49 protein-coding genes and 8 tRNA genes are annotated in these 56,577 nt (G+C 59.9%); 39 read left to right on the plus strand and 18 right to left on the minus strand.

What is annotated here, in order from left to right; all coding sequences use genetic code 11:
* Nucleotides 1-94: 94 nt before the first annotated feature.
* The 9 genes from KW837_RS26755 to KW837_RS26790 all read right to left on the minus strand — a co-directional run bounded on the left by KW837_RS26755 (nucleotide 95) and on the right by KW837_RS26790 (nucleotide 8,349).
* On the minus strand, nucleotides 95-364 hold the full coding sequence (locus KW837_RS26755; RefSeq protein ID WP_218399137.1) for a heavy-metal-associated domain-containing protein: 270 nt from the start codon (nucleotides 362-364) through the stop codon (nucleotides 95-97).
* A gap of 89 nt (nucleotides 365-453) precedes the next feature.
* The gene (locus KW837_RS26760) at nucleotides 454-2,535 is read right to left on the minus strand and encodes a copper-translocating P-type ATPase (protein ID WP_256349022.1); all 2,082 of its coding nucleotides are present in this window, start codon (nucleotides 2,533-2,535) and stop codon (nucleotides 454-456) included.
* Nucleotides 2,536-2,637: 102 nt separating this feature from the next.
* A complete protein-coding gene (locus KW837_RS28865; RefSeq protein ID WP_223569339.1) occupies nucleotides 2,638-2,844 on the minus strand; it encodes a DUF2933 domain-containing protein in 207 nt (68 codons plus the stop codon).
* A gap of 30 nt (nucleotides 2,845-2,874) precedes the next feature.
* On the minus strand, nucleotides 2,875-3,285 hold the full coding sequence (locus tag KW837_RS26765) for a hypothetical protein (protein WP_218399138.1): 411 nt from the start codon (nucleotides 3,283-3,285) through the stop codon (nucleotides 2,875-2,877).
* Between the two features lie 147 nt (nucleotides 3,286-3,432).
* Nucleotides 3,433-4,362: a copper homeostasis membrane protein CopD gene (gene copD / locus KW837_RS26770; RefSeq protein ID WP_218399139.1), complete on the minus strand. Its 930-nt coding sequence runs from the start codon at nucleotides 4,360-4,362 to the stop codon at nucleotides 3,433-3,435.
* A gap of 3 nt (nucleotides 4,363-4,365) precedes the next feature.
* Nucleotides 4,366-4,749: a copper homeostasis periplasmic binding protein CopC gene (copC, locus tag KW837_RS26775; RefSeq protein ID WP_218399140.1), complete on the minus strand. Its 384-nt coding sequence runs from the start codon at nucleotides 4,747-4,749 to the stop codon at nucleotides 4,366-4,368.
* Between the two features lie 55 nt (nucleotides 4,750-4,804).
* Complete coding sequence (locus KW837_RS26780) at nucleotides 4,805-5,695, minus strand: copper resistance protein B (protein ID WP_218399141.1); 891 nt, start codon at nucleotides 5,693-5,695, stop codon at nucleotides 4,805-4,807.
* 10 nt (nucleotides 5,696-5,705) lie between these two features.
* Nucleotides 5,706-7,499 (minus strand): copper resistance system multicopper oxidase, encoded by a 1,794-nt coding sequence (locus KW837_RS26785; protein WP_218399142.1) that lies wholly within the window; start codon nucleotides 7,497-7,499, stop codon nucleotides 5,706-5,708.
* 145 nt (nucleotides 7,500-7,644) lie between these two features.
* Nucleotides 7,645-8,349, minus strand: coding sequence for a murein L,D-transpeptidase catalytic domain family protein (locus KW837_RS26790; protein ID WP_218399143.1), 705 nt, complete (start codon nucleotides 8,347-8,349; stop codon nucleotides 7,645-7,647).
* 81 nt (nucleotides 8,350-8,430) lie between these two features.
* Here KW837_RS26790 and KW837_RS26795 point away from each other — a divergent pair, with 81 nt between their 5' ends.
* Nucleotides 8,431-10,182, plus strand: coding sequence for a murein L,D-transpeptidase (locus KW837_RS26795; protein WP_218399144.1), 1,752 nt, complete (start codon nucleotides 8,431-8,433; stop codon nucleotides 10,180-10,182).
* Here KW837_RS26795 and KW837_RS26800 read toward each other — a convergent pair.
* A complete protein-coding gene (locus KW837_RS26800) occupies nucleotides 10,179-10,661 on the minus strand; it encodes a hypothetical protein (RefSeq protein ID WP_218399145.1) in 483 nt (160 codons plus the stop codon). The genes KW837_RS26795 and KW837_RS26800 overlap by 4 nt on opposite strands.
* Before the next feature lie 144 nt (nucleotides 10,662-10,805).
* On the opposite strand from KW837_RS26800, the gene KW837_RS26805 reads away from it, so the two are divergent.
* Nucleotides 10,806-11,471, plus strand: a complete 666-nt coding sequence (locus KW837_RS26805) for a ribonuclease T2 (protein ID WP_218399146.1) — start codon at nucleotides 10,806-10,808, stop codon at nucleotides 11,469-11,471.
* Between the two features lie 125 nt (nucleotides 11,472-11,596).
* Here the strand turns inward: KW837_RS26805 and KW837_RS26810 are convergent, their stop codons facing one another.
* Nucleotides 11,597-12,241 (minus strand): HAD family phosphatase, encoded by a 645-nt coding sequence (locus KW837_RS26810; protein ID WP_218399147.1) that lies wholly within the window; start codon nucleotides 12,239-12,241, stop codon nucleotides 11,597-11,599.
* 232 nt (nucleotides 12,242-12,473) lie between these two features.
* Between KW837_RS26810 and KW837_RS26815 the strand changes: the two genes are divergently transcribed.
* The 5 genes from KW837_RS26815 to KW837_RS26835 all read left to right on the plus strand — a co-directional run bounded on the left by KW837_RS26815 (nucleotide 12,474) and on the right by KW837_RS26835 (nucleotide 18,874).
* Nucleotides 12,474-14,045: a sensor domain-containing diguanylate cyclase gene (locus tag KW837_RS26815; protein ID WP_218399148.1), complete on the plus strand. Its 1,572-nt coding sequence runs from the start codon at nucleotides 12,474-12,476 to the stop codon at nucleotides 14,043-14,045.
* Between the two features lie 160 nt (nucleotides 14,046-14,205).
* The gene (locus KW837_RS26820) at nucleotides 14,206-14,373 is read left to right on the plus strand and encodes a hypothetical protein (RefSeq protein ID WP_218399149.1); all 168 of its coding nucleotides are present in this window, start codon (nucleotides 14,206-14,208) and stop codon (nucleotides 14,371-14,373) included.
* Nucleotides 14,374-14,451: 78 nt separating this feature from the next.
* The gene (locus tag KW837_RS26825) at nucleotides 14,452-17,022 is read left to right on the plus strand and encodes an EAL domain-containing protein (RefSeq protein ID WP_218399150.1); all 2,571 of its coding nucleotides are present in this window, start codon (nucleotides 14,452-14,454) and stop codon (nucleotides 17,020-17,022) included.
* 100 nt (nucleotides 17,023-17,122) lie between these two features.
* On the plus strand, nucleotides 17,123-17,917 hold the full coding sequence (gene xth / locus KW837_RS26830) for an exodeoxyribonuclease III (RefSeq protein WP_123501398.1): 795 nt from the start codon (nucleotides 17,123-17,125) through the stop codon (nucleotides 17,915-17,917).
* Nucleotides 17,918-18,034: 117 nt separating this feature from the next.
* Entirely contained in the window at nucleotides 18,035-18,874 is an 840-nt protein-coding gene (locus KW837_RS26835) for an arylamine N-acetyltransferase (RefSeq protein ID WP_218399151.1), read from the plus strand.
* 81 nt (nucleotides 18,875-18,955) lie between these two features.
* Here KW837_RS26835 and KW837_RS26840 read toward each other — a convergent pair whose 3' ends face one another.
* Both KW837_RS26840 and KW837_RS26845 read right to left on the minus strand, forming a co-directional pair.
* Entirely contained in the window at nucleotides 18,956-19,300 is a 345-nt protein-coding gene (locus tag KW837_RS26840; RefSeq protein ID WP_192343310.1) for a BrnA antitoxin family protein, read from the minus strand.
* A gap of 3 nt (nucleotides 19,301-19,303) precedes the next feature.
* Nucleotides 19,304-19,585, minus strand: coding sequence for a BrnT family toxin (locus KW837_RS26845; protein WP_123501395.1), 282 nt, complete (start codon nucleotides 19,583-19,585; stop codon nucleotides 19,304-19,306).
* Nucleotides 19,586-19,839: 254 nt separating this feature from the next.
* Here KW837_RS26845 and KW837_RS26850 point away from each other — a divergent pair, with 254 nt between their 5' ends.
* A complete protein-coding gene (locus KW837_RS26850) occupies nucleotides 19,840-21,357 on the plus strand; it encodes a nucleobase:cation symporter-2 family protein (RefSeq protein WP_192343312.1) in 1,518 nt (505 codons plus the stop codon).
* A gap of 174 nt (nucleotides 21,358-21,531) precedes the next feature.
* On the opposite strand, the gene KW837_RS26855 is transcribed toward KW837_RS26850, so the two are convergent.
* Nucleotides 21,532-21,607, minus strand: a tRNA-Asn gene (locus KW837_RS26855).
* 226 nt (nucleotides 21,608-21,833) lie between these two features.
* Here KW837_RS26855 and KW837_RS26860 point away from each other — a divergent pair.
* On the plus strand, nucleotides 21,834-22,064 hold the full coding sequence (locus KW837_RS26860; RefSeq protein WP_218399152.1) for a hypothetical protein: 231 nt from the start codon (nucleotides 21,834-21,836) through the stop codon (nucleotides 22,062-22,064).
* Here KW837_RS26860 and KW837_RS26865 read toward each other — a convergent pair.
* Complete coding sequence (locus KW837_RS26865) at nucleotides 22,061-22,261, minus strand: hypothetical protein (RefSeq protein ID WP_007905992.1); 201 nt, start codon at nucleotides 22,259-22,261, stop codon at nucleotides 22,061-22,063. The genes KW837_RS26860 and KW837_RS26865 overlap by 4 nt on opposite strands.
* 235 nt (nucleotides 22,262-22,496) lie before the next feature.
* Complete coding sequence (locus KW837_RS26870) at nucleotides 22,497-23,693, minus strand: amino acid aminotransferase (RefSeq protein ID WP_123501393.1); 1,197 nt, start codon at nucleotides 23,691-23,693, stop codon at nucleotides 22,497-22,499.
* 337 nt (nucleotides 23,694-24,030) lie between these two features.
* Here KW837_RS26870 and uvrB point away from each other — a divergent pair, with 337 nt between their 5' ends.
* The 11 genes from uvrB (at nucleotide 24,031) to KW837_RS26925 (ending at nucleotide 32,300) form a co-directional block, all read left to right on the plus strand.
* Complete coding sequence (gene uvrB, locus KW837_RS26875; RefSeq protein WP_008007189.1) at nucleotides 24,031-26,046, plus strand: excinuclease ABC subunit UvrB; 2,016 nt, start codon at nucleotides 24,031-24,033, stop codon at nucleotides 26,044-26,046.
* A gap of 279 nt (nucleotides 26,047-26,325) precedes the next feature.
* Complete coding sequence (gene gltX, locus KW837_RS26880; RefSeq protein ID WP_218399153.1) at nucleotides 26,326-27,807, plus strand: glutamate--tRNA ligase; 1,482 nt, start codon at nucleotides 26,326-26,328, stop codon at nucleotides 27,805-27,807.
* Nucleotides 27,808-27,997: 190 nt separating this feature from the next.
* Nucleotides 27,998-28,073, plus strand: a tRNA-Ala gene (locus KW837_RS26885).
* 79 nt (nucleotides 28,074-28,152) lie between these two features.
* Nucleotides 28,153-28,228: transfer RNA gene (locus KW837_RS26890), tRNA-Glu, on the plus strand.
* Between the two features lie 53 nt (nucleotides 28,229-28,281).
* Nucleotides 28,282-28,357 (plus strand) — tRNA-Ala (locus KW837_RS26895).
* Between the two features lie 80 nt (nucleotides 28,358-28,437).
* Nucleotides 28,438-28,513, plus strand: a tRNA-Glu gene (locus tag KW837_RS26900).
* A 182-nt stretch (nucleotides 28,514-28,695) separates the two neighbouring features.
* A complete protein-coding gene (locus KW837_RS26905; protein WP_218399154.1) occupies nucleotides 28,696-29,235 on the plus strand; it encodes a TetR/AcrR family transcriptional regulator in 540 nt (179 codons plus the stop codon).
* 30 nt (nucleotides 29,236-29,265) lie between these two features.
* Entirely contained in the window at nucleotides 29,266-30,099 is an 834-nt protein-coding gene (locus tag KW837_RS26910) for an alpha/beta fold hydrolase (protein ID WP_123498688.1), read from the plus strand.
* A 48-nt stretch (nucleotides 30,100-30,147) separates the two neighbouring features.
* Entirely contained in the window at nucleotides 30,148-30,597 is a 450-nt protein-coding gene (locus tag KW837_RS26915; RefSeq protein WP_218399155.1) for a thioesterase family protein, read from the plus strand.
* Between the two features lie 166 nt (nucleotides 30,598-30,763).
* Complete coding sequence (locus tag KW837_RS26920) at nucleotides 30,764-31,723, plus strand: tRNA-dihydrouridine synthase (RefSeq protein ID WP_123498692.1); 960 nt, start codon at nucleotides 30,764-30,766, stop codon at nucleotides 31,721-31,723.
* Between the two features lie 130 nt (nucleotides 31,724-31,853).
* On the plus strand, nucleotides 31,854-32,300 hold the full coding sequence (locus KW837_RS26925) for an Hsp20 family protein (RefSeq protein ID WP_008075938.1): 447 nt from the start codon (nucleotides 31,854-31,856) through the stop codon (nucleotides 32,298-32,300).
* A 125-nt stretch (nucleotides 32,301-32,425) separates the two neighbouring features.
* Here KW837_RS26925 and KW837_RS26930 read toward each other — a convergent pair whose 3' ends face one another.
* On the minus strand, nucleotides 32,426-35,704 hold the full coding sequence (locus KW837_RS26930) for a PAS domain S-box protein (protein ID WP_218399156.1): 3,279 nt from the start codon (nucleotides 35,702-35,704) through the stop codon (nucleotides 32,426-32,428).
* An 84-nt stretch (nucleotides 35,705-35,788) separates the two neighbouring features.
* On the minus strand, nucleotides 35,789-36,679 hold the full coding sequence (locus KW837_RS26935) for a LysR family transcriptional regulator (protein WP_007905966.1): 891 nt from the start codon (nucleotides 36,677-36,679) through the stop codon (nucleotides 35,789-35,791).
* A 321-nt stretch (nucleotides 36,680-37,000) separates the two neighbouring features.
* On the opposite strand from KW837_RS26935, the gene leuC reads away from it, so the two are divergent.
* The 19 genes from leuC (at nucleotide 37,001) to KW837_RS27030 (ending at nucleotide 56,403) form a co-directional block, all read left to right on the plus strand.
* Nucleotides 37,001-38,419: a 3-isopropylmalate dehydratase large subunit gene (gene leuC / locus KW837_RS26940; protein WP_218399157.1), complete on the plus strand. Its 1,419-nt coding sequence runs from the start codon at nucleotides 37,001-37,003 to the stop codon at nucleotides 38,417-38,419.
* A gap of 11 nt (nucleotides 38,420-38,430) precedes the next feature.
* Nucleotides 38,431-39,075 (plus strand): 3-isopropylmalate dehydratase small subunit, encoded by a 645-nt coding sequence (gene leuD, locus KW837_RS26945; protein ID WP_007905962.1) that lies wholly within the window; start codon nucleotides 38,431-38,433, stop codon nucleotides 39,073-39,075.
* A 138-nt stretch (nucleotides 39,076-39,213) separates the two neighbouring features.
* Nucleotides 39,214-39,981, plus strand: a complete 768-nt coding sequence (locus KW837_RS26950; RefSeq protein WP_218399158.1) for a class I SAM-dependent methyltransferase — start codon at nucleotides 39,214-39,216, stop codon at nucleotides 39,979-39,981.
* Between the two features lie 59 nt (nucleotides 39,982-40,040).
* The gene (leuB, locus tag KW837_RS26955; RefSeq protein ID WP_218399159.1) at nucleotides 40,041-41,123 is read left to right on the plus strand and encodes a 3-isopropylmalate dehydrogenase; all 1,083 of its coding nucleotides are present in this window, start codon (nucleotides 40,041-40,043) and stop codon (nucleotides 41,121-41,123) included.
* A gap of 67 nt (nucleotides 41,124-41,190) precedes the next feature.
* Nucleotides 41,191-42,303: an aspartate-semialdehyde dehydrogenase gene (gene asd / locus KW837_RS26960; protein ID WP_008075929.1), complete on the plus strand. Its 1,113-nt coding sequence runs from the start codon at nucleotides 41,191-41,193 to the stop codon at nucleotides 42,301-42,303.
* A gap of 257 nt (nucleotides 42,304-42,560) precedes the next feature.
* Nucleotides 42,561-43,571 carry an aspartate-semialdehyde dehydrogenase gene (locus KW837_RS26965; RefSeq protein WP_218399160.1) on the plus strand — a complete coding sequence of 337 codons (1,011 nt, stop codon included), beginning with the start codon at nucleotides 42,561-42,563 and terminating at the stop codon, nucleotides 43,569-43,571.
* Nucleotides 43,572-43,779: 208 nt separating this feature from the next.
* Nucleotides 43,780-46,440, plus strand: a complete 2,661-nt coding sequence (locus tag KW837_RS26970) for a FimV/HubP family polar landmark protein (protein WP_218399161.1) — start codon at nucleotides 43,780-43,782, stop codon at nucleotides 46,438-46,440.
* A gap of 435 nt (nucleotides 46,441-46,875) precedes the next feature.
* Nucleotides 46,876-47,700: a tRNA pseudouridine(38-40) synthase TruA gene (gene truA, locus KW837_RS26975; RefSeq protein ID WP_218399175.1), complete on the plus strand. Its 825-nt coding sequence runs from the start codon at nucleotides 46,876-46,878 to the stop codon at nucleotides 47,698-47,700.
* A gap of 63 nt (nucleotides 47,701-47,763) precedes the next feature.
* Complete coding sequence (locus KW837_RS26980) at nucleotides 47,764-48,384, plus strand: phosphoribosylanthranilate isomerase (protein WP_218399162.1); 621 nt, start codon at nucleotides 47,764-47,766, stop codon at nucleotides 48,382-48,384.
* 183 nt (nucleotides 48,385-48,567) lie between these two features.
* Entirely contained in the window at nucleotides 48,568-49,488 is a 921-nt protein-coding gene (accD, locus tag KW837_RS26985) for an acetyl-CoA carboxylase, carboxyltransferase subunit beta (RefSeq protein WP_007905946.1), read from the plus strand.
* Nucleotides 49,485-50,792 carry a bifunctional tetrahydrofolate synthase/dihydrofolate synthase gene (folC, locus tag KW837_RS26990; protein WP_218399163.1) on the plus strand — a complete coding sequence of 436 codons (1,308 nt, stop codon included), beginning with the start codon at nucleotides 49,485-49,487 and terminating at the stop codon, nucleotides 50,790-50,792. The genes accD and folC overlap by 4 nt, the downstream gene beginning before the upstream one ends.
* Nucleotides 50,776-51,438, plus strand: coding sequence for an SPOR domain-containing protein (locus KW837_RS26995; RefSeq protein ID WP_218399164.1), 663 nt, complete (start codon nucleotides 50,776-50,778; stop codon nucleotides 51,436-51,438). The genes folC and KW837_RS26995 overlap by 17 nt, the downstream gene beginning before the upstream one ends.
* Before the next feature lie 98 nt (nucleotides 51,439-51,536).
* Complete coding sequence (locus KW837_RS27000) at nucleotides 51,537-52,097, plus strand: CvpA family protein (RefSeq protein ID WP_008075903.1); 561 nt, start codon at nucleotides 51,537-51,539, stop codon at nucleotides 52,095-52,097.
* 41 nt (nucleotides 52,098-52,138) lie between these two features.
* Nucleotides 52,139-53,644, plus strand: a complete 1,506-nt coding sequence (gene purF / locus KW837_RS27005; RefSeq protein WP_007905939.1) for an amidophosphoribosyltransferase — start codon at nucleotides 52,139-52,141, stop codon at nucleotides 53,642-53,644.
* A 148-nt stretch (nucleotides 53,645-53,792) separates the two neighbouring features.
* Nucleotides 53,793-55,004, plus strand: a complete 1,212-nt coding sequence (locus tag KW837_RS27010) for an O-succinylhomoserine sulfhydrylase (protein WP_218399165.1) — start codon at nucleotides 53,793-53,795, stop codon at nucleotides 55,002-55,004.
* Nucleotides 55,001-55,777, plus strand: coding sequence for an SDR family oxidoreductase (locus tag KW837_RS27015; protein WP_218399166.1), 777 nt, complete (start codon nucleotides 55,001-55,003; stop codon nucleotides 55,775-55,777). Before KW837_RS27010 ends, KW837_RS27015 begins: the two co-directional genes overlap by 4 nt.
* A gap of 249 nt (nucleotides 55,778-56,026) precedes the next feature.
* Nucleotides 56,027-56,102, plus strand: a tRNA-Val gene (locus KW837_RS27020).
* Nucleotides 56,103-56,156: 54 nt separating this feature from the next.
* Nucleotides 56,157-56,233, plus strand: a tRNA-Asp gene (locus KW837_RS27025).
* A gap of 93 nt (nucleotides 56,234-56,326) precedes the next feature.
* Nucleotides 56,327-56,403: transfer RNA gene (locus tag KW837_RS27030), tRNA-Asp, on the plus strand.
* The last annotated feature ends 174 nt before the right edge of the window (nucleotides 56,404-56,577 follow it).

The raw sequence follows: 56,577 nt of genomic DNA on the forward strand, positions 1-56,577 counted from the left end.
CGATCCACTTCTTGACTGTCATCCATCACAATAAAGAGGTCGCAGCGGCCGCACACTGGATGACGATGCCACGACTTCCACCGATGGCCCGGGCTCAACGACAGCAGCAACCGGCCCCACCGCACCCGGACGTTTTCCTGACCTGCTCGTGACTGTCTGCGGCCAACAGGCTTGCCGGATAACCAGCCTCCGTCAGCGCAGAAATCAGGGTGTTGCTTTGTATATCGCCCGTCACCTTGACCCGGCCATGGGCCAGATCGACCGTCACCTCGCCAACTCCCTCCAGCGGTTGCAGCGCCGCGTTGACGTGTTTGACGCAGCTGCTGCAACTCATGCCTTCGACGTGCAACTCAATACTGTTCATGGATAAACCTCTTTGGTGGCGGCGCCCATCAGCGCTTGAAGTCATCGTTGACCTTGTCACGATGGCAAGGTCAAGCGCTTGTTTCGTGCTCAGTCAATCGAGGCCTGGCGCAGGCGCAAGGCGTTAAACACCACTGAGGCAGAGCTCACGCTCATGGCCAGTGCAGCCACCAACGGGGACAACAGATGCCCGGTCAACGGGTAGAACAACCCGGCGGCGAGGGGGATGCCCATGGCGTTATAGGCCAGGGCAAAGGCCAGGTTCTGGTGCATGTTGCGTACGGTTGCCACCGATAGGCTGCGGGCATGCAGAATGCCGAGCAGGTCGCCCTTGACCAAGGTCACCTGAGCGCTGTTCATGGCAACATCGGTGCCGGTGCCCATGGCGATACCGACGTCGGCACGGGCCAGGGCCGGGGCGTCGTTGATGCCGTCGCCGGCCATTGCCACACGGTGCCCGCGTTCCTGCAATCCGGCGACCAAGCGTTCCTTGTCCTGTGGTTTGACCTCGCCGTGGACTTCTTCGATGCCCAGTTGGCGGGCGACGGCGCGGGCGGTGGTGAGGCCGTCCCCGGTCGCCATAATCACCCGCACGCCATCGGCCTGCAGGCGTTCGACGGCGAGCCGGGTGGTGGGTTTGATCGGGTCGGCGACGGCGAGTAGCCCCGCGAGCACGTCATCCACGGCCAGGTACATGATGCTGGTTCCGTCGCTGCGCAGCTGCTCGGCGTGGGGCTGCAGGGCTTCGATGGCGACGCCGGCTTCAGCCATCAGGGCGGTGTTGCCCAGTTGAACACGGTGCCCGTCGACTTGTCCGCGCACGCCGATCCCTGACGCCGATTCGAACGTCTGCGCTGTGCTCAATACCAGTCCGTTGGCGCGAGCGCGCTCGACGATGGCGTGGGCCAACGGGTGCTCACTGCCCTGGTCGAGACTGGCGGCCAGGCGCAGCACTTCGTCAGCACTGTAGCCAGGCGCAGGTTCGACGCTGTGGAACGCCGGGCGACCTTCGGTAAGAGTGCCGGTTTTGTCCACGATCAGGATGTCGACCTTGCGCAGGTTCTCGATCGCCGCCGCATCCCGGAAGAGCACGCCGCTGCCGGCAGCCTTGCCGGTGGCGACCATCACCGACATGGGTGTGGCCAGGCCCAGAGCGCACGGGCAGGCGATGATCAGCACGGCCACCGCATTGATGAGGCCGAACACCCAGCTCGGTTGCGGCCCCCACAGCCCCCAGCCGACAAAGGTCAGAACGGCGATGGCGATCACGACCATGACGAAGTAGCCGGCAATCACGTCTGCCAGGCGTTGCATCGGTGCCTTGGAGCGTTGTGCCTGAACCACCATCTGCACAATTTGCGCGAGCACGGTCGCTGAACCTACTTTTTGCGCCTGCATCACCAGGCTGCCGTGGGTATTGAGGGTGGCGCCGATCAGTCCGTCACCAGGGCGTTTCATCACGGGGAGCGGCTCGCCTGTGAGCATGGACTCGTCCACCGCGCTTTCACCCTGCAGCACCACACCGTCGACCGGGACTTTCTCGCCGGGGCGCACACGCAAGGTGTCGCCGCTGTGCACATGGCTCAGGGCAATGTCCGCTTCGCTGCCATCGGCGTTGATCCGGAGCGCGGTCTTGGGCGCCAGGCCAAGCAGCGATTTGATCGCGGCAGAGGTTTGTGAGCGCGCCTTGAGTTCGAGCATTTGTCCGAGCAGTGTCAAGGAGATGATCACCGCCGCCGCTTCGTAGTACACGCCAACCCGGCCATCCATCATGAAGGTGGCTGGAAACAGGCCGGGTGCCAGCGTGGCGGCAAGGCTGTAGAGGAAGGCTGCGGCGGTGCCGAGGCCGATCAGCGTCCACATGTTGGGGCTGAGCTGGATGATCGAGCGCACGCCGCGCACATAGAACGGCCAGCCGGCCCACAGCACGACAGGCGCGGCGAGCACCAATTCGACCCCGTTCTGTGTGGCACCGTGAAACAGATTCAAGCCATGACCACCCATGGCCAGTGCAGTCACTGCCAGAGTCAGCGGCAGGGTCCACCAGAAGCGCCGGGAAAAGTCCTCGAACTCAGGATTGCTTGCTTCCTCCAGTTCGGGCAATACCGGTTCCAGGGTCATGCCGCACTTGGGGCATGTACCCGGGCCGCGCTGGCGGATTTGCGGGTGCATGGGGCAGGTGTACTCTTTTTCGGTCGCCGCCGACTCCGGTGCCTGCTTCGTCTGAGCAGGTGACTTGAGGTCATCCAGATGTCCGTTATGGCCATGCATGGGTCAGCGCCTGCCGCCGTGGTGATGGCCAAACAGGTGCATCAGCGGGCACAGCAATAGAATCAGGTAAGGCAGAATCGGTGAGATATGGCCGTAATGTTCGCGAGCCAGGTAAAACAGACCGATTACTAGCAGCATCCCCAGCGCGATGCCGGGTTTACTGCGCCAGAAGGAGGGGGCTGGAGGCGTCGAGGGTGGTGAATGGTTCATGTGGCGAGCTCCATTCCGACGAAGTGAGATTTATTGGCCCATCGGCATCTTCATCATGCTGGATTGCTGATCCATCATTTTCATCATCATGTCCATCATCGCTGTGCCCGAGCCGTCCTTGCTGCCGGACATGCCCTTGCCCATCCCCATGCCTGTGCAATGGTCGTGCATCATGCCCATGCTGTTTTTCATCGTGGTCATGGCTTCCTGCATCGCAGCCTGGCGTTCGGCCGGGGTTTTGGCGGCGAGCATTTTGTCGTGGGCCGCCTGCATTCTCTGCATCTGTTCGCTCATGGTCTTGTCTTGCATGGGCATGGCTGGGGTGGTGGTAGTTGCCGTCGGTGCTGCTGGCGGCTGGTCGGGGTGATGTTCGTCGACTGCCAGGGCCATCAACGGGCTGCAGACGATCAGAGCGGCGAGCGATTTAATGTAGGCGTGCATGGCAATCTCCAGAGAGTAAGGGCTGATCAGCCGCCGCCAGATGGCCGCTGATCAGAACATGTCGTATTTCCCCATCAAGGGCATGAGCCTGAAATTACGCCATGGCCGCAGCGTGTTATTGATCCATATCAAACGATCCCTTCAGGCTTATTGCGCTGCCATTTCCATCTCCGGGCTCAACGTTCCGAGCCAGGCCACCAACCCCACGATCACCACCGCAGCCACCCATTCCACCAGCACGCTGCGCCGCAACGCATTAGCGGCGACGGCGTATTGCCCGTCCAGCAACGATCGCTCCAATAACGGCCCAAGGTGAAACCGGTTCAACGCGGCGAGCACGAGCATTCCTGCAAACAGCACCACTTTGATGAATAGCAAAACCCCGTAAGTACTGAGAAATACCTCATCCAGTTTCGGCCCGACAATGAACAGATAATTCACAACCCCCGTCACCGTAATGACCACCACGATGACCGCGCCAATCACCTCAAATCGATTAACGGCGCGGGCCAACAACTTGATGCGCGCTTCAGTGTGCAGGGCGTTGATTCTTGCCATCAGCGCAAACGCCATCAATGCGCCAAGCCAGGCCCCTGCCGTCAGCAGGTGCAGAATGTCCACCGTGAAATGCCCGACACGACGACTGCCTTCATCCATAGCGCCATGCCCGTTCCAGGCCAGGCTGGAAAGGGCAACACCGCCGGCAAAAGCTGCAACCCATAAACTGAAACCAGGTGCACGGAGCATCACCACTAAACCTGCGACGACCAGCGCAACAATGCGAACCCCCCAAGCCAACCCGACGTTCGTCTCGAACAGCATCATTTCGATGTGCGGACGCAGTTCGGCGAAGTCCGATTCCCCGCTCATGGCACTCGCCATCATCACCATGCTCGCGACGGACAACACCACTCCCAGCACCGCCGTTCCCGCTAACATCGGCCGAAACGGCAACACCGTTCCCGACAGCCGTTCCAGTCCTTTAAGGCTGTACAGCCCAAAGAGCGCCACCCCAAACAACAGCATCAAATCCACATACAACACAAAGCGAAGGGCAATGCTGATTGAGTCGCTCATCCATCACTTCACTTTGAACGTAACGTTGCCGGTGATCGGGTGAGTGTCCGAAGACACGGCGCGCCATTCGACTTTGTAGCTGCCGGTGGGCAGTGGCGAGAGCGGGGTGATGACCATGGTTTTCGGGTCGCTGCCGCCGGAAACTTTGGCCTTCATGGGCATGGGCGAGTGGGCCATGCCGGGCATTTCGGTCATGACCAGTTTGGCGCCGGAGAACTGGGTCACGAGGTTTTCGGAGAAGTGCAGTTCGATGTTGCTCGGTGCTGTGCCGTCCGCGCCTTCGGCCGGGGTAGAGGAGAGCAGTTTCGGGTGGGCTTGAGCGAGTGCGCTCATGAGCAGCCCGGTTGAAAGTGCGATGGCAACAGCGGTGGTTTTGATTGTGCGCATGCAAGGCCTCTTACCGCTTTAAGCGGTTGGTTTTTAGGTTTTCGAGTTAATACATTTAGAACCACAGCCGAACGCCGACGACAAGGCGGGCTTCGCTGCGGTCCTCGCCTTCGTCCTTGGCGTAATCGGCGGTTTTGCCATAGGTGCGGTTCCAGGTCACGCCAATGTAGGGCGCGAATTCCCGGCGAATTTCATAGCGCAATCGCAGGCCGGCTTCGGTGTTGGACAGCCCGGAACCGATGCCCCGTTGCGGGTCGTTTTTGCCGTAGACATTGAGCTCGGCGGTCGGCTGCAAAATCAGCCGGTTGGTGAGCAGGATGTCGTAGTCGCCCTCCAGCCGTGCGGCGGTCTGGCCACCTTCGCCGATGAAGGCCGTGGCCTCGGCTTCGAAGTTGTACAGCGCCATGCCTTGCACACCTAGTGCGGCCCAGGTTTGTGGGGCGCCGGGTTTGAAATCCTGGCGCACGCCGGTCACCACGTCCCACCATGGGCTGATCGCGTGGCCCCAGAGGGCCTGGACTTCGGCGTCTTCGGTCTTGCCATTGACGCGTTCGCCTTCGGAGCGCAGCCACAGGCGATCGATGTCGCCGCCGACCCAGCCGGACAGATCCCACGCCAATGCGCTGCCGTCGTCGGCGTCCTGCCATTCGAGTTTGTCGGCGAGCAAGTAATAGTTGAGCGCGGAGTCATGCACGGCATGGCCGGCGGGGCTGACGTAGACGGCAGCGCGGTCGGCGTCAGTCAATGCCGGGATCGGCGTGCGACTTTGGGTCGGCGCGGCGGGCTGCATCTGGCCGTTGTCCATGCTCTGCATTTGGCTGTGATCCATGCCCGGCATCTGGCTATGGTCCATGCCCTGCATATCGTCGGTAGCAGCCATGGCCGAAGAAACCGTGAAGCCAGCGAGTGCCAAAGCGAGGCGGGTAGAGCGATTCAGTCTGGTCATGGGTAGCGCCTCATTCTTCCACGCGAACTTCACGGAACATCCCCATTTCCATGTGGTACAGGAGATGGCAGTGATAGGCCCAACGGCCGAGCGCGTCGGCGGTGACCCGGTAGCTGCGCTTTGATCCCGGTGGCATGTCGATGGTGTGTTTACGCACCATGAACTGGCCGTTCTCGTCTTCGAGGTCGCTCCACATGCCGTGCAGGTGAATGGGGTGAGTCATCATCGTGTCGTTGACCAGCACCACACGAATTCGCTCGCCGTACTTGAGTCGCAGCGGTTCGGCGTCGGAAAATTTCACGCCGTTGAACGACCAGGCGAACTTCTCCATATGGCCGGTGAGGTGCAGCTCGATAGTGCGACCGGGCTCGCGGCCATCCGGGTCTTCGAAGGTGCTGCGCAGGTCGGAGTAGGTCAGCACGCGGCGACCGTTGTCGCGTAGGCCCAGGCCCGGGTCGTCAAGTTTCGGCGAGGTGCTCATGGCTTGCATGTCCACCAGCGGGTTGTCCTTTTCCGTGTCTGGATGGGATTGCATACCGGCCATGCCGCCCATGGCCATGCTGCTGTGATCCATGCCGGCCATGTTGTCCATGCCCTGCATATCACCGCCGTCCATGCCCGTCATGCCTTGCGGTGCACTGTGATCCATCCCCGCCATGTCGCCGCCCATGCTGCCGTGATCCATCCCGCCCATGCCCATGTCATCCATGGTCACCAGCGGTCGCGGATCCAGCGGAGGCACTGGCGCCGACAAGCCGGCCTTCACCGCAAGGGTGCCTCGTGCAAAACCCGTTCGGTCCATCGACTGGGCGAACAGGGTATAGGCGTCCTGGGTCGGCTCGACAATGACATCGAACGTCTCCGCCACCGCGATGCGGAATTCGTCGACGCTCACCGGTTTGACGTGTTGGCCATCCGCGGCGACCACGGTCATTTTCAGGCCGGGGATGCGCACGTCGAAGTAGGTCATCGACGAGCCGTTGATGAAACGCAGACGCAGCTTTTCGCCGGGGCGGAACACGCCCGTCCAGTTCATGTTCGGCGCCTGGCCGTTCATCAAGTAGGTGTACGTGGCGCCGCTGACGTCGGCCAGATCGGTGGGGTTCATCTTCATCTCGGCCCACATCTTGCGATCGGCAACTGTCGAGCCCCAGCCTTTCTCGCTGACGTCGTGGATGAAATCGCCCACGGTGCGCTTGTGGTAGTTGTAATAATCGGATTGTTTCTTGAGTTTGCTCATCAGGCCGACCGCGTCTTCATCGGTCCAGTCGGTCAGCATCACCACGTAATCGCGGTCGTACTGGAAAGGCTCCGGTTCCCTGGCGTCGATCACCAATGGCCCGTAAACCCCGGACTGTTCTTGAAAGCCCGAATGGCTGTGATACCAGTAAGTGCCGTTCTGACGGACCTTGAACTGGTAGACGTACATCCCGTCCGGCTCTATACCGTGAAAGCTCAGGCCCGGCACGCCGTCCATGTTGGCGGGCAGCAAGATGCCGTGCCAGTGAATGGAAGTGGTGTCCTTGAGTTTGTTCTTCACCCGCAGCGTGACGGTGTCGCCTTCCCGCCAGCGCAGCAGGGGGCCGGGAATTCCGCCGTTGATGGTCATCGCGGTTCGAGGGTTGCCGGTGATGTTGACCGGGGTTTCGCCGATGTACAGGTCGAACTCGGTACCGGCCAGCACGTTCGGTTCGCCGGGGCTGGTGACCGCCCAGACCGGCGTGCGCCACAGCCCGAGGCCCGCGAGGGCTCCACCCGCGGCCAGGCCCTTCACGAAAGTGCGTCTTGAGGTGTTGGAATGCATGCCGTTTTTCCCATCCGTCAGCCTGATGAAGCCCTCAAGTCCATCCTGAGCGGAGGGAGGAGAACTCAATGAGGTGAAGGCTAACAGGCGGCGCCTTTCAGCAGACTGAGGCCAAGATTACATTTCTGACAGTTTCACTCGGTGTTTAGTGACTTCTGTTCGGCTTGGACGAGTCTGCCACGGTCGCGTTACCGCAATTGATATACGAAGAAGACTTCAACCAGCGCTGATCCGGATAGTAAGAAAACAGCAACTGCCCGTCCTTCATCGAATCGATCAGCTGATGCGCAATCGCAGGTCTCACCGCCGGGCAACCCAGGCTTCTGCCGATCCGGCCATTCGCCCGCGCGAGGTCAGGACTGACATACGGCGCGCCATGAATAACGATCGCCCGCTCGAAAGCGTTGTCGTTGAAACCCGGCTCCAGACCTTCCATGCGCAACGAATAACCGTTCTGCCCGACATAGCTGGACTGGGTTCGGTACAAACCAAGGCTGGTGGCGAAGCTGGCATTGCGGTTGGAGAACTGACGGGCCATGTTTTCGCCGCTGTTGCGACCGTGGGCGACCAGTTCGTGGAACAACAATTTGCGTTGTTTAAGGTCGAACACCCAAAGACGCTGCGCGGTCGAGGGCAGGGAATAATCGATGACTGCTAGTCTTTGCACCGGGGCCGCGCTTTGGGCCCGGCTGCATTGGGAAGCGCGTACGGCCAAGGCAATCACCTTGGCGTTGGCATTGGGGGCCGCTTTGATCAGCGCGGCTTCAAGCGAATCGGCGTAGGCTGCCGGTAAGGTAAACGCGGTCAGCAACAGGGCCGTCATTAAAAAGCCGAAGCGGTCTAGGGCCATATGCAAGTCTCATCTGATTGTTTCGAGTCTAGCAGCGCGCACGACGCTAGCCGGTTGAAAACGGGAGATTAAGGATTATCCATGGGGCAGTTAACAAGGTTATTCGTCATAAGCCGCATATTTTTTATGGGCTTTCTGATAAGCGGCATGGCAATTGCGGAAACTTCGCCGATTGAGCCGCCATCTCCCGTTAGCGTCGTCGCGGATGCCGCGCCTGGTGATTATGTCGGTCAGGCGATTCAGGCGGCGCTGGCGCCATTGAGGTCGGCGTTTCCCCCGTTACTCACGTCACCGGGCCATCAACGGGTCGACGTCAATCGAGCGGTGCTGGATTTTTATAGCCATCGTGGCTATCGCGCCGCCTGGACGGACGATGACGATGTCGTCCAGTTATTGAAAAGCCTGAGCGACACCGGGGTCGATGGCCTGGACCCCGAGGATTTTCGAATTGCCGAACTGGTCACGGCCAGAAACTCGATGCAGGCAACTGAACCAACCCCCGGACAACGGGCGGCTTTTGATATCTCGGCGACCCAGACGTTCATCACGGCGCTGCTGCAGTTGCGGCGCGGCAAGGTCGACCCTTCGCGACTGGACATCCATTGGAATTTCGACCCGGTCGGCATCGATCCTCGGGAGGACGTCAATCTTTTCTTCGCTGCCCTCGATAGCCATGACGTCGCGCGCGCGTTCGCTCAAGCGCCGCCACAAGAAGCGATTTATGGCACGTTGCGACAGGGCCTGGCGCAATTGCGCAGGGTTCGCGACAGTGGTGGTTGGCCAAAGGTCCCGGGAGGGCAGACCCTCAGGCCTGGCATGGACGACGCCTCGGTTGCGCAGTTGCGAGCCCGTTTGGTGGCGGGTGGTTACCTAAGCGCGAAAATGAACGCGCGCTCCGACTACGACGACACCGTCATGGCGGCGGTGAAGAAGTATCAGGCCGAGCAATACCTCGGGGCGGATGGTGTGGCGGGGCCGGCGACACTCGCGGCGCTGAATGTGCCGGTCGAGGCGCGAATCGATCAGGTCCGCGTGAACATGGAGCGGGCGCGGTGGCTGCTGTACAAACTTCAGGGTACTTTTGTCATCGTCGACATCGCAGGGTACAAGGTTTCGTTCTATCGCGATGGCAAGCTGATATGGCGCTCCCGGGTGCAGGTCGGTAAACCGTATCGCAGCACACCGATTTTTCAATCCGAGATCACTTACATCACGTTCAACCCGACCTGGACCGTGCCGCCGACCATTCTGGTCAAGGACATGCTGCCGAAGATTCGCAACAATCCCGGTTATCTTGATGCAAACCGGATCCGCGTGATCGATCGAGAAGGCAACGTGCTCGACCCGTCGACCGTGGATTGGGACAACCCGCGCGGCCTTACTCTGCGTCAGGATGCAGGGTCGGATAACTCGCTGGGGCAGGTGGTCATCCGCTTTCCCAATGATTACGCCATTTATCTGCACGACACCCCGCATCGCGAGTTGTTTGCGCAATCCAATCGTGCGACCAGTTCTGGCTGTATTCGAGTAGAAAACCCGTTGCAATTGGTGGAGCTGTTGTTCAACGACCCGGTTCGCTGGGGCAGCGAAGGGATTCAAAAGCAGTTAGCCAATGGCAAGACAGAGAACATCAGGCTCCCCGTGAAAGTGCCGGTGCTGTTGGCCTATTGGACAGTGGACCTGAGTCTTGATGGGCGAGTGACGTTCAAACCCGATGTGTATGGGTACGATAACCCTGTGTTGCGTGCGCTGAATCTGCCTTCGGAACGGCCAACGCTGGACGGGAGGCGAGCGGCGCCTCCCTCGATGGCGGTGGGGCAGAACAAGCTTTAAAGCCCCAGCCCTTCTTGCACCGCCAGAAGCAGGTTGTGTTCCGTCAGCGCGATCGCATCCGGCTGTTGTCCGGACTGTTCGATCGCCTGAAGCCACCAATGCGTATAGCCGTGTTCATCCACGGTTCGCAACAGCGCGAGTTCCTTGTCTGTCGAGTGAATCTCGATCCGCCCGGCACCGTCGGCGGTGAAGCGGGCGACGGGATCGAAGGTGATGCTGTGGTGGTTGCCTTCGATCAGCAGTTGATCGATGGCGTAGTCGTAAGTCGCCCCGTCCGGAGCCCTCTCGAACACGTGAGTGGAGTTGCGTCGTAGCTTCAGGCCCACTTCGATCAGTGGCTGCAGCCAGGCTTCAATCTGGTGATATAGCTCGTAGACCTGGGCGGGCCAGCTGTCGATGGCCTGATCGGCGATGGTCGCATCGGCACTGGTTTGCCGGGATTGTTTCAGCTTCTCGGCGAGCTCGTCTGCTTTACTCATTTCGATTTCCTGTCGTGATGTCAGTTAATCGTAGCTCCTTCAAGGTCATGCGGTTTTGCCTTGCGTCATGCGATTGAAACACCCGCGTGACAAAACCAGTCTTCGGCCCTTTACGGCCAAATCAATCATCCCAAGGAGTGGGTAATGAAGAAATTTTACGCAATCGTCGCGTTGATCGCGCTGACCTTCGGCAACATCGGCCTGAGCAGCGCCCGCGAAACCCAGAGCAGTAAAGTCCAGGCGGAATCGGTCGCAGGGGTGTTCGATTACTACTTGCTGACGCTCTCCTGGTCGCCGACCTTCTGCCTGACCCACAAAGATGATACGCAATGCTCGGGTAAAGGCTACGGCTTCGTGCTTCACGGTCTCTGGCCGCAATACGCCAAGGGCGGTTGGCCGGAGTCCTGCCCGCCGAGGGTGACCTTGTCGCCGGCGGAAAATGCCAAGGGCCTGACCTTGTTCCCGACCCAGAAGCTGCTCGATCACGAATGGGCCAAGCACGGCACGTGCAGCGGCCTCGGCGCCATGGGGTACCTGGACGCGTCCGACAAGGCGCTCGGTGCGGTCAAGATCCCGCAGAAGCTGCAACCGTTCAGCAGCTCGTATTACTTTGAAGCTCAGGAAATCGCGCAGATGTTTCGCCAAAGCAACCCCGGGATTCCGGCCAATGGCATTGCCGTGATTTGCAATGGCCCGGAGTTGTCGGAAGTGCGGGTGTGCATGGGCAAGGACCTGGGGTTTGGCGCGTGCGGGACGGGTGTAAAGACACAGTGTCGGGCAGGGGATATTCGGGTTCCGCCTTCGCGGTGATGGATTGACTGTTGCGGACCAGTAGGAGCCAGGCTTGCCGGCGAAGGCGTCCTTAAGGGCGCCTTCGCCGGCAAGCCTGGCTCCTACGAAAATCGGTTTACGCAACGGAATGTAGCCGTTCAGTGTCATCTCGCTGACTGTACGGGCAACCCAAGCGCCACCAGTTCCTCGCGCAGTTGTTCCGGGCTGAAGAACTGAACCGCATGAAATCCCTCCCGGCGTGCTCCTGCGATATTCGGCGCATGATCATCGACGAACACCGCGCGGCGGCTATCAACGTCAAACCGCGATAGCAGTAACTGAAAAATCTCCGGCGAAGGCTTGATTATCCCCTCGGCACCCGACACCAGAATGCCTTCGAATCGCTGCAAGAACTCAAAGCGTTCAAGGGCAATCGGAAAGGTTTCGGCGGACCAGTTGGTCAGCGCCAATAACCGCACGCCTTTGGCATGCAGTTCATCGAGGATGTTCACCGTTTCTTCTATGGCACCATCGAGCATTTCTTCCCAGCGCTCGCGGTAGGCGCGAATCAATGCTTCCTGGGATGGGTGTCGGGCGATGGCTTCCTCAATCGCCTCCTGCCAGGTTCTGCCTTGGTCCTGTTGTTCGTTCCAGGCGGTGTGGCAGACCTCAGACAGGAATGTTTCCATGGCCTCCAGGTCTTCACCGAACAACTTTCGGTAAAGGTTTCTGGGGTTCCAGCGGATAAGGACATTGCCGAGATCGAACACAACGGTGTCAATGGTGGCAGGGTAGTGCGCAGCGCTCATGTTTTTCCTCCTTGGGTAAACGGCCGGGGCATGCACGGCAGCCGATATCGAAGCGTTCGACAGGCTCCTGAGGTTTTTCATCCTAGCAGAGACGGTTTTCGTGTTTCACTCGCGCGGGCAAATCGGTCTCTGTAAACCTGGCCTAATTGCCCCGCACAACCCCGTAGAGTAAGCTCACAAAGAATAAGGGTTTTGGGCCTTTGCCCATGCCTTACCCTTTCAGGACTCGCTTTTGCCTATCCCCATTCCCGATCCGCACCACGCGCCCGATGGTGCCTTGAGGCGGTTGCCCCTGCTCAAAGCTGCGGTGCTGTTTATTGCGGCAGTGTGCCTTTGTCTTTGTGGGCTGCTTTATCTGCAACTGGAGCAGTCGCGCCGTCACGATCTGGCGTTGGCCGAGGTGTCTTCGTCGAACCTGACGCGAGCCATGGCGCAACAGGCCGAAGACACGTTCATGAAAGCCGATCTGGTGCTGATCAGTCTGGTGGACTGGATTCAGGCTGAAGGTTTCGACGCTGTCCAGACGCCACGCTTGCAGAAAACCTTCGCCCGGCGGGTGCAGGCGCTGCATCAGTTGCACGGGATATTTCTGTTCGACAAGCAGGGGCAACGGGTCGTGACGTCGTTCGAAAACCTGTCCCGTGGCCCAGGTGTGGCGGACCGCGAATACTTCAGGTTTCACCAGCAGAACGTATCGTCCCTGGCACACATCGGCCCAGCGATTCGCAGTCGGGAGAGTGGCGAATGGATCATTCCGGTGTCCAGACGGATAAACGACCAGGACGGCAATTTCCAGGGGGTGTTGCTGGCCGGGATCAAGATGTCGTACTTCGACCAGTTCTTCAAAAGCTTCAGCCTCGATAACAACGGAGCGATGTTTTTGGCGTTGACCGATGGAACACTGCTGGCGCGACGGCCGTTTGTGGAATCGCAGATCGGCACGTCATTGGCTCAGGGGGAGATTTTTCAAAAACTTCTGCCCAGTGCGACATCCGGCAACGCCATGATCAACTCGGTGGTGGATGGCATCGTTCGGTTGTATGGCTACCGACAACTCGATACCTATCCGGTGGTGGTCGCGGCGGCATCTTCCAAAGACGCGATCCTCAAGGACTGGTATGACACGGCGATTCAATCCAGTGTGATCGTCGCTCTGGTCGTCCTTGGCGTGGGGTTGTTCGGTTGGGTGTTCATTCATCAGGTGCGTGCGGGCGAGCGCATCGAGGCGGATTTGCGCGAGGCGCAGAAAACCCTGGAGCTGATCGCCACCCACGACAGCCTGACCGGGTTGGCCAACCGTCGATTGTTCGAGCGGGCGCTGGAGATCGAGTTCGGGCGCGGTGCCCGGCGGTCGAGCCCGCTGAGCCTGATCATGCTCGATATCGATTATTTCAAGCGCTATAACGACGCCTACGGTCATGTGGCGGGGGACCATTGCCTGGCCGAAGTGGCGCGGGCACTGAAGAGTTGCTGTCACCGCAATGCCGATCTGGCGGTGCGCTACGGCGGCGAAGAGTTTGCAGTGCTGCTGCCGGACACCGACATCCATGGTGCGCTGACGATCGCTGAGCAGATCCGTCGCAGCGTCATGGACAAAAACATCATCCACAGCGGCTCACCCACGGGCTACGTGACGGTCAGCCTTGGCTGTTATTCGTTTGTGCCAACGGGGCACGACAGCACCGAAATGTTGATCAAGCGCGCGGATGCGGCGCTGTACCAGGCCAAGCATTCGGGGCGAAATCGTTCGGCGGTGTTGTCGATGGAAGGGGGCGTCGAGGCACTGATGCGCTCGGACCGCTAATGCTAGTCAGTTAAGTGCAATCCATGTGGGAGCGGCGGTGCGGCGATCCGACTTGCTCGCGAAGGCGGCGGCACAGTCAACATTGATGTCGCCTGACACACCGCCTTCGCGAGCAAGCCCGCTCCCACAGGTTTCGCATTGGTCGTCATGGATTGCTTTTATGCATCGAACTGCCCGTCCCACCGCCAGCACCACCAGTGCCACCACCGGCAGACCCCGTCCCGCCTCCAGCACCCGAGCCGGAACCGCTGGCGCCGCCATAGGTGCCCGTGCCGCTGACTTGCGTTATTCAGGGGCGGTGACCAGGCAGGGCTGCTATGGTCAGTGAAGAGCCTGGCTGTCATGACGACAGACCAGACCGCGCCGGCCTCACCCGATAAGGCGATCGATCGACAGGATCAAGTGCATGGATTTTACTGCCATTACTACCGCTGCACCTGCGCGTCATACACCGATTACTCGAAATCTGATGTTCGTCATCGGCGTGCTGTTTATGGTTGGGGTGTTGATCGCGCTAATGGCCCTGTTCAGCATTGCCGCACGGCTCGATATTCAGGATCTGGGCAAAACCACGTTCTACACGCAACGGGCACTTGAGAACCGCATCACCGCCTCGAAAAACTACATCGCCAGCTACGCCAACTGGACGACCGCCTACGACCACCTGAACGACAAGGTCGATGTGCAGTGGGCTTACGTCGAGCAGAACATGGGTAAAACCCTGTTTACCATCGATCACTACGACGCGGTTTTCGTAATCGATGGTCAGCGAACCAAATACGCCACGGTGCGCGGGCTGCTGGTTCAGGATCAGGCGACAGCCTATCTGTCGACCTCGATGGCGACGCTTGTAGACGAGGTTCAAAGTCAGGAAAGCCTCATCGAGCCCGTCAGCCGGTACACCTTGTTCGAAGGCAAACCGGCGCTGTTGACGGCGGCCGCGATCGTGCCCAATGACGAACGCCCGGCGGTCGATCCCAAGAGCACCTCAGTGCTGATATACGTCGACCAGTTGAACCCTGAAAAGCTCGCTACCTTGAGCGCCGATTACGGTTTGCATGACTTGAGCCTGACGGCCGACGACGTCATTGTTCCCGGTCAGCCAGCCGTCGCTCTGACCGGCACCGGTTACAGCCTGGACTCCCGGCTTGAGCAGCCGGGTCACCAATTGCTTTGGTCGTTGCTGCCGCCACTGGGCGGGGCGTTGTTGATTCTGGCGTTATTGACGGCTTACTTCTTTCGTTATGTCCTGCGCACGTCGGGGCATGTGGATGCCAGTTACACCAGCCTCGATTTGTCGAATCAGGCGCTTGAGGCCAGTGAAGAACGCTTTCGTGCGGTGGCCGAAGCCGCGTCCGACTGGATCTGGGAAACCGACGAACAGCATTGCATCACTTATCTGTCGGGGCGCTTCAGCACCGTCACCGGGTTCTCGGATCAACAATGGCTGGGGCAGAACATCGGGCAACTGCTCAATTGCGAAACCACGCCCTTGTCGCTGTGGCTGAACAAACTTGATGAAGAGCAAGCCGTCAGCCACTTGCGCTGTTCCTACCGTGATCAATCGGGGCAACAGCGAGTGTGCCGGGTGTCGGCGCGACCGATCCAGCGCAAGGGCGCGCTATTGGGTTTTCGCGGGACGGCCAGCGACATCACAGATGAAGTCGCCGCCCATGCGCAGATCCAGCATCTATCGATGCACGACGCACTGACCGGCTTGCCGAACCGCAACAAACTGGCGCGCTACCTCGAAGATGCGCTGGCACTGAAAGAGCAATCGACGGCGTTGACGTTGTTGATGATCGACCTGGATAACTTCAAGCCGATCAACGATTCCCTCGGCCACCCGGCGGGCGATGCGGTATTGCTGGAAGTGGCGATCCGTTTGCGCGAATGCACGCGGGATATCGATCTGGTTGCGCGATTGGGGGGCGACGAGTTCGTGCTGGTGCTCCACGGCATGGACAGCCACGCGGAAATCGACCGGTTTTGCGAGCGCTTGCTCGACAGCCTGCATCAACCGATCCATTACGATCATCACACGCTGCACATTGGCGCGAGCATCGGTATCGCCTTGAGTCGGCGCCAGGGGCACGTTCCGGAGGAGCTGATTCGCTGTGCCGATATCGCGTTGTATCAGGCCAAATCCAATGGCAAGAAGACCTGGTGCTACTTTGCGCCGCACATGAACGATCAGATCCAGCACCGCCGACAACTGGAAAGCGACCTGCGTCAGGCGATCAAGAACAACGAATTCGTGATGCATTACCAGCCGCGTTATCACGTCGATGGCAAACAGATCGTCTCGGTCGAAGCGCTGCTGCGCTGGCAGCATCCGGTGCAAGGCTTGTTGAACCCCGATGCGTTTATCCCATTGGCCGAGCAGACCGATCTGATCGTGCCATTAGGGCGCTGGGTGTTGCGCGAGGCGTGCGAGACGGCCCTGACCTGGCCGGGAGCGATGATGGTGTCGGTCAACTTGTCGCCGGTGCAGTTTGCCCGTAGCGATGTGATCGAGGATGTCCGGGAGGTGTTGATCCAGACCCGCTTGCCCGCCAGTCGACTGGAACTGGAGATCACGGAAAATGTGATGCTCATCGATGTCGACGGCGCTCTGGCGACCATGAATGCGCTCAAGGAGTTGGGCGTACGGCTGAACATGGACGATTTCGGCACCGGTTATTCTTCGCTCGGTTACTTGCGCACGTATCCGTTCGACGGGATCAAGATCGACAAGCGCTTCATTGCTTCCATGAGCAACGGCAGCAATGACCGCGCCGTGGTGCAGGCGATCATCAACCTGGGCAAGGCCATGGGCCTGACTGTCACCGCAGAGGGCGTCGAGACGCTGGAGCAACTGGACTTCCTGATTTCGGACCAGTGCCATGAAGTGCAGGGGTTCTACCTCAGTCGGCCGGTGGACAGATATGCACTGCTGCCGTTGCTCAAGGCATCATGGGACGATCACCCGCTGTAAGTCTCGCGCCTTTAGTCGCCTGTTTCATTCGCCGCGGCAACTGCCGTGGCGCACCCCGGTCACAACTGGATACCGCCCCATCCGTTGCGAGCGTCGGATCATGAAGAACCTGAAAATCGCCACCTTCAACGTCAACGGCATGCGCGCCCGCTTGCCGAATCTGCTGGCCTGGCTTGCGCGAGAACAGCCAGACATCGCCTGCTTGCAGGAACTCAAATCGGTCGACGGCGCATTCCCCGTCGCGGAGCTGGAGGCCGCCGGGTATGGCGCCGTCTGGCACGGCCAGGTGTCGTGGAACGGGGTGGCGATTCTGGCGCGCGATGCGCAGCCGTTGGAGAGCCGGCGCGGTTTGCCAGGTGATGACAGCGATACCCATAGCCGCTACATCGAGGCTGCTGTGCATGGGGTTCTGGTGGGTTGTCTGTACCTGCCCAATGGCAACCCGCAGCCAGGGCCGAAGTTCGATTACAAACTGGCGTGGTTCGAACGGCTGATCTCGCACGCCAAGGAGCTTCAGAGCAGCGACCATCCGGTGGTGCTGGCCGGCGATTACAACGTGGTACCCACCGATCTGGACATCTACAACCCGCGCTCCTGGCTCAAGGATGCGCTGCTGCAACCCGAGAGTCGCGCGTGTTATCAGCGGTTGCTGGATCAGGGTTGGACCGATTCCCTGCGTCATCTGTATCCAGAGGAGCGGATCTACACCTTCTGGGATTATTTCCGGCAGCACTGGCAGAAAAACTCGGGGTTGCGCATCGATCATCTGCTGCTCAACCCGGCACTGAGTCCTTACCTGCAGGAGGCTGGCGTCGATGCCTGGGTTCGCAACGAACCTCATGCCAGCGATCATGCTCCGACATGGATTCGAGTGGGTTCGCGCAAGCGTCGATAATCCTGGCGTGTGCGGTGATTGGCTAAATCAATTGTCAGTCCGACCGTATTTTCCCTTATACATGGCGCCCATCGGTGGAGCGATCCATCCGCGGACCTCTGCATAAAGGATTGAGCGATGAGCGAGACACAACTGACGAATCTTGCGCTGTACCTGCAACGCCTGGGCTTCGATACGCCCCCGGCGCCGACCCTGGAAACCCTGCGCCAACTGCAGCTGCGCCACACCGGCGCCTTCCCGTTTGAAAACCTCACCACTTTAATGGGCGAACCGGTGCTTATCGATCTGCCGTCCATCGAGCAGAAAGTCCTGCACGAAGGTCGCGGGGGCTACTGCTACGAACTCAACAACCTGTTCCTGGCCTTGCTTCAGACGCTGGGTTTCGAGGCGCGCGGCATCACCGGCCGCGTGGTCATGAACCAGCCGGAAGGCGCATGGACCGCACGCACTCACCGCTTGAGCCTGGTAACCCTCGGCGGTGTACGCTACATCACTGACGTCGGCTTCGGCGGCATGGTGCCCACCGCCCCGCTGATGCTGGATACCGAAGCTGAGCAGTTCACTCCCCACGAAACCTATCGCATCGAACCGCATGCCGACGGCTACACCCTGCGTGCTAACGTCGGTGATGAATGGCGTGCGATGTACATCTTCGACCTGCAACGTCAGGAAGACATCGATTACACCCTCGGCAACTGGTACGTCTCGACCCATCCTGAATCTTCCTTCGTGAAACAATTGATGGTGGCGCGGACGGGGGAGGGATGGCGACGCACATTGAGTAACGGCAGCTTTGCCATTCACCGCATGGGCAGTGAGAGCGAGCGGCGGCAGGTGACGGATGTGGATGAGTTGATCGGGTTACTGGAACGTGAATTCGGGATTCGAGTGCCAGCGCAGGAAGTGTTGAAGCGGGTGCTGGAGCGGTTGATTGAGCCTGTGTCGCAGGCAAATTAAGCTCCACGCAAAGGGGCGGATTTGATCAATTCGCTCCTTTTTCTTTTGCTCGATCCAGGCGTGGGTGTGTTGGTTTTGTGCCTAGGAACGAACCTCAAGCTCCATCACGTGATGGATTTCGCTGAGGACCTCTGACAACTTTTTCTCCAGGCTTTTCAGCTCGGAGGCGGTGAGGCCTTTTTTGAGATGCCCGACATTGGCAACAGCCGTGTTCTGATCGGGCTTCGCCGTTTTGCCTTTATCACTGAGCAATGCCTGGCGCAGGGTATTGTTGATCACCGTCTGGTAGCCATACCCCTCGCTTTCTGCCAACGCGCGCGCGGCCTCTATGACGACATCATCGAGCATGATGGTGATTCGGGTCTTGCCTTTGCTGGAGGCAACCGCTCCACGCTTGGCATTGCTGAAGTCGTATTCATCTTTCATCGGTCAAGCCTCCATATAGTGGCGACGCTCGTTTTTGGTGGCGATGCGCGCGGAAATGATTCGCACGAAATTCGGGTCGCGGTAGGTGTATGCAACGACCAGCAGTCGACCTTTGGCATCCAGCCCGATGATGATCCATCGCTGCTCATCATGGTGGTTGTCCTGAAGCGTCAACGCTCGATCGTCATAAAACACAGGTTCTGTCTCGGCGAGGCTGATGCCTTGGTGCTTCAGTTTGTTGGCCGCGTTCTTTGCCTTGTGATACTGAATTTCGAATGACTTCATTATGCATACTTTATATGTATAAGCGAGAGGGCGGCCGTGCCGGCGGTCGCTTGGAAAGCAAAAGATTAGCGGTGGAGAGGAATAGGGGAGGAGGGATGTATTTCAAGAGTTTTTAGGCCGGAGGCTCTACGGCTAAAGGGCAGTGTGAACATCTGTCCGTAATCTGACTGGTTAGTTGTATACAACTCTATAGACATTTGTCCTGACTATTGAATACAGTGTGCGCACAACAAAAACCAGGGAACCCCCCAACCATGAAAACGCCCCATGTTTCACAACAACGGCCCGAGGATGAGAATCTCGGGATCGGCGCGAATATGGCTTACGGCCTGCAACACGTTCTGACCATGTATGGTGGTATCGTCGCGGTGCCTTTGATCATCGGCCAAGCGGCCGGGCTCTCGCCGGCGGACATCGGTTTGTTGATTGCTGCTTCATTGTTTGCAGGGGGGCTGGCGACGTTGCTGCAGACCCTGGGTTTACCGTTTTTCGGTTGTCAGTTGCCGCTGGTGCAGGGCGTGTCGTTTTCCGGCGTTGCGACCATGGTGGCGATTGTCAGCAGCGGTGGGGAGGGTGGCTTTCAGTCGATTCTCGGGTCGGTGATTGCGGCGTCGTTGATCGGCTTGCTGATCACGCCGGTGTTCTCGCGAATCACCAAGTTCTTTCCGCCGTTGGTAACCGGCATTGTGATCACCACTATCGGCCTGACGCTGATGCCGGTGGCTGCGCGCTGGGCCATGGGCGGCAACAGCCATGCCCCGGACTTCGGCAGCATGGCAAACATCGGCCTGGCGGCGGTGACGTTGGTGCTGGTACTGCTACTGAGCAAGATCGGCAGTGCGAGCATCTCCCGTTTGTCGATCCTCTTGGCAATGGTCATTGGCACCGTCATCGCCGTGTTCCTCGGCATGGCGGATTTCTCGTCCGTCACCCAAGGCCCGATGTTCGGCTTCCCGGCACCGTTCCATTTCGGCATGCCGACGTTCCACTTCGCCGCGATTCTGTCGATGTGCATCGTGATCATGGTGACCCTGGTGGAAACCTCCGCCGACATTCTGGCCGTCGGTGAAATCATCGGCACCAAAGTCGACTCCAAACGCCTGGGCAACGGCCTGCGGGCCGACATGCTGTCGAGCATGATCGCGCCGATCTTCGGCTCCTTCACCCAGAGTGCTTTCGCCCAGAACGTCGGGCTGGTGGCGGTCACCGGGATCAAGAGCCGTTTCGTGGTGGCCACCGGCGGTGTGTTCCTGGTGGTTCTCGGTTTGCTGCCCTTCATGGGCCGCGTCATCGCCGCCGTGCCAACCTCCGTACTCGGCGGCGCCGGCATCGTGCTGTTCGGCACCGTGGCGGCCAGCGGCATCCGGACGCTGTCCAAGGTCGACTACCGCAACAACGTCAACCTGATCATCGTCGCCACCTCCATCGGTTTCGGCATGATCCCCATCGCTGCACCGAATTTCTACGACCACTTCCCCAGCTGGTTCGCGACAATCTTCCACTCGGGCATCAGCTCCTCGGCAATCATGGCCATCGTGCTGAACCTGGCCTTCAACCACCTCACTGCCGGCAACTCGGATCAACAATCGGTGTTTGCGGCCGGTACCGAGCGAGTCTTGCGTTATCAGGATCTGGCGGCGTTGCGGGAAGGGGATTACTTCAGCGAAGGCAAGCTGCGTGACTGCGACGGGAATGAGATTCCGGTGGTAGAGGCAGAGCATGGGCATGCCGAGCCGCGGGCGGTGCATGCGAAAAGCAGTGAGCATGTTTGACGGCGGTACCCGGTAAAGAGGCAGGTAGATCAAAAGATCGCAGCCTGCGGCAGCTCGGGGATTCGTGTGAGATGCGATCTCCGGAGCTGCCGAAGGCTGCGATCTTTTGACTTTATGGCGAGCACAAAAAAGCCCCTGAGTCTTTCGAATCAGGGGCTTTTCGGTCTTGCTGTCTGGCTCCACGACCTGGACTCGAACCAGGGACCCAGTGATTAACAGTCACTTGCTCTACCAACTGAGCTATCGCGGAATGGCGTCTATGTTACTGATTCAAAAAGAGAAGTCAAGCCTCTGTCGGCAGTTTGATGTTTTCATCGGATCAGAGGGGGGTTATCGGCCATTGGCGGTTACCAGAATCGCGGTAGAGGTCTACCATGGTCGCCCGGAAGTGGTGACACGCGCTGCCGGCCCTCAGCCGAAAAGGTACGCGCCATGAATCATCCAGCCCTCACACTTCAAAACAGCGGGGTGTTCGCATGAGCATCGCTCAGATCAGCCTGCCCAAAGGCGTTGGTCCGCACGCCGAGAAACTGTTCGACGCAATCACTCAGGCCAGCACCGCTGACGAATTGAACCGCGCGGGCGGCAAGGCCGAAGGTTTTGTCCTGGGCCTGGAAAGCACCAAGGCGATTAAAAGCCAGGTGGCCGAGTCGCTTTATGTCGCCTATGACGACGCGGCCAGCCAGCGCGCGGGCGAACTGGCCTAACCGCCGAAGGTAATAGTGCCGAGCATCAGCTTGGCGTACAGCATCGTGGCGGTCAGTTGTACCAGCCACAAGGCCAGGCCGCCAAGGAACACGCCCGCAGCCACTTGCAGCACCAGGTTATTACCGCGTTTGGCCGAAGAGCGGGGTACGAAGTGGTCCAGCTCGTCGCGGTCGGCGCGTAGGTCATCGTTTTTCATGTGGGTTCTCAAGAATTCTCGGGTGTACTCATAACCTGTGGGAGCGGGCTTGCTCGCGAAGGCGGCGGCACATCCAGCATCAATGTGACAGATAGACCGCTTTCGCGAGCAAGCCCGCTCCCACATTTTTGATCTGCGTGCAGTCTAGAGCGAGCGGTCGCCGAACTGGGAATTATCAAAGACAAATAAAAAACGGGAAGCCCTGCGGCTTCCCGTTTTCGTATCACGCGAGGACTCAGATCACCTGAACGATGGCCTTGGTCACGACGTCGATGTTGCTCTGGTTCAGCGCAGCAACACAGATGCGGCCGGTGTCCAGAGCGTAGATGCCGAACTCGCTGCGCAGGCGGGTAACCTGCTCAACCGTCAGGCCGGAGTAGGAGAACATGCCGCGCTGGCGACCGACGAAGCTGAAATCGCGCTGTGGAGCGTTTTTCGCCAGCAAGTCGACCATCTGGGTGCGCATGCCGCGAATCCGCAGGCGCATTTCTGCCAGTTCCTCTTCCCACTGGGCACGCAGTACCGGGCTGTTCAGCACGGCGGCGACGATGCTTGCACCGTGGGTCGGCGGGTTGGAGTAGTTGGTGCGGATCACGCGTTTGACTTGCGACAGTACGCGCGCGCTTTCTTCTTTCGATTCGCTGACGATCGACAGGGCGCCAACGCGCTCGCCGTACAGCGAGAAGGATTTGGAGAACGAACTGGAAACGAAGAAGGTCAGGTCCGACTCGGCGAACAGGCGCACGGCCGCGGCGTCTTCATCGATACCGTCGCCAAAGCCCTGGTAAGCCATGTCGAGGAACGGCACGTGACCTTTGGCCTTGACCACTTCCAGCACGTTTTTCCAGTCCGCCGGGCTCAGGTCCACGCCGGTCGGGTTGTGGCAGCAAGCGTGCAGCACAACGATGGAGCCGGACGGCAGGGCGTTCAGGTCTTCCAGCAGGCCGGCGCGGTTAACGTCGTGGGTGGCGGCGTCGTAGTAGCGATAGTTCTGCACCGGGAAACCGGCGGTTTCGAACAGGGCGCGGTGGTTTTCCCAGCTCGGGTCGCTGATGGCCACGACGGCGTTCGGCAGCAGTTGCTTGAGGAAGTCGGCGCCGATTTTCAGCGCGCCGGTACCGCCGACGGCTTGGGTGGTGATAACCCGGCCAGCGGCGATCAGCGGCGAATCATTGCCGAACAGCAGTTTCTGCACGGCCTGGTCGTAGGCGGCGATGCCGTCGATCGGCAAGTAGCCACGGGAAACGTGTTGAGCGGCGCGAATCGTCTCGGCTTCGACAACGGCGCGCAGGAGTGGAATTCGCCCCTCCTCGTCGCAGTAAACACCGACCCCCAGGTTGACCTTGTTGGTACGGGTATCGGCATTGAATGCTTCGTTGAGGCCCAGGATTGGATCGCGTGGTGCCATTTCGACAGCGGAGAACAGGCTCATTATTGCGGCGGCTCTGAATGGAGTGTGGAGGGACGTGTCGCGCTCCAGCCGAATGCACTAGAGCGGTGCACAAACGGGGAGCTAGTATAGAGGCCATCAGCGATTGATGGCGACAGGCGATTCGGCTTTTACCGTAAGTTTTTCCAATTATTTTTCGATCGTGGGTCGAGTGGTGTCGTCAAAGGTTTTACCCGATGTAGGACGTTTGCCTTGAAAGCGATGGCAATCGGCTCCACATTGAGCACAATCCAGTTTTTTCCTTGGGCGACATCGGTCGTTTGTGGTTTTTTTCGTCGCTGTCCGGTTTGACCGGACAGGCGCGAATCCAGAGGTATGTATGTCTGAATTCCAGCTAGTTACCCGCTTCGAGCCCGCCGGCGATCAGCCGGAAGCCATCCGCCTGATGGTCGAGGGCATTGAGGCCGGGCTGGCGCACCAGACGCTGCTCGGTGTGACCGGCTCGGGCAAGACCTTCAGCATCGCCAACGTGATCGCCCAGATACAGCGCCCGACGCTGGTGCTGGCGCCCAACAAGACCCTGGCCGCGCAGTTGTATGGCGAATTCAAGGCGTTCTTCCCGAACAACGCCGTTGAATACTTCGTGTCTTATTACGACTACTACCAGCCCGAAGCCTACGTGCCGTCGTCCGATACCTTCATCGAGAAGGATGCCTCGATCAACGACCACATCGAGCAGATGCGCCTGTCCGCCACCAAGGCGCTGCTGGAGCGCAAGGACGCGATCATCGTCACCACGGTGTCCTGCATCTACGGTCTGGGCAGCCCGGAAACCTATTTGAAGATGGTGTTGCACGTGGATCGCGGCGACAAGCTCGACCAACGCGCGCTGTTACGTCGGCTGGCCGACCTGCAATACACCCGCAACGACATGGACTTCGCCCGGGCGACCTTCCGGGTGCGCGGCGACGTGATCGATATCCACCCGGCGGAATCCGATTTCGAAGCGATCCGCATCGAGCTGTTCGATGACGAAGTGGAGAGCTTGTCCGCCTTCGATCCGCTGACCGGTGAAGTCATCCGCAAACTGCCGCGTTTCACCTTCTATCCAAAGAGCCACTACGTGACCCCGCGGGAAACCCTGCTCGAGGCCACCGAAGGGATCAAGGTCGAATTGCAGGAGCGCCTGGAATACCTGCGCTCCAATAACAAACTGGTGGAAGCCCAGCGACTGGAGCAACGCACCCGTTTCGACCTGGAGATGATCCTCGAACTGGGTTACTGCAATGGCATCGAAAACTATTCGCGCTACCTGTCGGGCCGTGAATCCGGCCAGGCGCCGCCCACGTTGTTCGACTACCTGCCGGCGGATGCCTTGCTGGTGATCGACGAATCCCACGTCAGCGTGCCGCAAGTCGGCGCCATGTATAAAGGTGACCGTTCCCGGAAAGAAACGCTGGTGGAGTACGGTTTCCGCTTGCCCTCGGCCCTGGACAACCGGCCGATGCGTTTCGACGAGTTCGAAAGCATCAGTCCCCAAACGATTTTTGTCTCGGCCACGCCGGGCAATTACGAGGCGGAGCACGCCGGCCGAGTGGTCGAGCAATTGGTGCGACCGACCGGCCTGGTGGACCCGCAAATCGAGATTCGTCCGGCGTTGACTCAGGTCGACGACTTGCTCTCGGAAATCACCAAGCGTGTGGCCCTGGAAGAGCGGGTGCTGGTTACCACGCTGACCAAGCGCATGTCCGAAGACTTGACCGATTACCTGGCCGACCACGGCGTGCGCGTGCGTTACCTGCATTCGGACATCGACACCGTGGAGCGGGTCGAAATTATCCGTGACTTGCGTCTCGGCGTCTTCGATGTGCTGGTGGGGATCAACCTGCTGCGTGAAGGCCTGGACATGCCGGAAGTCTCGCTGGTGGCGATTCTCGACGCGGACAAGGAAGGTTTCCTGCGTTCCGAGCGCTCACTGATCCAGACCATTGGCCGGGCGGCGCGCAACCTCAATGGGCGGGCGATTTTGTACGCAGATCGCATCACCGGCTCCATGGAGCGGGCGATCGGCGAGACCGAGCGTCGTCGCGACAAGCAGATCGCCTTCAACCTGGCCAATGGCATTACGCCGAAGGGTGTGTTCAAGGACGTCGCCGACATTATGGAAGGCGCGGTCGTGCCGGGTTCGCGCAGCAAGAAGCGCAAAGGCATGGCCAAGGCCGCCGAGGAAAGTGCCAAGTACGAGGCCGAACTGCGCTCGCCAAGCGAGATCAGCAAACGCATTCGTCAGTTGGAAGAAAAGATGTACCAGCTCGCCCGCGACCTGGAATTCGAAGCCGCGGCGCAGTTGCGCGACGAAATCGGCAAGTTGCGGGAGCGGTTGATCGCGGTTTGATTTGTGGTGTCTGACAGGGCCTCTTCGCGAGCAAGCCCGCTCCCACAGTAGACCGCGTCCGCCCGGACAACTCGGTCAACTGTGGGAGCGGGCTTGCTCGCGAAGGCGTACGACTGAACGCCATATTCGTCAGCTAAAGCGCTTCCCCCCAGCCCTCAACCCACCTCGGCCTATGAGTGATGTGGAGGTAAATACCCCACTCACTGGAGCCGGGCGGCTATCGCCTGTTACCATTCGCCTCTTGTTTGATCTTCGCTTTTATTCTTTTCGAGACATGCCATGACCACCGTCCGCACTCGCATCGCGCCATCGCCTACCGGGGACCCCCACGTAGGTACCGCTTACATCGCTTTGTTCAACTACTGCTTTGCCAAGCAGCATGGCGGTGAGTTCATCCTGCGGATCGAAGACACCGACCAACTGCGTTCGACCCGCGAGTCCGAACAGCAGATTTTCGATGCCCTGCGCTGGTTGGGTATCGACTGGAGCGAAGGCCCGGACGTCGGCGGCCCGCACGGTCCTTACCGTCAAAGCGAGCGCGGCGATATCTATCAGAAGTACTGCCAGCAATTGGTCGACTTGGGTCATGCCTTCCCGTGCTTCTGCACGGCTGAAGAACTGGACCAGATGCGCGCCGAGCAAATGGCCCGCGGCGAAACCCCGCGTTACGACGGCCGTGCGCTGTTGCTCTCCAAGGAGGAAGTCGCGCGTCGTCTGGCCGCTGGCGAGCCACACGTCATCCGCATGAAAGTGCCGACCGAAGGCGTGTGCGTGGTGCCTGACATGCTGCGTGGCGACGTCGAGATCCCGTGGGATCGCATGGACATGCAAGTGCTGATGAAGACCGACGGCTTGCCGACGTACTTCCTGGCCAACGTTGTCGATGACCACTTGATGGGCATCACCCACGTTTTGCGTGGTGAAGAATGGCTGCCTTCGGCGCCGAAACTGATCCTCTTGTACGAATACTTTGGTTGGGAGCAACCGCAGCTGTGCTACATGCCGCTGCTGCGTAACCCGGACAAGAGCAAGCTGTCCAAGCGCAAGAACCCGACCTCGGTGACGTTCTACGAGCGCATGGGTTTCATGCCGGAAGCAATGCTCAACTACCTGGGCCGCATGGGCTGGTCGATGCCGGACGAGCGCGAGAAGTTCTCCCTGCAGGAAATGGTCGATAACTTCGACCTGGGCCGCGTCTCCCTCGGCGGGCCGATTTTCGACATCGAGAAACTGTCGTGGCTCAACGGCCAATGGCTGCGTGACCTGCCGGTGGAAGAGTTCGCCGTTCGTCTGCAAAAGTGGGCGCTGAACCCTGAATACATGATGAAGATCGCACCGCACGTGCAGGGCCGGGTTGAAACCTTCAGCCAAGTCGCACCGCTGGCCGGCTTCTTCTTCGCTGGTGGCGTGAACCCGGACGCCAAGCTGTTCGAATCCAAGAAACTCTCGGGCGATCAGGTTCGTCAGTTGATGCAGTTGATTCTATGGAAGCTGGAAAGCCTGCGGCAGTGGGAGAAGGACAGCATTACCGCGACGATTCAGGCGGTGGTCGAATCCCTGGAGTTGAAGCTGCGTGATGCCATGCCGCTGATGTTCGCCGCGATCACAGGGCAGGCCAGCTCGGTGTCGGTGCTCGACGCGATGGAAATCCTCGGTCCGGACCTGACCCGTTTCCGTCTGCGCCAGGCTATCGATCTGTTGGGTGGCGTGTCGAAGAAGGAAAACAAGGAGTGGGAAAAACTCTTGGGCGCTATCGCTTAAGGCTGTTTAACCTAGTGTAGGAGCTGCCGAAGGCTGCGATCTTTTGATCTTGCTCTTCGGCGCCACCCCCGTTTTTCGGGGGGAGGGCGGTAAGTGATTGTTATGTGGGCAAAAAATTTTGGAAATTGTTAAAAATAAGTTTGACAGCCTTCCGATGCGCCATTAAGATTCGCCCCGTCCTCAGCGATGAGGGGCTATAGCTCAGCTGGGAGAGCGCTTGCATGGCATGCAAGAGGTCGACGGTTCGATCCCGTCTAGCTCCACCAATTTACACTTCAAGGTCTGGCCACACCGGCCTTGAAGCGATCAACACTCAGCGTTGATCAGTTGTATAGAAGGGTTTGCGTCCCCTTCGTCTAGTGGCCTAGGACACCGCCCTTTCACGGCGGTAACAGGGGTTCGAGTCCCCTAGGGGACGCCAGTTTTACAGAAGCGATGTTGCAAGATATCGCTCCGCCGCGAGGCGAAAAATCCGGGGCTATAGCTCAGCTGGGAGAGCGCTTGCATGGCATGCAAGAGGTCGACGGTTCGATCCCGTCTAGCTCCACCAATTTTACAGTTCAAGGTCTGGCCACACCGGCCTTGAATCGATCAGCTCTCAGCACTGATCAGTTGTATAGAAGGGTTTGTGTCCCCTTCGTCTAGTGGCCTAGGACACCGCCCTTTCACGGCGGTAACAGGGGTTCGAGTCCCCTAGGGGACGCCACGATTACCCGCTCTGCGGGATTTTTAAGGGTCATTCAATTATTGAATGGCCCTTTTGTTTGTCTGGCGTTTGGCCAACTCTCCTTTTTTCTCAAAACTGTTCTTCAGACCAGCGGTCACATCCGCGACTTGCGAAAAATTATTATGAGAATAATATTCTAGTCGTAATATTCGGAGGCAACGATGAACGATAAAAAAGCTCAAACCCGCGAACGCATCCTCAAGGCTGCCAGTGCAGCGCTGATTCAGCGCGGCCCGGCCGAGCCGAGCGTGGGCGAAGTGATGGGCGCGGCCGGCCTGACGGTCGGCGGCTTCTACGCGCATTTCGAAAGCAAGGACGCGTTGATGCTGGAAGCATTCAAGCAGCTACTCAGCCATCGTCGTGGCTTGATCGCCGACATGGATGCCGAATTGACCGGCGAAGAGCGTCGCGCGTTGGTCGCAGCGTTCTACCTGTCGCGCAAACACCGTGATTCCACCGAGCGGGCATGTCCGATTCCGGCGTCGGTCGGCGAGCTGGGCCGTCTGCCGGACGAATTTCGTGTGGCATTGAGTGAGCATATTGAGTTGATGGTCGCGCAGTTGGCGGCCAGCCCGGAAGAGGCCGACAAAGCCTTGGCCGACATGGCCTTGATGGTCGGTGGTTTGGCTCTGGCGCGGGCGCTGGGGCCAGGAGAGTTGTCCGATCGATTACTGCGCGCCGCCAAGTCGGCGGTGCTATGACCTGAAGGCGCCAGCCTGAGGAGATGAGCGATGAACACGTTGAGCTGGGTTCGTGGCGTTAATGGCACCTTGGGCTGGTTCGCGCCGCAGTTGGTGGCGAGCAAGATGCGCCTGGCGTTCATGACTCCGCGGGAATTGCCGCCGCGTGATTGGGAATTGCCGCTACTGGCGAAATCCGAACGGATCACCTTGCGTTTCGGCCTCTCCGCGTTGCGTTGGGGACAAGGGCCGGCGGTGTTGTTGATGCACGGCTGGGAGGGCCGGCCGACACAGTTTGCCGCGCTGATCACCGCGCTGGTCGATGCCGGTTACACCGTGGTTGCCCTGGACGGCCCGGCTCACGGTCGCTCACCTGGTCGCGAAGCAAATGTGGTGCTGTTCGCCCGGGCCATGCTCGAGGCGGCCGCTGAGTTGCCGCCGCTGCAAGCGGTCATTGGGCACTCCATGGGTGGCGCCAGTGCCATGCTCGCAGTTCAGTTGGGCTTGCGCACCGAAACCCTGGTCTCGATCGCCGCCCCGGCGCGAATTCTCGGGGTATTGCGTGGGTTCGCACGCTATGTACGCCTGCCGCCCAAAGCGCGTTCGGCGTTTATTCGCCAGGTCGAGAAAGATGTCGGCATGCGTGCCGCTGCACTGGATGTCGCGCACTATCAGCTCGACATGCCGGGGCTGATCGTCCATGCCGAGGACGACAACTTTGTTCCGGTCAAGGAATCCCAGTTGATCCACGAAGCCTGGTTCGACAGCCGTCTGTTGCGCCTGGAAGAGGGCGGGCATCAGCGGGTGCTGGCCGATCCTCGGGTGATCGACGGCGTTCTTTCGCTGCTGGCCGGTCGCAGTCTGCAATCGCGCCAATCGGCCTGAGCATCCGTTACACTGCCCCGGTCGAAATAATCTGACCAGGAGTGGGGCATGGGCTGGGATCGGGCAACGCCGTTTATCATTGATCTGGAAGTGGGCGCCGAGGACATCGACGGGCTGGGCCATGCGAACAACACGGTGTACGTGACCTGGCTCGAGCGTTGCGCCTGGCGCCACTCGCAGCGGCTGGGCCTGGATCTGGTCGAATACCGACGGCTGGATCGGGCGATGGCGGTGGTACGGCACGAGATCGATTACCTGGCGGCGGCCTATGAGGGTGATGAGTTGCAGTTGGCGACCTGGATCGTCGATTGGGACCAGCGCCTGAAAATGACCCGACACTTTCAATTGAAGCGCCCCAGCGACAACACGACGTTACTGCGGGCGCAAACCACTTTCGTGTGCATCGAACTGTCGACCGGCAAGCCCAAGCGCATGCCGGCGGAGTTTATCGAGGGCTATGGCCCGGCGTTGCAAGAGTTGGATTCAGCGAAAATTTAATGTGGGAGCGGGCTTGCTCGCGAAAGCGGTTTAACATTCAACGATTATGTTGCCTGTTAGTCCGCTTTCGCGAGCAAGCCCGCTCCCACAAGGGATCTGCGATGTTCTGCAGATTTTCCGCGTAATCCAGTAAACTGCCGCACGTTTTTCGTTGAGTGTGTTTTTCATGCAAATTGCTTTGGCGCCCATGGAGGGGTTGGTCGACAACATCCTGCGGGACGTGCTGACCCGTGTGGGCGGTATCGATTGGTGCGTGACCGAATTTATTCGGATCAACGATCAACTGCTTACGCCTGCCTATTACCACAAGTTCGGTCCGGAACTGCTGACCAACGCCCGAACCGCCTCCGGCGTGCCGCTACGGGTGCAACTGCTGGGCTCCGATCCGGTGTGCCTGGCGGAAAACGCCGCACTGGCCTGCGAGTTGGGTTCCGAAGTCATCGACCTGAACTTCGGCTGCCCGGCCAAGACCGTCAACAAATCCCGTGGCGGTGCGGTGCTGCTCAAAGAGCCTGAACTGCTCAACCAAATCGTCGAACACGTCCGTCGTGCGGTGCCAGCGCACATTCCAGTGACCGCCAAGATGCGCCTCGGTTTCGACAGCCCGGACGGTGCACTTGTCTGCGCCACGGCCCTGGCCGAAGGCGGCGCGGCGCACATCGTGGTTCATGCGCGGACCAAGACCGATGGCTACAAGCCGCCAGCCCACTGGGAATGGATTCCTCGGGTGCAGGACGTGGTCAAAGTGCCGGTGTTTGCCAACGGCGACATCTGGAGCGTCGAGGACTGGCGTCGTTGCCGCGAAATCAGCGGCGTCGAAGACATCATGCTCGGTCGCGGTCTGGTATCGCGTCCGGATCTGGCCCGGCAAATCGCCGCCGCCCGCGCCGGTGAAGACGTCGTTGAGATGACCTGGGCCGAGCTGCTGCCGTTGATTCAGGACTTCTGGCTGCAAGCCAAAGCGCAGATGACACCGCGTCAATCGCCGGGTCGCTTGAAGCAGTGGCTGGCGATGCTGACCCGCAATTATCCCGAAGCCGTAGAGCTGTTCACCGTCCTGCGTCGTGAGACCGAACTGGATAATGTCTCGCGTTTACTGGGTCTGCAGGTGTCTGAAGCGGCCTGAATCTACTTAAAAAAATCTTGAAATAATCTCTTGAAAAGCAATCAGCGGTCCTTATCTAAGGATTACGCGATGCCGAATTCGGGTCGCGGAGACAAAAAAACTTGCTGATTATGTTCAGGAGATTTGAATCATGAGTACTGCATTTTCCCTGGCCCCACTGTTCCGTTCCTCGGTAGGTTTCGACCGTTTCAACGACCTGTTCGAAACCGCCCTGCGCAATGAGCCAGGCAGCACCTATCCACCCTACAACGTTGAAAAATACGGTGATGACCAATACCGCATTGTCGTAGCGGCCGCCGGTTTCCAGGAAGAAGATCTGGACCTGCAAGTGGAGAAAGGTGTGCTGACCATCAGTGGCGGCAAACGTGACGCGGACGAAAGTGTCACCTATCTGTACCAAGGCATCGCTCAGCGTGCTTTCAAACTGTCGTTCCGTCTGGCGGACCACATTGAAATCAAGGCCGCCGAACTGCGCAACGGTTTGTTGAGTATCGATCTGCTGCGCGTGATTCCGGAAGAAGCGAAAGCCAAACGCATCCCGATCAACGGGACGGAAAAACCGGCTCTGCAGCATTGAGTCAAAAGCAGCAAAAAAGGGCGCCATCCAGTGGCGCCCTTTTTTGTGCCCATTTGTAGCAGCAGCTTCGCAGGCTCGGTAGCTGCTACAGCCGTACGTAGCGGCTCGGCAGTTGCTGCATCGCCTTAATTCAACAGTTTCTGAAACTCCTCCACCGGCAGCGGCCGACTGTGCAAATACCCTTGATACAAATGGCATCCCAGCCCCTGCAAAAACGCCAGTTGCTCCAGGGTTTCCACCCCTTCGGCGATGACTTCCAGCTCCAGACTGCGGGCCATGGCGACGATGGCGCGAATGATTTCGGCATCGTTGGGGTCGGTGGTGGCGTCGCGGATGAACGACTGATCGATTTTCAGGGTGTCCACTGGCAGGCGCTTGAGGTAGGTCAGCGAGGAATAACCGGTACCGAAATCGTCCATCGCAAAGCTCACGCCGAGTTTTTTCAGGCGCCGCATTTTGCTGATGGTGTCGTCCAGGTTCTGGATGACGATGCCTTCGGTGATTTCCAGTTTCAGCAACGAGCAGGGCAGGCCATGGCTGCCGAGGCTGTGTTCGATGCGTTCGACGAAATCGTTCTGACGGAATTGCCGGGGGCTGATGTTCACGCACAGGCTGAAATCGAGTGGATTGATCAGGCCTTTGGCGATCAGATGTTTGAAGGCCGCGCAGGCTTCGTCGAGGATCCACGTGCCGACTTCCAGAATCAGCCCGCTGTCTTCCAGCACCTTGATGAACTCGGTGGGCGATTGCGCGCCCAGTTGCGGATGGTGCCAGCGTACCAAGGCTTCTGCGCCGGTAATGCGGTTATTGCGAGCGTCCACCTGTGGTTGGTATTGCACGCTGAACTCACCCCGGGAAAGGGCAAGGCGCAGATCGGTTTCCATGCGCAGGCGTTCGCTGGCGGCCTTTTGCATGGTGTTGTGATACATCTGCGTGGTGTTGCGGCCTGAATCCTTGGCGCGGTAGAGGGCGATATCGGCGCGTTTGAGCAGGTCGGTCGGGGTCGAGCCGTGGTCGGGGATCAGCGCGATGCCGATGCTCGGCGTCACTTGCAGGCGCTGTCCGTCGAGGAACATCGGTTCGGACAGCAGTTCGCGCAAGGTATCCGCCAACTCCCGGACCTGAGCGCTGACGTCGCTGCGCGAACCTTCCAGGCCGCTGAGCAGCACCACGAATTCGTCACCGCCCAGACGCGCGACGGTGTCCTCCATGCGCACGCTGGCTTCAAGGCGCGCGGTGATGATCTTCAGCACTGTATCGCCCACCGGGTGGCCAAGGGAGTCGTTGATGTGCTTGAAGTGATCGAGATCGAGGAACATCAGCGCGCCACGCAGGTTGTGGCGTTTGAGCAGGGCGATCTGCTGGCTCAGGCGATCCATCAACAGGGCGCGGTTGGGCAGGTTGGTCAGTGGGTCGTGGTAGGCCAGGTGACGGATCTGTGCTTCGGCGTTTTTCAGCAGGCTCACATCCCGAGCGGTCAGCAGCAGGCACGCCGTTTCGTTGAGGGTGATCGGCTCCACCGAGACTTCAACGGTCAGCAACTCGCCGCGTTTGTTGCGCCCGAGCATTTCCTGATGATGAACCCGGCCCTTGATCTGTAGCTCTGCCAGCAGTGCCGAGCGCTGTTTCTCTTCGGCCCAGATGCCCACCTGATACACCGTGCGGCCGATCACTTCATCGGCGCGATAGCCAGTCAGGCGACAAAAGCCGTCATTAACTTCCAGGTAGCGTCCGGTGTCGCGCTCGGTAATGGTGATGGCGTCGGGGCTTGAGTGGAAGGCCTTGGCGAACTTCTCCTCGCTGGCCTTGAGCGCCGCTTCCGAGCGTTGCTGCTGGGTGATGTCACGCAGGGTGGTGACGATGCAAGGTTGGTCGCCGACGCTGATCTGCCGGCTCGATATCACGCAAGTCAGGGACTGCCCGTCCTTGTGCTGAACGATGATCGCCACATTGTTCAGGCCCTGTTCGCGGATGACCCGCTCGATCCTTTGCAGGCTCTTCGCCGAAGCGTCCCACAGGCCGATTTCGTCGGCGCTGCGGCCAATCACGTCGACGGTGCTCCAGCCGAACGTTTGAGTGAAGCTGGAGTTGATCTCGATGAAGTGGCCGGTGTCTTGGCGCGTGACGCAGATCGGGTCCGGGCTGACCTGGAACAAGGTGGCGAATTTCTCTTCCGACGCAACCAGTTGCTGTTCGCGCTCCACTTGATCGGTGATGTCCAGCAGCGTGCCGGCCATGCGCAGCGGGTTGCCCTGTTCATCGCGGTAGAGTCTGGCGCGGCTTTCCAGGTAGCGCGAGCTGCCATCCGTTAGCTGCACGCGGTAAGTCAGCTGGTAATTGCCGGCCGGGCCTTCGCGCAAGCTGCGGTAGGCGTCGCGCATGGTGCCGCGTTCTTCGTCGGGCACGCCTTCGAAAAACGCATCGAAGGATTCATGGAAGGGTTTGGGGTCCAGCCCATGTAACTGGGCGGCCCGCGCCGAGCCGTAAAGCATGCCGCTGGGAATGTGCCAGTCCCAGGTACCGAGTTGCGCCGAATCCAGGGCCAGGTCGAGGCGTTCCTGGCTGTCTTTGAGGGCGTGCTCGGCGATTTTGCGTTCGGTGGTGTCGAGGAATGTGCTCAGCAGGTAAGGCTGGCCCTCGAGTTCGACCTTTTGCGCGCTGAGGATGCCGTCGTGAACCTGCCCGTTGCTGGCGCGAAATTGCACCTCCATGTTGATCAGCTCGCCTTTGGCCTTGGTGGCCTTGACCAGTTGCACCCGTTGTTCCGGATTGACCCAAAGGCCCAGTTCCAGCGTGGTTCGGCCGATGGCGTCTTGCACCGGCCAGCCGAACAGGCTTTCGAAATACTGGTTGGCTTCGCTGATCAAGCCGTCTTCCTGACGGGTCAGCAGGACCATGTTCGGGCACAGGTGAAACAGCGTGGCGAAGCGCTTTTCCGAACTGCTCAGCGCCTGTTCGCGCTGGCGCTGATGGGTGATTTCACGAATGACCCCAATCATTCGCGGTCGGCCGTTTTTGTCCGGCAGCAGGCTGCCGTTGATTTCCAGCCAGTGCAGACTGCCGTCGGGCCAGCGGATACGGTGGTGCATCGCCTGCTCCAGCGGGGCGCCGGCGATCACTGCATTGAAGGCGCGGATGGCTTTCGCCCGATCCTCCTGAGGCAGCAGGTCGAGGTATTCCAGATCTTCCGGCAGCGGTTGTCGGGGATCGAAGCCGAACAACGCCTGAGTACCCCGAGACCAACTGATCTGCCCCCGCTCGATGTCCCAATACCAGGCGCCCAGCCGAGCGCCGTTGAGGGCTGCCAGCAACTGCGGGGCGCTTTCCCAGCTCTGCTCGGACCGTTTGGGGTCAAGTGCCTGAATTCGCGGCATCGGCGGCATACGTTCAACAGATTTGGGCATGGATAACAGGCCTTGGGCTGAATTGGGCGTTAGGCACAGGGTTTTGGGGCTCTATAGGCGTAGCACAAAAAGAAGAAGCACAGCTTAGCCGCGAGTCCCTGGCTGATCGATTTGTGCATCCAGCAGAGCCATGAAGGCCCGTGCCGCGTTCGACAGCGTCCGTTCGGTGTGCAGGATATAGCCTAGCTGGCGAGTGAGCTGTATGCCCGGCAAAGGTATGCGCGCCACTTGATCGTCCAGCATGGTGCGCGGCAAAACGCTCCAGGCCAGGCCGATCGAGACCATCATCTTGATGGTTTCCAGATAATTCGTGCTCATGGCGATGTTCGGCGTCAGGCCCTGGGCCTCGAACAGGCGCTGCACGATGTGGTGGGTAAAGGTGTTGCCGCCGGGGAAAACCGCAGGGTGCAGGGCAATATCCGCCAAGCTGACCGGACCGTTAGCGATCAGCGAATGCTCTGGGGCGACCACGAAATCCAGCGGGTCGTCCCACACCGGCGTGGCCTTGACCAGTGCATGGGGCTCCGGTGCAAGAGTGATTACCGCCAGTTCGGCGCGGCCATGGAGGATTTCTTCGTAAGCCACTTCCGAATCGAGGAACTGAATATCTAGCGCCACTTGTGGGTAACGTCGGGTGAACTCCCTTAATAAGGGCGGTAAACGGTGCAGGCCGATGTGATGACTGGTGGCCAATGTCAGACGACCGGAGACTTCGCCGGTCAGGTTGGTCAGGGCGCGGCGGGTGTCATCCAGTACATTGAGGATCTGATAGGCCCGTGGCAGCAGGGCGCGACCGGCTTCGGTCAAGCTGACTTCCCGGCCCAGTCGATCGAACAGCCGTACCTTCAATTGCTGCTCCAGGCCGGCGATGCGTTTGCTGATGGCGGGTTGTGTCAGGTGCAGCCGTTCGCCAGCGCCGGAGAAGCTTCCAGTCTCGGCAATCGCGATAAAAGCATTGAGGTTGGCGAGGTCCATGATGATGTCTCAGTTGTATTCCAGATGGTTATGCAAAGCATGAAAAATATGAATTTGAGTTATTTAATGTAACCCCCTAGGATCGACCTCACAAGCCAAGGGGTTATTGAAATTGCTCAAGACCCGGAGGTCTGTGTGGCGAGTTTGTTGGGTCAAATTCGGATGCCGGAAGTTCATAGCCAAGGAGCTGCGACGAGTCATAGCTGGCTATGGCGAGGAGCAGCAACGCAGGATATGGGCTTGCGGCGCCGAAGTTGACCTAACAGAACTCGCTACACAGACCTCTCCGGCATAGAAACAAGCTGATGAGGAAACCGTCTGATGGCCGGCAAAACGCTCTACGACAAGCTCTGGGATTCGCATTTGGTCAAGCAGCGCGACGATGGCTCGGCGCTGATCTACATCGATCGTCACATCATCCACGAAGTGACCTCGCCGCAAGCCTTCGAAGGCCTGCGTCTGGCCGGGCGCAAGCCTTGGCGCATCGATGCCAACATCGCGACCCCGGACCACAACGTTCCGACGACTGCGGAGCGCAAGGGTGGCATCGAAGCGATTGTCGACCAGGTCTCGCGTTTGCAGGTTCAGACCCTCGACGATAACTGTGACGAGTACGGCATCGTCGAATTCAAGATGAATGATGTCCGCCAAGGCATCGTTCACGTCATCGGCCCGGAGCAGGGCGCCACCTTGCCGGGCATGACCGTGGTTTGCGGCGACTCCCACACCTCGACCCACGGCGCATTCGGTGCCCTGGCTCACGGTATCGGCACTTCCGAGGTCGAGCACGTGCTCGCCACTCAGTGCCTGGTCGCGAAAAAAATGAAGAACATGCTGGTGTCCGTCGACGGCCAGTTGCCGTTCGGCGTGACCGCCAAGGACATCGTCCTCGCAGTAATTGGCAAGATCGGCACCGCCGGCGGTAATGGCCACGCCATCGAATTCGCCGGTAGCGCGATTCGCGACTTGTCCGTTGAAGGCCGCATGACCATTTGCAACATGGCGATCGAGGCCGGCGCTCGCGTTGGCCTGGTGGCGGCTGACGAAAAAACCGTGGCTTACGTCAAGGGCCGCCCATTTGCTCCGAAAGGCGCGGAATGGGACTTGGCTGTTGAGGCCTGGAAGGACCTGGTCTCTGACGCGGATGCCAAGTTCGACACCATCGTCGAGCTCGATGCCACTCAGATCAAGCCGCAAGTCAGTTGGGGTACCTCGCCTGAGATGGTCTTGGCTGTCGATCAGAACGTTCCCGATCCTGCGAAGGAAATGGACCTGGTCAAGCGTGGCTCCATCGAACGCGCCTTGAAGTACATGGGTTTGACCGCCAATCAGGCGATCACCGACATTCAGCTGGACCGCGTATTCATTGGCTCCTGCACCAACTCGCGGATCGAAGACCTGCGCGCCGCCGCCGTGATCGCCAAGGGCCGCAAAGTGGCGTCGACCATCAAGCAGGCCATCGTGGTGCCGGGTTCGGGGCTGGTGAAGGCTCAGGCCGAATCCGAAGGCCTGGACAAGATTTTCCTCGAGGCCGGTTTCGAATGGCGTGAGCCGGGGTGCTCGATGTGCCTGGCGATGAACCCGGACCGTTTGGAGTCGGGCGAGCATTGCGCGTCGACCTCCAACCGTAACTTCGAAGGCCGTCAGGGCGCCGGTGGCCGTACGCACCTCGTCAGCCCGGCCATGGCCGCCGCCGCCGCGGTGAACGGTCGTTTCGTCGACGTCCGTGAATTGATCTAAAGGAGCGCAGCATGAAAGCTTTTACCCAGCACACTGGTCTTGTCGCGCCTTTGGATCGTGCCAACGTCGACACCGACCAGATCATCCCGAAGCAGTTCTTGAAGTCGATCAAGCGCACCGGTTTCGGCCCGAACCTGTTCGATGAGTGGCGTTACCTGGATGTCGGGCAGCCGTATCAGGACAACTCCAAGCGTCCGTTGAACAAGGACTTCGTCCTCAACGCCGAACGTTATCAAGGCGCCAGTGTGTTGCTGGCCCGCGAAAACTTCGGTTGCGGCTCCAGCCGCGAACACGCGCCGTGGGCGCTGGAAGAGTACGGTTTCCGCAGCATCATCGCGCCGAGCTACGCCGACATCTTCTTCAACAACAGCTTCAAGAACGGCTTGCTGCCGATCATCCTGAGCGACGCTGAAGTTGATGAACTGTTCCAGCAGGTCGAGGCGACTCCGGGCTATCAATTGCAGGTTGATCTGCAAGCCCAGACCGTGACCCGTCCGGATGGCAAGGTGTTGAGTTTTGAGATTGACGCGTTCCGCAAGCACTGCCTGCTCAATGGCCTGGACGATATCGGCCTGACCTTGCAGGACCACGAGGCGATTGCCACGTTTGAAGCCAAACACCGTGCGAGCCAGCCGTGGTTGTTTCGTGATGCGTGATTTTGCGTAAGGCTTGATGACGCCTTCGCGGGCAAGCCTCGCTCCTACGATTGAACTGCATTCCCCTGTAGGAGCGAGGCTTGCCCGCGAAGAGGCCCGCACAGGCACCACAAGACTCATTCCCAAAAGGAAGTCCCCATGACCAGCACCGCCCAGCACAGTCAGGTAGTACAGAAGCAATTCGGTGAGCAGGCCTCGGCCTATCTGAGCAGCGCCGTACACGCTCAAGGCACTGAATTCGCGCTGCTACAGGCTGAACTGGCGGGGCAGGGCGATGCTCGCGTGCTCGACCTCGGTTGCGGCGCCGGTCACGTGAGTTTTCACGTGGCTTCGCTGGTCAAGGAAGTGGTGGCTTACGACCTGTCCCAACAGATGCTCGATGTGGTTGCCACTGCTGCCGTTGATCGCGGCTTGAACAATGTGTCCACCGTACTCGGTGCCGCCGAACGCCTGCCGTTTGCCGATGGCGAGTTTGATTTCGTCTTCAGCCGCTATTCGGCGCACCATTGGAGCGACCTCGGTGTGGCCCTGCGCGAAGTTCGCCGGGTGTTGAAGCCGGGCGGGGTGGCGGCGTTCATCGATGTATTGTCGCCGGGCAGCCCGTTGTTCGACACTTACCTGCAAAGCGTCGAAGTGCTGCGCGACACCAGCCACGTACGCGATTATTCTGCCGGCGAGTGGTTGCGTCAGGTCAGCGAGGCGGGGTTGCATACCCGCAGCACTACGCGCCAGCGGTTGCGTCTGGAGTACACCTCCTGGGTCGAGCGCATGCGCACGCCGCAGGTGATGCGCGCGGCGATCCTGGAGTTGCAGCAATCGATGGGCAACGAAGTGCGCGAATATTTTGAGATTGAGGCCGATGGTTCGTTCAGTACCGATGTGCTGGTGCTGATGGCTGAACGATAAGCGCCAAGACTTTTTCCGGGTACGCCTGCGGGCGTGCCGACTGATGACATGAGGAAAGCATGAGCAAGCAGATTCTGATTCTCCCGGGTGACGGTATTGGCCCGGAAATCATGGCCGAAGCAGTCAAGGTGCTGGAGCTGGCGAACGACAAGTACAGCCTGGGCTTCGAACTGAGTCATGACGTGATCGGTGGCGCCGCCATCGACAAGCACGGCGTGCCGCTGGCCGACGAAACCCTGGTCCGTGCCCGTGCCGCCGATGCGGTATTGCTGGGCGCCGTGGGCGGCCCGAAATGGGACACCATCGAGCGTGACATCCGCCCTGAGCGCGGCCTGCTGAAAATCCGTGCGCAGCTGGGTCTGTTCGGCAACCTGCGTCCGGCAATCCTGTACCCGCAACTGGCCGAGGCTTCTAGCCTGAAGGCGGAAATCGTCGCGGGCCTGGACATCCTGATCGTCCGTGAACTGACCGGCGGCATCTACTTCGGCGCGCCACGTGGCGTGCGTGAACTGGAAAACGGCGAGCGTCAGGCCTACGACACCCTGCCGTACAGCGAAACTGAAATCCGCCGCATCGCCCGTGTTGGTTTCGATATGGCCCGCGTGCGCGGCAAGAAACTGTGCTCGGTAGACAAGGCCAACGTGCTGGCGTCCAGCCAACTGTGGCGTGAAGTCGTCGAGCAAGTGGCCAAGGACTACCCGGACGTCGAACTGAGCCACATGTACGTCGACAACGCCGCCATGCAACTGGTGCGTGCACCGAAGCAATTCGACGTGATCGTCACCGACAACCTGTTCGGCGACATTCTTTCCGACGAAGCGTCGATGCTCACCGGCTCCATCGGCATGCTGCCGTCGGCGTCGCTGGATGCCAACAACAAAGGCATGTACGAGCCGTGCCACGGTTCGGCGCCAGACATCGCTGGCAAGGGCATTGCCAACCCGTTGGCGACCATTTTGTCGGTGTCGATGATGCTGCGTTACAGCTTCAATCTGCAGGATGCGGCCGATGCTATCGAGAAGGCCGTGAGCCTGGTATTGGATCAAGGCCTGCGTACGGGCGACATCTGGTCGGCCGGTTGCACCAAGGTCGGTACGCAGGAAATGGGCGATGCAGTAGTCGCCGCGCTGCGGAATCTGTAATCTCTTTGGCCCGCTGCAACTTTCAACCATGAAAGCAGCGGCCCACTTTTAAGAAGGTGTAGTTGCGATGAAACGTGTAGGTCTGATCGGTTGGCGCGGTATGGTCGGTTCCGTGCTCATGCAGCGGATGCTGGAAGAGCAGGATTTCGATCTTATTGAGCCGGTGTTTTTCACCACTTCCAATGTCGGTGGCCAAGGCCCGTCCGTGGGTAAGGACATTGCTCCGCTCAAGGACGCTTACAGCATTGAAGAGCTGAAAACCCTCGACGTGATTCTGACCTGCCAGGGTGGTGACTACACCAGCGAAGTTTTCCCGAAGCTGCGCGAAGCCGGCTGGCAGGGTTACTGGATCGACGCCGCTTCCAGCCTGCGCATGCAGGATGATGCGGTGATCGTGTTGGACCCGGTGAACCGCAAGGTCATCGACCAGCAGCTCGACGCGGGCACCAAGAACTACATCGGCGGCAACTGCACCGTCAGCCTGATGCTGATGGGCCTGGGTGGTCTGTTTGAAGCTGGTCTGGTCGAGTGGATGAGCGCCATGACTTATCAGGCGGCCTCCGGTGGCGGCGCGCAGCACATGCGTGAACTGATCAAGCAAATGGGTGTGACCCACGCCGCTGTCGCCGATCAACTGGCCGACCCGGCCAGCGCCATTCTCGACATCGATCGCCGTGTTGCCGAAGCCATGCGCAGCGACGCGTACCCGACCGAAAACTTCGGCGTACCACTGGCTGGCAGCCTGATCCCGTGGATCGACAAGGAACTGCCGAACGGTCAGAGCCGCGAAGAGTGGAAGGCCCAGGCCGAGACTAACAAGATCCTCGGTCGCTTCAAGAGCCCGATCCCGGTGGACGGCATCTGCGTGCGCATCGGCGCCATGCGTTGCCACAGCCAGGCGCTGACCATCAAGCTGAACAAAGACGTGCCGATCGCCGACATCGAAGGGCTGATCAGCCAGCACAACCCTTGGGTCAAGCTGGTGCCGAACAACCGCGAAATCAGCATGCAGGAGCTGAGCCCTACAAAGGTTACCGGTACCCTGAACGTGCCGGTCGGCCGTTTGCGCAAGCTGAACATGGGTTCGCAGTTCGTCGGTGCCTTCACCGTCGGCGACCAATTGCTGTGGGGCGCGGCCGAACCGCTGCGTCGCATGCTGCGGATTCTGCTTGAGCGTTGATTTGTTGAAGTAGTGAAGAGCCCGCGCCTTGAAAGAGGTGCGGGTTTTTTTTGGAGTTGTGCCGTCTGTCAGGGCCTCTTCGCGGGCAAGCCTCGCTCCTACAGGACCGAGTCGATGATGGGTTCGACACTCACCTTGTAGGAGCGAGGCTTGCCCGCGAAGAGGCCGGTACACCCACCACAAATCCCCAGCTGAATTGCCTCACTGCCAACCACCCGGTAAAGTGCCGCTCCCCCCGTTTCGCCAGAGGTAGAACCATGAGCCAGTCCTTTGATATTGCCGTGATCGGCGCCACCGGTACTGTCGGCGAAACACTCGTCCAGATTCTCGAAGAGCGGGATTTTCCGGTCGGCGACCTGCACCTGCTGGCGAGCAGTGAATCGGCTGGTCATTCGGTGCCGTTTCGCGGTAAGAACGTGCGGGTGCGGGAAGTCGATGAGTTCGATTTCAGCAAAGTCCAGTTGGTGTTCTTTGCCGCCGGCCCGGCGGTGACCCTCAGTTTCGCTCCGCGTGCTACGGCCGCCGGTTGCTCGCTGATCGACCTGTCCGGCGCCTTGCCGGCTGATCAGGCGCCGCAAGTGGTGCCTGAGGCCAACGCAGAAATTCTGGCCAGCCTGAAAAAACCTTTCCAGGTCAGCAGCCCAAGTCCTTCGGCCGCGACGCTGGCGGTGGTGCTGGCGCCGTTGCTCGGTTTGCTCGACCTGCAGCGCATCAACCTGACGGCGTGTCTGGCGGTCTCTGCCCAAGGCCGCGAAGCGGTCACTGAGCTGGCCCGGCAAACCGCCGAGCTGCTTAACGTGCGTCCGCTGGAGCCGGCTTTCTTCGATCGGCAGATGGCTTTCAACCTGCTGGCGCAAGTCGGTAAACCTGACGATCAGGGCCATACGTTGCTGGAAAAGCGCCTGGTGCGCGAACTGCGTCAGGTCATGGCGCTACCGTTATTAAAGATTTCCGTCACTTGTATTCAAGCTCCGGTGTTTTTTGGCGATAGCTTTAGCGTGACCTTGCAGTCGTCGAGCGCTGTCGACCTGGCGAAAGTCAATGCAGCTCTGGAAGCGGCGCCCGGTATCGAACTGGTCGAGGCGGGCGATTACCCGACCCCGGTAGGCGATGCAGTAGGGCAGGACGTGGTTTACGTTGGTCGGGTTCGCAGCGGGATCGACGACCCGGCGGAACTTAATGTGTGGCTGACGTCAGATAACGTACGCAAAGGGGCCGCGCTCAATGCTGTGCAGGTGGCTGAATTGTTGATAAAAGACCTGCTGTAAAAGATACTTGGCAACAATTTATCGAATGATTCCGGTCGAGTGTCATGCTTGGCCGGAATGCTTAAGGTGAGCCACCCCGCAGGGCTTCCCATTGCATGAATGAAATGATCGCGCGCGACGACCCTTCGCCGCCGCGCGCAATGCCTTACGGCAGCGGCAATCAACACCTTCTCGCTGGCCGAGGAATGTTCAAACAAAGGAAGAGGTTATGGTTCAAGTTCGCAAACTGGTGTTAGCAATAGCGGCCGCCTCGGCGCTGTCCTCCGGTATGGCGCATGCCCTCGGGCTCGGGGAATTGACCCTGAAATCGACGCTGAACCAGCCTCTGGTCGCAGAAATCGAGTTGCTCGACATCAAGGACCTCACGGCTGCCGAAGTGGTGCCGAGCCTGGCCTCGCCCGAAGATTTCGCCAAGGCCGGTGTCGATCGTCAGGCATTTCTCAATGACCTGACCTTCACCCCGGTGCTTAACGCCAGCGGCAAAAGCATCTTGCGCGTCACGTCCAGCAAACCGCTGTCCGAACCGATGGTGAAATTCCTGGTTCAGGTGATGTGGCCCAACGGTCGTCTGCTACGCGACTACAGCGTGCTGCTCGATCCGTCCAAATTCTCGCCGCAGACCGCCGATGCCGCCGCGCAACCAGCGCCAGCCCAAACGGTGACTGCGCCAGTCACTGGCGCGACCAAATCGTCGCAATACACCACCACGCCGCGCGATACCCTGTGGGAGATCGCCGCGAAGGCGCGTAACGGTGGTTCGATCCAGCAGACCATGCTGGCCATCCAGGCGCTGAACCCGGATGCGTTCATCGACGGCAACATCAATCGACTGAAAACCGGTCAAGTGCTGCGTCTGCCTGATCAGGTGCAGAGCACCGACCTGCCACAGCCCAAGGCCATCGCAGAGGTCGCCGCGCAGAACACCGCGTGGCGTCAGGGCCGTCGCTACGTGGCGAAACCGGGAACCGGTCAGCAGCAACTCGACGCCACCAAGCGCGCTCGCGGTGAAGGTGCTTCATCGCAGCCTGCCGCAGACAAACTGAGCCTGGTGTCTGCCGACACCGGCAAGGGCGGCAAAGGCGCCGCCGGTGATGCGAAAGCGTTAAGCGATAAGCTGGCCGTTACTGAGGAAAGCCTCGACGCGACTCGTCGTGACAACGCCGAATTGAAAAGCCGCATGAGCGATCTGCAAAGTCAGCTGGACAAGCTGCAACGCCTGATCGAACTGAAGAACAACCAATTGGCCAAATTGCAGGCCGCAGGCGGAGCGGATGCATCCGCTTCGAGCACTCCGGCGATGTCGGCTGAGCTGGCGGCCAGTCCTGCGGCAACGCCTGCGGACGCGGCTCCGGTCCCTGCGCCAGAGGCTGGCGCACCAGAAGTCGTTCCGGCGCCAGTCGTCGAGCCAACATCCGATGATCAGAAATTCAACGAGCTGCTGACCAATCCGATCCTGCTGGGTCTGGTGGGTGGCGGTGCGGTGGTGCTGCTGCTCTTGCTGCTGTTGCTGGCCCGTCGCCGCAAGGCTCAGCAAGAAGCCGAGAAGCATCTGCGCATGGCCCGTGCCTTGGAGGAGGAGCAAGAGTTCTCCGTCGACCAGGATCTGCCGCCAAGCAGCTTCGAAGGCCTGGAAGTTCCGCCGCCGAGCGTGAAGCTTGCGACCGCGCCAACGCCAACGCCAACGCCTGCACCCGCGCCGGCCCCGGTGATTGCTCCGGTTGTGGTGACGCCGCCGATCGCTGCGCCACTGGTATCGCCTGCGGCCGAGCGTTCCGACCGTTCCGACGACGTACTGGCTCAGGCGCAGTCGCACATTGCCGGCGGTCGTCTGAATCAGGCCGCCGCATTGCTGGAAGACGCTATCAAGCAAGAGCCGCAACGCAGTGACCTGCGCTTGAAGTTGATGGAAGTCTATGGTCAGCAGGGTGACCGCGACGCGTTCGTCGCTCAGGAGCGTCAACTGGTGGCCAACGGCGATAACTTCGCCCGGGTTGAAGAGTTGAAAAGCCGCTTTCCGGCCATGGCTGTTGTGGCGGCCAGCGGTCTGGCTGCCGCCGCCATCGCTGCCGAGCTGGACGCGCAATACGTCAAGGACCTGCTGCTGGACGAGCCGCAAGCCCCGGAGCCGGCATTGTCCGACTTCGACAGCGCCTTCGATCTGAGCCTGGACGATCTGGAGGCGGCTACGCCGATCGCGCCAGTGGTTGCTGCGGAGCCGGAGGTGGAGCCAACGCCCGTACCGGCACCCGCACCCGCGCCAGAAGAGCTGGCTGAATTGGACGAATTCCCGCTGGACGACGATCTGAGCTTTGAGTCGGTGTTGCAGCAACAGACTGAAATCAAGGAAAACCTCGACGATCTGTCGGTCTTCGACCTGGACATGGATCTGGGCGGCGACGCCTCGCCGGCAACCCTGGCCGAAGATGACTTCCTGCTGAGTCTGGATGAAGATCTCAAGGATTTGCCTGTCGCCGAAGCGGCGCCCATGACCGAGCCGACGCTCGACGACCTGGAGTTACCTGCGGATTTTGACCTGTCACTGGCTGATGAAATGGACGCCGCTGCCCCGGATCAGCCTGATGCCTTCGAAAGTGAACTCAACGACGTCAATGCGGAACTGGATCGTCTGTCCCAGAGCCTCGGTGAGCCTAGCTTCACCGAGGAAGACGCTTTGGCCTCCGCGGCTGATGAGCCGGACTTCGATTTTCTCTCCGGCACCGATGAGGTCGCTACCAAACTCGATCTGGCCCAGGCCTACATCGACATGGGCGACAGCGACGGCGCTCGGGACATCCTCAATGAGGTGGTGACCGAGGGCGATGCCGGTCAGAAGAGCGAAGCCAAGGAAATGCTCTCGCGTCTGGCGTGAGTCATCGGTAAGGCATAAAAAAACGGCAGCCCATCGAGGCTGCCGTTTTTGTTTTGGCGAGGATGCGATGATGCCTGTTGGATGGCCTTCGCGGGCAAGCCTCGCTCCTACAGGGGGGTGGGGTTGTCCACATTATTTGTACCCGGCACATCCCTTGTGGGAGCGGGCTTGCTCGCGAAGACGGCGGCACAGTCAATATTGATGCTGTCTCACACGCCGCTTTCGCGAGCAAGCCCGCTCCCACAGTGATCGGGGGTGTCTGTATCATTTGCGCCTGGCACCAATCTCCTGTGGGAGCGGGCTTGCCCGCGATGAGGCCGGAACAGTCCATGGAGATCCCTCTGGCGTCCCCGCCCGACAGCCTTATAATGCATGCCTTTGCGCAGATCAGCAGGCTGTCACCCCTTGGCAAATATAGATAATCCGGCCGCCGAAATGGCGGCCGACGGCTTTTTTCGGATCGCGTTGGGCGTCGAATACAAAGGTTCGCGCTATCGCGGCTGGCAGCGCCAGGCCTCCGGTGTGCTCACGGTGCAGGAAACCCTTGAAAAGGCCTTGTCCAAAGTCGCCGACTCACCGGTGTCGCTGCTCTGCGCCGGGCGTACGGATGCCGGGGTGCATGCCTGCGGTCAGGTAGTGCATTTCGATACCCAGGTCGAGCGTTCGATGAAGGCCTGGGTGATGGGCGCCAATATCAACTTGCCCCACGACGTCAGCGTCAGTTGGGCGAAGGTCATGCCGGCGCATTTCCATGCGCGGTTCAAGGCGATCGCCAGGCGCTATCGCTACGTGATCTACAACGATCAGATCCGTCCGGCGCACCTGAACGATGAAATTACCTGGAACCACCGCCCGCTGGACGTCGAGCGCATGTCTGAAGCCGCTCAGTATCTGGTCGGTACCCACGACTTCAGTGCATTCCGCGCCGGTCAGTGCCAGGCCAAGTCGCCGATCAAGGAGCTGCATCACCTGCGTGTCACGCGCCATGGCAAAATGATCGTGCTGGATATCCGCGCCAGCGCGTTCCTGCACCACATGGTGCGCAACATCGCCGGAGTTCTGATGACCATCGGCGCTGGCGAGCGTCCCGTGGAGTGGATGAAGGAAGTCCTGGAAAGTCGTATCCGTCGTTCCGGCGGGGTAACGGCCCATCCGTTCGGTCTGTACCTGGTCGAGGTCGAGTACCGCGACGAGTTCGAATTGCCTGAACGTTACATCGGCCCACACTTCCTTACCGGCTTCTCGGAACTTGACGGCTGACGCCCTCAAACGCTTTTGTTACCATCCGGGACTTTCCCGGATTTGTCCTGAGGTTCTATCGACATGTCAGCCGTTCGCAGCAAAATTTGTGGGATTACCCGCATAGAGGATGCGTTGGCGGCGGTCGAGGCCGGGGCCGATGCCATCGGTTTTGTGTTCTACGCCAAAAGCCCACGGGCCGTAACTGTCCAGCAGGCGAGGGCGATCATCAAGGCCTTGCCGCCGTTCGTGACCACCGTGGGGTTGTTCGTCGATGCCAGCCGCTGCGAGTTGGGGGAAATCCTCGATGCCGTGCCGCTGGACCTGTTGCAGTTCCATGGCGACGAAACCGCGGCTGAGTGCGAAGGCTGGCGCCGTCCGTACATCAAGGCGTTGCGGGTCAAGGCCGGTGATGACATCGCAGCGGCTTGCGATGCCTACGCCAGTGCCAGCGGGATCCTGCTCGACACGTACGTCGAAGGCGTTCCAGGGGGAACCGGTGAAGCGTTCGACTGGTCTCTGATACCGCAAGGCCTGAGCAAGCCGATCATCCTGGCGGGCGGCTTGACACCGGACAACGTCGCGGAGGCGATTGCCCGGGTTCGGCCTTACGCGGTAGACGTCAGCGGTGGAGTAGAGGCGAGCAAGGGCATCAAGGATCACGCAAAGATTCAGGCATTCATCAAAGCGGTTGTTGGGGCTTGATGTGACGGCTGGCACACTGCCGCCGTCCACAGGCATGGCTGAGGATATTTGGGGTTGTACGCAGGTCGCATCTCGCTGACCCGGCACGCCATCGATCATCGCCACACATATGAATTTAGCTCAAGGGCATACGCGGGGCTGCGAACCAGAGCGTTCGGGCCGCCGGTACTGGAGAAAGAAAGCATGAGCAACTGGTTAGTAGACAAACTGATCCCTTCGATCATGCGTTCCGAGGTCAAGAAGAGCTCGGTGCCTGAAGGTCTGTGGCACAAATGCCCGTCTTGCGAGGCGGTGTTGTATCGTCCGGAGCTGGAAAAGACCCTGGATGTTTGCCCCAAGTGCAACCACCACATGCGTATCGGCGCTCGCGCGCGCATCGACATCTTCCTCGACGCTGACGGCCGTGCCGAACTGGGCGCGGACCTGGAGCCGGTTGACCGTCTGAAATTCCGCGACGGCAAGAAGTACAAGGATCGCCTGACCGCTGCGCAAAAGCAGACCGGCGAAAAAGACGCACTGATCTCCATGAGCGGCACCTTGCTGGGCATGCCGGTCGTGGTGTCGGCCTTCGAATTCTCCTTCATGGGTGGTTCGATGGGCGCCATCGTCGGTGAGCGCTTCGTGCGCGCCGCCAATTACGCCCTGGAAAACCGTTGCCCGATGATCTGCTTCGCTGCCTCCGGTGGTGCGCGGATGCAGGAAGCGCTGATTTCCCTGATGCAAATGGCCAAGACCTCCGCGGTGCTGGCGCGTCTGCGTGAAGAAGGCATTCCGTTCATCTCGGTACTGACTGACCCGGTCTACGGTGGTGTTTCCGCCAGCCTGGCGATGCTCGGCGACGTAATTGTCGGTGAGCCGAAAGCCCTGATCGGTTTCGCCGGTCCGCGCGTTATCGAACAAACCGTTCGCGAAAAACTGCCGGAAGGCTTCCAGCGCAGTGAGTTCCTGCTGGAACACGGCGCGATCGACATGATCATTCACCGTCAGGAGTTGCGTCCGCGTCTGGGCAACCTGCTGGCACAAATGATGGGCCTGCCGACGCCAAAATTCGTCGCCGCGCCGATCGAGCCGATCGTGGTTCCGCCGGTGCCTGCCAACATATGATCCAACGCACCCTTGGCGAGTGGCTCGCCTACCTTGAACAGTTGCATCCTTCGGCCATCGACATGGGGCTGGAGCGTTCGCAACAGGTAGCGTCTCGTATGGGGCTGGGCAAGCCGGCGCCTCGGGTGATTACGGTCACTGGCACCAACGGCAAGGGTTCTACCTGCGCGTTCGTGGCTTCGTTGCTGCGGGCGCAGGGCCTGAACGTGGGTGTCTACAATTCTCCGCACCTGCTGCGTTACAACGAGCGGGTGCAGGTCAATGGCGTCGAAGCCACTGACGCCCAGCTGTGCGAAGCCTTTGCAGCGGTCGAAGCCGGTCGTGGCGACACTTCCCTGACGTACTTCGAAATGGGCACCCTGGCGGCGTTCTGGCTGTTTCAACAGGCAGGGCTTGATGCGGTGGTGCTGGAAGTGGGCCTGGGCGGGCGTCTGGATACGGTCAACGTGGTGGATGCCGATATCGCGCTGGTCACCAGCATCGGCGTCGATCATGCGGACTATCTGGGCGATACCCGTGAGTCCGTGGCTTACGAAAAAGCCGGCATTTTCCGCCAGGGCGCGCCTGCGCTCTGTGGCGATCTGAATCCCCCTCAGCCTTTGCTGGATAAAGCGCGCGAGCTCAATTGCCCGTTTTTCCTGCGTGGACGCGATTTCGACCTGGGTATCACCGATCACAACTGGCAATGGCGTGGCCTTGATGCTCAAGGGCGTGCAGTCGAGTTGCATGATCTGCCATTGCTCGATCTGCCGATGGAGAACGCCGCCCTGGCGTTGCAGGCTTACCTGCTGCTCGGTTTGCCTTGGGTGGATGCGCAGATTATCGAAGCCCTGAAAACGACACGCGTGGTCGGTCGTCTCGATCGCCGTCAGTTCGACTGGCAGGGCAAGCGTCTTAATGTGTTGCTGGACGTGGGGCATAACCCCCATGCGGCAGAGTACCTGGCCCGTCGTCTGGCCAGTCGACCACCGGCCGGCAAGCGTCTGGCGGTGTTCGGGTTGTTGGCGGACAAGGATCTGGATGGTGTTGTCGGTGAATTGAATGCTAGTGTCCAGCATTGGGCTGTCGCCCCTCTGGATTCGCCGCGGGCGCGACCCGTTGAGCAGTTGCACGCGGCGTTGCAGAACCTTGGCGCCTCGGTAACGTCTTATGACAGCGTGGCCGCAGCCCTGGAAGGGCAGTGCGCGCAGGCGACGAGCGACGACGAGATTCTGTTGTTCGGATCATTTTATTGTGTCGCCGAGGCCCTTGAATGGCTGGCCCGGCACTCCACGGAGGAAGCGGCAAATGGCTTTGCTGGATAAGGCGTACAAGCAGCGCATGGTCGGTGCCCTGGTGCTGGTAGCGCTGGCGGTGATTTTCCTGCCAATGCTGTTTTCCCGTCAGGACGAACAGCGCCAGGTGAGGGTCGACGCACCGGCTGCACCGCAAGCGCCGGCTGTGCCGCAAGTGCAGGTCGAACCGGTGGTGGTGCCTGAACCGCAGGCATTGCCGCAGGAGCCAGTGCCAAGCGATGAGGAAATTGCCGCGCAGCAAGCGCCTTCGACACCGATTGCGCCAAGTGCTCCCGTGGCCCCAGCGCCACCGGCTGCCAAACCGGTCACGCCACCTCCGGCGCCCGTCGCCAAGCCTGTACCGGCACCTGCCCAGCCAATCGCTGCTGCACCGACCAAGCCGGCAGCCACCCCAAGCCGCGTTGATGCCAATGGCCTGTCAGTCAGTTGGTCGGTTCAACTGGCCAGTCTATCGAGCCGCGAGAGCGCTGAAAGCCTGCAGAAAACCCTGCGCAGCCAAGGCTATAACGCCTATATCCGTTCCGCCGATGGCAAGAATCGGGTGTTCGTCGGGCCGCTGATCGAGCGCGCGGAAGCCGATCGTCTGCGTGACTTGTTGAGTCGCCAGCAGAACCTCAAGGGGTTTGTGGTGCGTTTTCAGCCTGAGCGCGGTTAAAACTATCGCCTTGATTTGAAAAGCACTGATAATCTCAGCTTACCGACAGCCATGGGCTCTGCTAAAATGCGCCGCCTTATCTGTCTGTAGGCTGCACTGTGCCATTTACCTGGGTTGACTGGGCGATCGTTGCAATCGTCGCCATCTCCGCTTTGATCAGTCTTAGCCGCGGCTTCGTCAAAGAAGCACTCTCGCTGCTGACCTGGATCATCGCAGGAGCCGTTGCCTGGATGTTCGGTGGTTCATTGTCCGAGTACCTCGGCGGATACATCGAAACGCCATCGGCTCGTGTGATCACGGGCTGTGCCATCATGTTTGTCGCCACTTTAATTGTGGGCGCAATGATCAATTATCTTATCGGCGAATTGGTTCGCGTGACCGGGCTATCCGGGACCGATCGATTCCTCGGCATGGCCTTCGGCGCCGCGCGTGGCGTGTTGCTGGTGGTCGTGGCGGTCGGGCTGTTGAGCCTGGGGCCGGTACAGCAGGACGGGTGGTGGCAACAATCACAGCTCGTGCCAAAATTTCTATTGGTCGCAGACTGGTCCAAAAACCTGATTCTTGGGTGGAGCAGTCAGTGGCTTGCCAGCGGAATCAGCGTACCCGCTGATATACCGTTCAAGGAGCACCTCTTGCCGACGGCCAAAACGCCTCAGTGAGTTGTGTTCAGTTCAGATCCATTAAGTAGGGGTTGCGTCGCATGTGTGGCATCGTCGGTATCGTCGGTAAGTCGAACGTCAATCAGGCGCTGTATGACGCGCTAACCGTCCTCCAGCACCGCGGCCAGGACGCTGCCGGTATCGTGACCAGCCATGATGGCCGGTTATTCCTGCGCAAGGACAATGGGCTGGTGCGTGACGTGTTCCATCAACGTCACATGCAGCGCCTGGTCGGCCACATGGGCATTGGCCATGTGCGTTACCCGACCGCGGGCAGCTCGACTTCGGCCGAGGCCCAACCGTTTTACGTCAACTCGCCGTACGGCATCACCCTGGCGCACAACGGTAACCTGACCAACGTTGAACAACTGGCCAAGGAGATTTACGAATCTGACCTGCGCCACGTCAACACCAATTCCGATTCGGAAGTGCTGCTCAACGTGTTCGCACACGAACTGGCCCAGCGCGGCAAGTTGCAGCCGACCGAAGAAGACGTGTTCGCTGCTGTCACCGACGTGCACAACCGTTGCGTCGGTGGTTACGCGGTCGTGGCGATGGTGACCGGTTACGGCATCGTCGGTTTCCGCGATCCGCACGGCATCCGCCCGATCGTTTTCGGTCAGCGTCACACCGACGAAGGCGTCGAGTACATGATCGCCTCCGAAAGCGTTTCGCTGGACGTACTCGGTTTCACCCTGATTCGCGACCTGGCACCGGGCGAAGCGGTCTACATCACTGAAGACGGCAAGCTGCACACCCGTCAGTGCGCGACCAACCCGTCGCTGACTCCGTGCATTTTCGAGCACGTCTATCTGGCGCGTCCGGACTCGATCATCGACGGCGTCTCGGTCTACAAGGCCCGCCTGCGCATGGGCGAGAAGCTTGCCGAGAAGATCCTGCGCGAGCGTCCGGATCACGACATCGATGTGGTCATCCCGATTCCGGACACCAGCCGCACCGCGGCCCTGGAGCTGGCGAACCACCTGGGCGTCAAGTTCCGCGAAGGCTTCGTGAAGAACCGCTACATCGGCCGGACCTTCATCATGCCGGGTCAGGCTGCACGGAAAAAATCCGTACGCCAGAAGCTCAACGCCATCGAACTGGAGTTCCGCGGCAAGAACGTGATGCTGGTGGACGACTCCATCGTTCGCGGCACCACCTGCAAGCAGATCATCCAGATGGCTCGCGAAGCTGGCGCCAAAAACGTCTATTTCTGCTCCGCGGCACCGGCCGTGCGTTACCCGAACGTCTACGGCATCGACATGCCAAGCGCTCACGAGCTGATCGCGCACAACCGTTCGACCCAGGACGTGGCTGATCTGATCGGCGCTGACTGGTTGATCTATCAGGACTTGCCTGACTTGATCGAAGCGGTCGGTGGCGGCAAGATCAAGATCGAGAAGTTCGATTGCGCGGTGTTCGACGGCCAGTACGTCACCGGCGACGTCGACGAGGCTTACCTGAACAAGATCGAGCAGGCACGCAACGATGCCTCCAAGGTCAAGACCCAGGCAGTCAGTGCGATCATTGATCTGTACAACAACTGAGTAACTACCGGCCTGTAGGAGCGAGGCTTGCCCGCGAAGCTTTTGGCGTTCCCAAAGGCCCCTTCGCGGGCAAGCCTCGCTCCTACAATGGTGTCCTGCCTCAAGGCCGGTTTTGTATCTACTACCGAACAAGGCAAGGAGTGACAGCATGAGTCAGGATTGGGATGCCGGTCGGCTGGACAGCGACCTCGAAGGCGTAGCGTTCGATACCCTGGCCGTACGCGCCGGTCAGCACCGCACGCCTGAAGGCGAACACGGTGATCCGATGTTCTTCACTTCCAGCTACGTATTCCGTACCGCCGCCGACGCGGCCGCGCGCTTTGCTGGCGAAGTGCCGGGTAACGTTTACTCGCGCTACACCAACCCGACCGTGCGCGCGTTCGAAGAGCGCATTGCTGCGCTGGAAAGCGCCGAACAAGCCGTAGCCACCGCGACCGGTATGGCCGCGATCATGGCGGTGGTAATGAGCCTGTGCAGCGCCGGCGATCATGTTCTGGTCTCGCGCAGCGTGTTCGGCTCGACCATCAGCCTGTTCGAAAAGTACTTCAAGCGCTTCGGCATCGAAGTCGATTACGTGCCCCTGGCGGACTTGTCCGGCTGGGATGTGGCGATCAAGGCCAACACCAAGTTACTGTTCGTCGAGTCGCCGTCCAATCCGTTGGCCGAACTGGTGGATATCAAGGCGCTATCGGAAATTGCTCACGCCAAGGGCACGATGCTGGTGGTCGACAACTGCTTCTGCACCCCTGCGTTGCAGCAACCGCTGAAGCTGGGCGCGGACATCGTTGTGCACTCGGCGACCAAGTTCATCGATGGCCAAGGCCGTTGCATGGGCGGCGTTGTGGCTGGTCGTAGCGAGCAGATGAAAGAAGTCGTCGGTTTCCTGCGTACTGCCGGGCCGACCCTGAGCCCGTTCAACGCCTGGATCTTCCTCAAAGGTCTGGAAACGCTGAGCCTGCGCATGAAGGCGCACTGCGCCAATGCCCAGCAATTGGCCGAGTGGCTGGAGCAGCAGGACGGTATCGAGAAGGTCCATTACGCGGGCCTTAAGAGCCATCCGCAGCACGAGTTGGCCCTGCGTCAGCAGAAAGGCTTTGGTGCGGTCGTGAGTTTCGAAGTCAAGGGCGGCAAAGAGGGCGCCTGGCGCTTTATCGATGCGACGCGCCTGATCTCCATTACCGCCAACCTGGGCGACAGCAAAACCACCATCACGCACCCGAGCACCACCTCTCACGGCCGTCTCGCGCCGCAAGAGCGTGAAGCGGCAGGGATCCGTGACAGCCTGATCCGCATCGCGGTCGGTCTGGAAGATGTGGCAGACCTGCAAGCCGATCTGGCGCGCGGGTTGGCTGCCTTGTGATCGAGTTGTCGACGCCGACCACGGGTACCCATGGCCGCGTCGCGCTGGTCACCGGTGCTGCGCGCGGCATCGGTCTGGGGATTGCGGCCTGGTTGATCAGTGAAGGCTGGCAGGTGGTGCTGACTGATCTTGATCGAGTACGCGGTTCGAAAGTGGCGAAGGTGCTCGGCGACAACGCCTGGTTCATCGCCATGGACGTCGCGAATGAAGCGCAGGTGGCGCTGGGCGTGGCCGAGGTACTCGGGCAGTTCGGGCGTCTGGATGCGCTGGTGTGCAATGCCGCGGTGGCCGACCCGCACAACATCACCCTGGAAAGCCTCGATCTGGCCTACTGGAACCGGGTGTTGGCGGTGAACCTCAGCGGGCCGATGCTGTTGGCCAAGCACTGCGCGCCGTACCTGCGCGCTCACAGCGGCGCCATCGTCAATCTGGCCTCGACCCGTGCCGGCCAGTCAGAACCCGACACAGAGGCTTATGCGGCGAGCAAGGGCGGCCTGTTGGCCCTGACTCACGCCTTGGCCATCAGCTTAGGGCCGGAGATTCGCGTCAATGCGGTCAGCCCAGGCTGGATCGACGCGCGAGACCCTGCGGCACGGCGTGCCGAACCGCTGACCGACGCCGATCATGCCCAGCATCCGGCGGGCAGGGTAGGGACGGTCGAGGACGTGGCGGCGATGGTGGCGTGGTTGCTGTCCAAGAACGCCGGGTTCGTCACGGGCCAGGAGTTCGTGGTCGATGGTGGCATGACCAAGAAAATGATTTACAGCGAGTAATAGCGCGGGGCGCGGTCTCCAGCATTGATGTTGAATGTACCGCCATCTCGCGAGCAAGCCTGCTCCCATACTGAATTTATGTCGATCACAAACCTGTGGTCCGCCGCAGATCCAGTGTGGGAGCGGGCTTGCTCGCGAAAGCGGTCTGACTGTGTAAGACACAATTTTGTCTTTTTCAGAAAAACTTCAAGCAGGGTATTGACTTAGCTTCGGTACCTGCGTAAATTTCGCGGCCTCGGAGATGCAAACGGGTGATTAGCTCAGCTGGGAGAGCGTCTGCCTTACAAGCAGAATGTCGGCGGTTCGATCCCGTCATCACCCACCACTTCCGAGAGTCTTGCGAAAGCAAGATGGAAGCTTTAAAAGCCTCCACCGACGCGCAGCGGTAGTTCAGTCGGTTAGAATACCGGCCTGTCACGCCGGGGGTCGCGGGTTCGAGTCCCGTCCGCTGCGCCATATTTTCCGAGTCAGGTTTTCCTGGCTCGAGATTGAAAAGCCTCGAAGCTTTCCAGTCAGACGAGTTACTTGGGCGAAAGTCCAAAGCGATACGCAGCGGTAGTTCAGTCGGTTAGAATACCGGCCTGTCACGCCGGGGGTCGCGGGTTCGAGTCCCGTCCGCTGCGCCATATCTGCTTCAAGGCCCACTGAACGCCTTGGAGCTACGAAGCAAGCCGCTGGTAAAGCCAGTGTCTGTTTCGAGTCGATAGCAAAGACCCTGGTCGAAAGACCGGGGTTTTTTGTGTCTGCGATTTGGCTTTTCCTCTCTCATGTCCTTCCCGCCCAACCTTTCTGCGCCCCAA

Source organism: Pseudomonas sp. PDM24 (assembly GCF_019218905.1).
Taxonomy (GTDB): domain Bacteria; phylum Pseudomonadota; class Gammaproteobacteria; order Pseudomonadales; family Pseudomonadaceae; genus Aquipseudomonas.

What these genes read in the sequence shown, in the direction of transcription:
- KW837_RS26755 (WP_218399137.1), bottom strand. Translation starts at nt 364, where the DNA reads ATGAACAGTATTGAGTTGCACGTCGAAGGCATGAGTTGCAGCAGCTGC.
- KW837_RS26760 (WP_256349022.1), bottom strand. Translation starts at nt 2,535, where the DNA reads ATGCACCCGCAAATCCGCCAGCGCGGCCCGGGTACATGCCCCAAGTGC.
- KW837_RS28865 (WP_223569339.1), bottom strand. Translation starts at nt 2,844, where the DNA reads ATGAACCATTCACCACCCTCGACGCCTCCAGCCCCCTCCTTCTGGCGC.
- KW837_RS26765 (WP_218399138.1), bottom strand. Translation starts at nt 3,285, where the DNA reads ATGCACGCCTACATTAAATCGCTCGCCGCTCTGATCGTCTGCAGCCCG.
- copD (WP_218399139.1), bottom strand. Translation starts at nt 4,362, where the DNA reads ATGAGCGACTCAATCAGCATTGCCCTTCGCTTTGTGTTGTATGTGGAT.
- copC (WP_218399140.1), bottom strand. Translation starts at nt 4,749, where the DNA reads ATGCGCACAATCAAAACCACCGCTGTTGCCATCGCACTTTCAACCGGG.
- KW837_RS26780 (WP_218399141.1), bottom strand. Translation starts at nt 5,695, where the DNA reads ATGACCAGACTGAATCGCTCTACCCGCCTCGCTTTGGCACTCGCTGGC.
- KW837_RS26785 (WP_218399142.1), bottom strand. Translation starts at nt 7,499, where the DNA reads ATGCATTCCAACACCTCAAGACGCACTTTCGTGAAGGGCCTGGCCGCG.
- KW837_RS26790 (WP_218399143.1), bottom strand. Translation starts at nt 8,349, where the DNA reads ATGGCCCTAGACCGCTTCGGCTTTTTAATGACGGCCCTGTTGCTGACC.
- KW837_RS26795 (WP_218399144.1), top strand. Translation starts at nt 8,431, where the DNA reads ATGGGGCAGTTAACAAGGTTATTCGTCATAAGCCGCATATTTTTTATG.
- KW837_RS26800 (WP_218399145.1), bottom strand. Translation starts at nt 10,661, where the DNA reads ATGAGTAAAGCAGACGAGCTCGCCGAGAAGCTGAAACAATCCCGGCAA.
- KW837_RS26805 (WP_218399146.1), top strand. Translation starts at nt 10,806, where the DNA reads ATGAAGAAATTTTACGCAATCGTCGCGTTGATCGCGCTGACCTTCGGC.
- KW837_RS26810 (WP_218399147.1), bottom strand. Translation starts at nt 12,241, where the DNA reads ATGAGCGCTGCGCACTACCCTGCCACCATTGACACCGTTGTGTTCGAT.
- KW837_RS26820 (WP_218399149.1), top strand. Translation starts at nt 14,206, where the DNA reads ATGCATCGAACTGCCCGTCCCACCGCCAGCACCACCAGTGCCACCACC.
- KW837_RS26825 (WP_218399150.1), top strand. Translation starts at nt 14,452, where the DNA reads ATGGATTTTACTGCCATTACTACCGCTGCACCTGCGCGTCATACACCG.
- xth (WP_123501398.1), top strand. Translation starts at nt 17,123, where the DNA reads ATGAAGAACCTGAAAATCGCCACCTTCAACGTCAACGGCATGCGCGCC.
- KW837_RS26835 (WP_218399151.1), top strand. Translation starts at nt 18,035, where the DNA reads ATGAGCGAGACACAACTGACGAATCTTGCGCTGTACCTGCAACGCCTG.
- KW837_RS26840 (WP_192343310.1), bottom strand. Translation starts at nt 19,300, where the DNA reads ATGAAAGATGAATACGACTTCAGCAATGCCAAGCGTGGAGCGGTTGCC.
- KW837_RS26845 (WP_123501395.1), bottom strand. Translation starts at nt 19,585, where the DNA reads ATGAAGTCATTCGAAATTCAGTATCACAAGGCAAAGAACGCGGCCAAC.
- KW837_RS26850 (WP_192343312.1), top strand. Translation starts at nt 19,840, where the DNA reads ATGAAAACGCCCCATGTTTCACAACAACGGCCCGAGGATGAGAATCTC.
- KW837_RS26860 (WP_218399152.1), top strand. Translation starts at nt 21,834, where the DNA reads ATGAGCATCGCTCAGATCAGCCTGCCCAAAGGCGTTGGTCCGCACGCC.
- KW837_RS26865 (WP_007905992.1), bottom strand. Translation starts at nt 22,261, where the DNA reads ATGAAAAACGATGACCTACGCGCCGACCGCGACGAGCTGGACCACTTC.
- KW837_RS26870 (WP_123501393.1), bottom strand. Translation starts at nt 23,693, where the DNA reads ATGAGCCTGTTCTCCGCTGTCGAAATGGCACCACGCGATCCAATCCTG.
- uvrB (WP_008007189.1), top strand. Translation starts at nt 24,031, where the DNA reads ATGTCTGAATTCCAGCTAGTTACCCGCTTCGAGCCCGCCGGCGATCAG.
- gltX (WP_218399153.1), top strand. Translation starts at nt 26,326, where the DNA reads ATGACCACCGTCCGCACTCGCATCGCGCCATCGCCTACCGGGGACCCC.
- KW837_RS26905 (WP_218399154.1), top strand. Translation starts at nt 28,696, where the DNA reads ATGAACGATAAAAAAGCTCAAACCCGCGAACGCATCCTCAAGGCTGCC.
- KW837_RS26910 (WP_123498688.1), top strand. Translation starts at nt 29,266, where the DNA reads ATGAACACGTTGAGCTGGGTTCGTGGCGTTAATGGCACCTTGGGCTGG.
- KW837_RS26915 (WP_218399155.1), top strand. Translation starts at nt 30,148, where the DNA reads ATGGGCTGGGATCGGGCAACGCCGTTTATCATTGATCTGGAAGTGGGC.
- KW837_RS26920 (WP_123498692.1), top strand. Translation starts at nt 30,764, where the DNA reads ATGCAAATTGCTTTGGCGCCCATGGAGGGGTTGGTCGACAACATCCTG.
- KW837_RS26925 (WP_008075938.1), top strand. Translation starts at nt 31,854, where the DNA reads ATGAGTACTGCATTTTCCCTGGCCCCACTGTTCCGTTCCTCGGTAGGT.
- KW837_RS26930 (WP_218399156.1), bottom strand. Translation starts at nt 35,704, where the DNA reads ATGCCCAAATCTGTTGAACGTATGCCGCCGATGCCGCGAATTCAGGCA.
- KW837_RS26935 (WP_007905966.1), bottom strand. Translation starts at nt 36,679, where the DNA reads ATGGACCTCGCCAACCTCAATGCTTTTATCGCGATTGCCGAGACTGGA.
- leuC (WP_218399157.1), top strand. Translation starts at nt 37,001, where the DNA reads ATGGCCGGCAAAACGCTCTACGACAAGCTCTGGGATTCGCATTTGGTC.
- leuD (WP_007905962.1), top strand. Translation starts at nt 38,431, where the DNA reads ATGAAAGCTTTTACCCAGCACACTGGTCTTGTCGCGCCTTTGGATCGT.
- KW837_RS26950 (WP_218399158.1), top strand. Translation starts at nt 39,214, where the DNA reads ATGACCAGCACCGCCCAGCACAGTCAGGTAGTACAGAAGCAATTCGGT.
- leuB (WP_218399159.1), top strand. Translation starts at nt 40,041, where the DNA reads ATGAGCAAGCAGATTCTGATTCTCCCGGGTGACGGTATTGGCCCGGAA.
- asd (WP_008075929.1), top strand. Translation starts at nt 41,191, where the DNA reads ATGAAACGTGTAGGTCTGATCGGTTGGCGCGGTATGGTCGGTTCCGTG.
- KW837_RS26965 (WP_218399160.1), top strand. Translation starts at nt 42,561, where the DNA reads ATGAGCCAGTCCTTTGATATTGCCGTGATCGGCGCCACCGGTACTGTC.
- KW837_RS26970 (WP_218399161.1), top strand. Translation starts at nt 43,780, where the DNA reads ATGGTTCAAGTTCGCAAACTGGTGTTAGCAATAGCGGCCGCCTCGGCG.
- truA (WP_218399175.1), top strand. Translation starts at nt 46,876, where the DNA reads ATGGCGGCCGACGGCTTTTTTCGGATCGCGTTGGGCGTCGAATACAAA.
- KW837_RS26980 (WP_218399162.1), top strand. Translation starts at nt 47,764, where the DNA reads ATGTCAGCCGTTCGCAGCAAAATTTGTGGGATTACCCGCATAGAGGAT.
- accD (WP_007905946.1), top strand. Translation starts at nt 48,568, where the DNA reads ATGAGCAACTGGTTAGTAGACAAACTGATCCCTTCGATCATGCGTTCC.
- folC (WP_218399163.1), top strand. Translation starts at nt 49,485, where the DNA reads ATGATCCAACGCACCCTTGGCGAGTGGCTCGCCTACCTTGAACAGTTG.
- KW837_RS26995 (WP_218399164.1), top strand. Translation starts at nt 50,776, where the DNA reads ATGGCTTTGCTGGATAAGGCGTACAAGCAGCGCATGGTCGGTGCCCTG.
- purF (WP_007905939.1), top strand. Translation starts at nt 52,139, where the DNA reads ATGTGTGGCATCGTCGGTATCGTCGGTAAGTCGAACGTCAATCAGGCG.
- KW837_RS27010 (WP_218399165.1), top strand. Translation starts at nt 53,793, where the DNA reads ATGAGTCAGGATTGGGATGCCGGTCGGCTGGACAGCGACCTCGAAGGC.